Origin of the sequence: Pyrobaculum neutrophilum V24Sta, assembly GCF_000019805.1 — an archaeon.
GTDB classification, from domain to species: domain Archaea; phylum Thermoproteota; class Thermoprotei; order Thermoproteales; family Thermoproteaceae; genus Pyrobaculum; species Pyrobaculum neutrophilum.
The window spans coordinates 991,864-1,049,086 of sequence record NC_010525.1; the positions used below are offsets into that span (position 1 = coordinate 991,864).

At 59.3% G+C, this 57,223-nt stretch carries 51 protein-coding genes, 1 pseudogene and 5 CRISPR repeat arrays (2 of these 57 running past the window's edge); of the genes and pseudogenes, 27 read left to right on the plus strand and 25 right to left on the minus strand.

The features are described from left to right. The 3 genes from TNEU_RS10255 to TNEU_RS05555 all read right to left on the minus strand — a co-directional run. Positions 1-1,306: the 5' portion of an ATP-binding protein gene (locus tag TNEU_RS10255; protein ID WP_012350458.1), read on the minus strand. It extends 1,685 nt beyond the left edge of the window; only the first 1,306 of its 2,991 coding nucleotides appear in the window; it begins with the start codon at positions 1,304-1,306; its stop codon lies beyond the left edge, outside the window. Between the two features lie 215 nt (positions 1,307-1,521). After that, the gene (locus TNEU_RS05550; protein ID WP_012350459.1) at positions 1,522-1,887 is read right to left on the minus strand and encodes a hypothetical protein; all 366 of its coding nucleotides are present in this window, start codon (positions 1,885-1,887) and stop codon (positions 1,522-1,524) included. Between the two features lie 274 nt (positions 1,888-2,161). Beyond that, positions 2,162-2,659: a CRISPR direct-repeat array (repeat unit 25 nt; unit sequence CCAGAAATCAAAAGATAGTAGAAAC). Between the two features lie 110 nt (positions 2,660-2,769). After that, positions 2,770-3,205: direct repeats of the CRISPR family, unit length 25 nt; unit sequence CCAGAAATCAAAAGATAGTAGAAAC. Between the two features lie 440 nt (positions 3,206-3,645). After that, on the minus strand, positions 3,646-4,824 hold the full coding sequence (locus tag TNEU_RS05555) for a phosphoadenosine phosphosulfate reductase family protein (protein ID WP_012350460.1): 1,179 nt from the start codon (positions 4,822-4,824) through the stop codon (positions 3,646-3,648). Between the two features lie 104 nt (positions 4,825-4,928). Between TNEU_RS05555 and TNEU_RS05560 the strand changes: the two genes are divergently transcribed. Both TNEU_RS05560 and TNEU_RS05565 read left to right on the plus strand, forming a co-directional pair. Further along, on the plus strand, positions 4,929-6,032 hold the full coding sequence (locus tag TNEU_RS05560) for a class I SAM-dependent methyltransferase (RefSeq protein ID WP_012350461.1): 1,104 nt from the start codon (positions 4,929-4,931) through the stop codon (positions 6,030-6,032). Then, positions 6,013-6,561, plus strand: a complete 549-nt coding sequence (locus tag TNEU_RS05565; protein WP_012350462.1) for a methyltransferase domain-containing protein — start codon at positions 6,013-6,015, stop codon at positions 6,559-6,561. Before TNEU_RS05560 ends, TNEU_RS05565 begins: the two co-directional genes overlap by 20 nt. On the opposite strand, the gene TNEU_RS05570 is transcribed toward TNEU_RS05565, so the two are convergent. After that, entirely contained in the window at positions 6,500-7,954 is a 1,455-nt protein-coding gene (locus TNEU_RS05570; RefSeq protein WP_012350463.1) for an AAA domain-containing protein, read from the minus strand. The genes TNEU_RS05565 and TNEU_RS05570 overlap by 62 nt on opposite strands. Then, positions 7,944-9,500, minus strand: a complete 1,557-nt coding sequence (locus tag TNEU_RS05575) for a PD-(D/E)XK nuclease family protein (protein ID WP_012350464.1) — start codon at positions 9,498-9,500, stop codon at positions 7,944-7,946. Before TNEU_RS05575 ends, TNEU_RS05570 begins: the two co-directional genes overlap by 11 nt. Before the next feature lie 83 nt (positions 9,501-9,583). Here TNEU_RS05575 and TNEU_RS05580 point away from each other — a divergent pair, with 83 nt between their 5' ends. The 5 genes from TNEU_RS05580 to TNEU_RS05600 all read left to right on the plus strand — a co-directional run bounded on the left by TNEU_RS05580 (position 9,584) and on the right by TNEU_RS05600 (position 14,235). Next, complete coding sequence (locus tag TNEU_RS05580; protein ID WP_012350465.1) at positions 9,584-10,882, plus strand: hypothetical protein; 1,299 nt, start codon at positions 9,584-9,586, stop codon at positions 10,880-10,882. Continuing rightward, positions 10,870-11,943: a hypothetical protein gene (locus TNEU_RS05585; protein WP_012350466.1), complete on the plus strand. Its 1,074-nt coding sequence runs from the start codon at positions 10,870-10,872 to the stop codon at positions 11,941-11,943. The genes TNEU_RS05580 and TNEU_RS05585 overlap by 13 nt, the downstream gene beginning before the upstream one ends. Before the next feature lie 108 nt (positions 11,944-12,051). Next, a complete protein-coding gene (locus TNEU_RS05590; RefSeq protein ID WP_148682375.1) occupies positions 12,052-12,396 on the plus strand; it encodes a hypothetical protein in 345 nt (114 codons plus the stop codon). A 227-nt stretch (positions 12,397-12,623) separates the two neighbouring features. Then, entirely contained in the window at positions 12,624-13,883 is a 1,260-nt protein-coding gene (locus tag TNEU_RS05595; protein ID WP_012350468.1) for an AAA family ATPase, read from the plus strand. Positions 13,884-13,905: 22 nt separating this feature from the next. Then, on the plus strand, positions 13,906-14,235 hold the full coding sequence (locus TNEU_RS05600; RefSeq protein ID WP_245521937.1) for a hypothetical protein: 330 nt from the start codon (positions 13,906-13,908) through the stop codon (positions 14,233-14,235). Between the two features lie 160 nt (positions 14,236-14,395). Here the strand turns inward: TNEU_RS05600 and TNEU_RS05605 are convergent, their stop codons facing one another. The 6 genes and pseudogenes from TNEU_RS05605 to TNEU_RS10450 all read right to left on the minus strand — a co-directional run bounded on the left by TNEU_RS05605 (position 14,396) and on the right by TNEU_RS10450 (position 19,166). Continuing rightward, positions 14,396-15,061, minus strand: coding sequence for a hypothetical protein (locus TNEU_RS05605; protein WP_012350470.1), 666 nt, complete (start codon positions 15,059-15,061; stop codon positions 14,396-14,398). A gap of 30 nt (positions 15,062-15,091) precedes the next feature. Next, positions 15,092-15,649: a type II toxin-antitoxin system antitoxin SocA domain-containing protein gene (locus TNEU_RS05610; RefSeq protein WP_148682499.1), complete on the minus strand. Its 558-nt coding sequence runs from the start codon at positions 15,647-15,649 to the stop codon at positions 15,092-15,094. Positions 15,650-15,679: 30 nt separating this feature from the next. After that, a complete protein-coding gene (locus tag TNEU_RS05615; RefSeq protein WP_012350472.1) occupies positions 15,680-16,057 on the minus strand; it encodes a DUF5618 family protein in 378 nt (125 codons plus the stop codon). Positions 16,058-16,065: 8 nt separating this feature from the next. Continuing rightward, positions 16,066-18,102 (minus strand): hypothetical protein, encoded by a 2,037-nt coding sequence (locus tag TNEU_RS05620; protein ID WP_187146717.1) that lies wholly within the window; start codon positions 18,100-18,102, stop codon positions 16,066-16,068. A gap of 519 nt (positions 18,103-18,621) precedes the next feature. Beyond that, positions 18,622-19,048: pseudogene (locus TNEU_RS10440) on the minus strand (PaREP1 family protein). Next, a complete protein-coding gene (locus TNEU_RS10450; protein WP_245521940.1) occupies positions 19,020-19,166 on the minus strand; it encodes a hypothetical protein in 147 nt (48 codons plus the stop codon). Before TNEU_RS10450 ends, TNEU_RS10440 begins: the two are co-directional and overlap by 29 nt. Before the next feature lie 218 nt (positions 19,167-19,384). On the opposite strand from TNEU_RS10450, the gene TNEU_RS05635 reads away from it, so the two are divergent. From TNEU_RS05635 to TNEU_RS05660, 5 genes are all read left to right on the plus strand, one after another. Next, the gene (locus tag TNEU_RS05635; RefSeq protein ID WP_012350474.1) at positions 19,385-21,913 is read left to right on the plus strand and encodes a hypothetical protein; all 2,529 of its coding nucleotides are present in this window, start codon (positions 19,385-19,387) and stop codon (positions 21,911-21,913) included. 729 nt (positions 21,914-22,642) lie between these two features. Then, positions 22,643-24,157: a bifunctional ADP-dependent NAD(P)H-hydrate dehydratase/NAD(P)H-hydrate epimerase gene (locus TNEU_RS05645; RefSeq protein WP_012350475.1), complete on the plus strand. Its 1,515-nt coding sequence runs from the start codon at positions 22,643-22,645 to the stop codon at positions 24,155-24,157. Positions 24,158-24,216: 59 nt separating this feature from the next. Further along, the gene (locus TNEU_RS05650) at positions 24,217-24,612 is read left to right on the plus strand and encodes a hypothetical protein (RefSeq protein WP_012350476.1); all 396 of its coding nucleotides are present in this window, start codon (positions 24,217-24,219) and stop codon (positions 24,610-24,612) included. 26 nt (positions 24,613-24,638) lie between these two features. Then, a complete protein-coding gene (gene cas6 / locus TNEU_RS05655) occupies positions 24,639-25,439 on the plus strand; it encodes a CRISPR-associated endoribonuclease Cas6 (RefSeq protein WP_012350477.1) in 801 nt (266 codons plus the stop codon). 295 nt (positions 25,440-25,734) lie between these two features. Further along, positions 25,735-27,279: direct repeats of the CRISPR family, unit length 24 nt; unit sequence GAATCTCAAGTTGAGGATTGAAAG. Positions 27,280-27,370: 91 nt separating this feature from the next. Continuing rightward, the gene (locus tag TNEU_RS05660; RefSeq protein WP_012350478.1) at positions 27,371-28,399 is read left to right on the plus strand and encodes an ATP-binding protein; all 1,029 of its coding nucleotides are present in this window, start codon (positions 27,371-27,373) and stop codon (positions 28,397-28,399) included. Between the two features lie 45 nt (positions 28,400-28,444). Here the strand turns inward: TNEU_RS05660 and TNEU_RS05665 are convergent, their stop codons facing one another. From TNEU_RS05665 to csa3, 9 genes are read right to left on the minus strand one after another with little or no spacing between them, the layout of a single operon-like run. Further along, positions 28,445-28,882 (minus strand): hypothetical protein, encoded by a 438-nt coding sequence (locus TNEU_RS05665; RefSeq protein ID WP_012350479.1) that lies wholly within the window; start codon positions 28,880-28,882, stop codon positions 28,445-28,447. Beyond that, complete coding sequence (locus TNEU_RS05670) at positions 28,879-29,736, minus strand: hypothetical protein (RefSeq protein ID WP_012350480.1); 858 nt, start codon at positions 29,734-29,736, stop codon at positions 28,879-28,881. Before TNEU_RS05670 ends, TNEU_RS05665 begins: the two co-directional genes overlap by 4 nt. Positions 29,737-29,745: 9 nt before the next feature. Then, on the minus strand, positions 29,746-30,831 hold the full coding sequence (locus TNEU_RS05675) for a CRISPR-associated protein (protein ID WP_012350481.1): 1,086 nt from the start codon (positions 30,829-30,831) through the stop codon (positions 29,746-29,748). After that, positions 30,828-31,508 (minus strand): CRISPR-associated protein, encoded by a 681-nt coding sequence (locus TNEU_RS05680; protein ID WP_012350482.1) that lies wholly within the window; start codon positions 31,506-31,508, stop codon positions 30,828-30,830. The genes TNEU_RS05675 and TNEU_RS05680 overlap by 4 nt, the downstream gene beginning before the upstream one ends. Further along, the gene (cas3, locus tag TNEU_RS05685) at positions 31,505-33,205 is read right to left on the minus strand and encodes a CRISPR-associated helicase Cas3' (RefSeq protein ID WP_012350483.1); all 1,701 of its coding nucleotides are present in this window, start codon (positions 33,203-33,205) and stop codon (positions 31,505-31,507) included. Before cas3 ends, TNEU_RS05680 begins: the two co-directional genes overlap by 4 nt. Beyond that, complete coding sequence (gene cas5a, locus TNEU_RS05690; RefSeq protein WP_012350484.1) at positions 33,195-33,875, minus strand: type I-A CRISPR-associated protein Cas5a; 681 nt, start codon at positions 33,873-33,875, stop codon at positions 33,195-33,197. Before cas5a ends, cas3 begins: the two co-directional genes overlap by 11 nt. Beyond that, positions 33,875-34,864, minus strand: coding sequence for a type I-A CRISPR-associated protein Cas7/Csa2 (gene cas7a / locus TNEU_RS05695; RefSeq protein WP_148682380.1), 990 nt, complete (start codon positions 34,862-34,864; stop codon positions 33,875-33,877). The genes cas5a and cas7a overlap by 1 nt, the downstream gene beginning before the upstream one ends. Next, complete coding sequence (locus TNEU_RS05700; RefSeq protein WP_012350486.1) at positions 34,861-35,304, minus strand: hypothetical protein; 444 nt, start codon at positions 35,302-35,304, stop codon at positions 34,861-34,863. The genes cas7a and TNEU_RS05700 overlap by 4 nt, the downstream gene beginning before the upstream one ends. Positions 35,305-35,340: 36 nt before the next feature. Next, positions 35,341-36,012, minus strand: coding sequence for a CRISPR-associated CARF protein Csa3 (gene csa3 / locus TNEU_RS05705; RefSeq protein WP_012350487.1), 672 nt, complete (start codon positions 36,010-36,012; stop codon positions 35,341-35,343). A 16-nt stretch (positions 36,013-36,028) separates the two neighbouring features. Here csa3 and cas4a point away from each other — a divergent pair, with 16 nt between their 5' ends. The 6 genes from cas4a to TNEU_RS05735 all read left to right on the plus strand — a co-directional run bounded on the left by cas4a (position 36,029) and on the right by TNEU_RS05735 (position 42,210). Then, positions 36,029-36,865, plus strand: coding sequence for a type I-A CRISPR-associated protein Cas4/Csa1 (gene cas4a, locus TNEU_RS05710; RefSeq protein WP_012350488.1), 837 nt, complete (start codon positions 36,029-36,031; stop codon positions 36,863-36,865). Then, entirely contained in the window at positions 36,853-37,737 is an 885-nt protein-coding gene (gene cas1, locus TNEU_RS05715) for a CRISPR-associated endonuclease Cas1 (RefSeq protein WP_148682381.1), read from the plus strand. The genes cas4a and cas1 overlap by 13 nt, the downstream gene beginning before the upstream one ends. Then, positions 37,728-38,000, plus strand: a complete 273-nt coding sequence (cas2, locus tag TNEU_RS05720; RefSeq protein ID WP_012350490.1) for a CRISPR-associated endonuclease Cas2 — start codon at positions 37,728-37,730, stop codon at positions 37,998-38,000. The genes cas1 and cas2 overlap by 10 nt, the downstream gene beginning before the upstream one ends. Continuing rightward, entirely contained in the window at positions 37,984-38,556 is a 573-nt protein-coding gene (gene cas4, locus TNEU_RS05725; protein ID WP_012350491.1) for a CRISPR-associated protein Cas4, read from the plus strand. The genes cas2 and cas4 overlap by 17 nt, the downstream gene beginning before the upstream one ends. Before the next feature lie 139 nt (positions 38,557-38,695). Then, positions 38,696-40,307: a CRISPR direct-repeat array (repeat unit 24 nt; unit sequence CTTTCAATCCTCTCTTTGAGATTC). A 356-nt stretch (positions 40,308-40,663) separates the two neighbouring features. Further along, positions 40,664-41,653: a DNA double-strand break repair nuclease NurA gene (locus TNEU_RS05730; RefSeq protein WP_012350492.1), complete on the plus strand. Its 990-nt coding sequence runs from the start codon at positions 40,664-40,666 to the stop codon at positions 41,651-41,653. Continuing rightward, positions 41,650-42,210: a hypothetical protein gene (locus TNEU_RS05735; RefSeq protein ID WP_012350493.1), complete on the plus strand. Its 561-nt coding sequence runs from the start codon at positions 41,650-41,652 to the stop codon at positions 42,208-42,210. The genes TNEU_RS05730 and TNEU_RS05735 overlap by 4 nt, the downstream gene beginning before the upstream one ends. On the opposite strand, the gene TNEU_RS05740 is transcribed toward TNEU_RS05735, so the two are convergent. The 4 genes from TNEU_RS05740 to TNEU_RS05750 all read right to left on the minus strand — a co-directional run bounded on the left by TNEU_RS05740 (position 42,176) and on the right by TNEU_RS05750 (position 48,250). Beyond that, complete coding sequence (locus tag TNEU_RS05740) at positions 42,176-43,777, minus strand: ATP-binding protein (RefSeq protein WP_012350494.1); 1,602 nt, start codon at positions 43,775-43,777, stop codon at positions 42,176-42,178. The genes TNEU_RS05735 and TNEU_RS05740 overlap by 35 nt on opposite strands. Positions 43,778-44,124: 347 nt before the next feature. Then, positions 44,125-46,556: a CRISPR direct-repeat array (repeat unit 24 nt; unit sequence GAATCTCAAGTTGAGGATTGAAAG). 6 nt (positions 46,557-46,562) lie between these two features. Beyond that, positions 46,563-46,760: a hypothetical protein gene (locus tag TNEU_RS10550; RefSeq protein ID WP_425357485.1), complete on the minus strand. Its 198-nt coding sequence runs from the start codon at positions 46,758-46,760 to the stop codon at positions 46,563-46,565. 44 nt (positions 46,761-46,804) lie between these two features. Further along, entirely contained in the window at positions 46,805-47,239 is a 435-nt protein-coding gene (locus tag TNEU_RS05745; RefSeq protein ID WP_012350495.1) for a hypothetical protein, read from the minus strand. Positions 47,240-47,242: 3 nt separating this feature from the next. Beyond that, the gene (locus TNEU_RS05750; protein WP_012350496.1) at positions 47,243-48,250 is read right to left on the minus strand and encodes an OLD family protein; all 1,008 of its coding nucleotides are present in this window, start codon (positions 48,248-48,250) and stop codon (positions 47,243-47,245) included. A gap of 46 nt (positions 48,251-48,296) precedes the next feature. Between TNEU_RS05750 and TNEU_RS05755 the strand changes: the two genes are divergently transcribed. From TNEU_RS05755 to TNEU_RS05780, 6 genes are read left to right on the plus strand one after another with little or no spacing between them, the layout of a single operon-like run. Then, positions 48,297-48,722, plus strand: coding sequence for a hypothetical protein (locus tag TNEU_RS05755; protein WP_012350497.1), 426 nt, complete (start codon positions 48,297-48,299; stop codon positions 48,720-48,722). After that, complete coding sequence (csm3, locus tag TNEU_RS05760; protein WP_012350498.1) at positions 48,719-49,642, plus strand: type III-A CRISPR-associated RAMP protein Csm3; 924 nt, start codon at positions 48,719-48,721, stop codon at positions 49,640-49,642. The genes TNEU_RS05755 and csm3 overlap by 4 nt, the downstream gene beginning before the upstream one ends. Then, positions 49,639-50,457, plus strand: a complete 819-nt coding sequence (gene csm4 / locus TNEU_RS05765; protein WP_148682503.1) for a type III-A CRISPR-associated RAMP protein Csm4 — start codon at positions 49,639-49,641, stop codon at positions 50,455-50,457. Before csm3 ends, csm4 begins: the two co-directional genes overlap by 4 nt. Positions 50,458-50,460: 3 nt before the next feature. After that, on the plus strand, positions 50,461-51,450 hold the full coding sequence (locus TNEU_RS05770) for a CRISPR-associated protein (protein ID WP_012350500.1): 990 nt from the start codon (positions 50,461-50,463) through the stop codon (positions 51,448-51,450). Next, positions 51,437-53,704, plus strand: coding sequence for a type III-A CRISPR-associated protein Cas10/Csm1 (cas10, locus tag TNEU_RS05775; protein WP_012350501.1), 2,268 nt, complete (start codon positions 51,437-51,439; stop codon positions 53,702-53,704). The genes TNEU_RS05770 and cas10 overlap by 14 nt, the downstream gene beginning before the upstream one ends. Further along, entirely contained in the window at positions 53,701-54,081 is a 381-nt protein-coding gene (locus TNEU_RS05780; protein WP_012350502.1) for a hypothetical protein, read from the plus strand. Before cas10 ends, TNEU_RS05780 begins: the two co-directional genes overlap by 4 nt. A 93-nt stretch (positions 54,082-54,174) precedes the next feature. On the opposite strand, the gene csx1 is transcribed toward TNEU_RS05780, so the two are convergent. Then, positions 54,175-55,596, minus strand: a complete 1,422-nt coding sequence (gene csx1, locus TNEU_RS05785) for a CRISPR-associated CARF protein Csx1 (RefSeq protein WP_012350503.1) — start codon at positions 55,594-55,596, stop codon at positions 54,175-54,177. Positions 55,597-55,875: 279 nt separating this feature from the next. On the opposite strand from csx1, the gene TNEU_RS10370 reads away from it, so the two are divergent. From TNEU_RS10370 to TNEU_RS05795, 3 genes are all read left to right on the plus strand, one after another. Continuing rightward, positions 55,876-56,253: a hypothetical protein gene (locus tag TNEU_RS10370; RefSeq protein ID WP_222702399.1), complete on the plus strand. Its 378-nt coding sequence runs from the start codon at positions 55,876-55,878 to the stop codon at positions 56,251-56,253. Next, positions 56,225-56,953, plus strand: a complete 729-nt coding sequence (locus TNEU_RS05790) for an RNA-guided endonuclease TnpB family protein (protein ID WP_222702400.1) — start codon at positions 56,225-56,227, stop codon at positions 56,951-56,953. Before TNEU_RS10370 ends, TNEU_RS05790 begins: the two co-directional genes overlap by 29 nt. Positions 56,954-57,214: 261 nt before the next feature. Then, positions 57,215-57,223, plus strand: partial view of a Panacea domain-containing protein gene (locus TNEU_RS05795; RefSeq protein ID WP_012350504.1) — the 5' portion only. Its footprint extends 744 nt past the window's final position; only the first 9 of its 753 coding nucleotides appear in the window; its start codon is at positions 57,215-57,217; its stop codon lies off the right edge, out of view.

Here is a 57,223-nt window from a genome sequence, read left to right on the forward strand (position 1 = left end):
AGTGTCTTTCCAGCGACCTAAGCCTGCAACTTTCGACGTACTCAAATACCTCCCCGGCGAGCTCTTCCGCAAGCCTTCTGCTCTCCTCGTAACTCTTCGTCAACGACTTTAGGCACATATGGGCACTGCTTGGACATAGGCAGGCCAGCTCCTCCTCGGCGGCTTCTCCGTAGAGGAGCGCCGCTAAGGCGAAGTTGTCCTTCCTCAACTTGTCGTATACGGCCTTGATTGCCGCCTTCATGTGCTGTGCATTTCTCTTTGCCATGTCTTTGTCGCGTGGGTTTGGGGTATAGGCTGTGCCGGGCCTCGGCGCGATCTTCTCTAGCTCCTCTCTGGTGAACCCCAGATTCACCATGGTCGAGGCGATGTAGATAGAGCCGGCGGACGCCCTGTAGAGAAGGTCGCCGTACCTCTCCCTTACCTTTTCGTACTCCCCCTCCGGGAGGTTGGCCCTAAGCAACTTCTCGAACTCCTCAGGCTGGGCGGAGTCCATGAAGATTATATTATCTACGTCGAAGAGGCCCGAGGCGAGGCGCCCGCCCCTTAGCCGGGGGCTTGGGTTAAACAGCGCTTCGTAGACCGCGGCAGGCGGATCCGCACTGCGTGAGAGGATCTCGGCGTATTCGTCATAGTTCAGTCTTACCACGACCACAACGCGGGCCCCCCTTGCCCAGGCATCCTCAGCCACGCCGACGACCTCGTTCTCACGTCCAACTGCACCTGTCACGTCGTCGAAAACTAAGACGAGTCTGTCGTAGCTAGGCTTCTCGCGGAGCACGCGGACAAGTCCCCACACGGACTTAATCAAGGATACCACCCAGCCGAGACCCGGAACCTCGGCCGCCGCCTCATCCAAGCCGCTCCGCCTCGCCGCGTCCAACACTTTCCGCAACACCGATTCATGCACGCCCAACTTATTGAGAAGGCCCTCTAGAGCCTTGCGACACTCCTCAGACTGGGGGTCTCGGCATCTATCGTAGATGCGGGCGGCCTCGGGGAGGACGGCGGCGGCCACGTCTAGGTACGTGGCCAGCTGCCTCGTCGCCGGGGCGGTCAACTTGAGGACGTAGCGCGGCCTCCCCTCGACGTCGTAGGTCACGTGCAGATCGGCGTCGGGCTCCGCCAGGAGCTGCGGCGAGATCCACACCACATGCCTCCCCTCCCTAGCCGCCGCCTCCAGCGCAACATAAAGCGCCGACGTCGTCTTCCCCACCCCCGGCAACCCCACCACAGCCAGCGCCCCCCTTCCCAACAGCGCTTTCAGGGCCCCCTCCTCAAACCCCCTAACCACATACCTAAAACCCACCGCGACAATACAACAACGGTATTATATTGCTAACGCCCCGCAAAAACGCGGCGGGCGCCACCGCCAGGCGGGAGCCTGCGGGCGGCGGTCTACAAAACTAGCCACATGGGGCAGGTGTGGCCGGCCACGTGTAGAAGCCGCGCCCTCTTCACGGCGCTTGTGATATGCTGTGTACTTCACCGGAGATTTGGCGGCATACTATCGCTACGAGACGCCTAGCCGTCGTCTAGTATCTTTTTGGCGGTGCTTGGCCAGTACATCGCCAGCGCAGAGGCGGCGTCTTCGATGGCCATTGCCGCCTCCCAGGCGCGTATCTTCCAGCGGGGGGAGTCGCGGCAGCGGCTCGCCACGTAGTAGGCCTTTTTGAGGGCGTCGACGAGAGCAGCCACGAGTTGCCTAACGGGGAGGGGCCTTGGGACGAGCCTCCTAACCCTCACAGCCACCCCCAACAGGTCGTCCACAGAGCCGAGGTAGACGGTATCACGCGGGCGCCACCCCACCTTCAGATACAGCCGCCTGCCCAAAAGCCAGAGATAGCCAACGAGAGGCCCAACCCTAACACGGCCAAAGTAGAGATACACACCAACCACAACACCCACGCATTAAAACATTCCAATATATGTCAGTAAAGGATACAATATACTTTAGACAAGGGTTTAGAAAGCCGAAGGCGAAGAATGGCGCTGGGTCGCGCCCTCTATGAGGCGGAGTTATGATGGTAGAGGCGAAGAATGGCGCACGCCGTCTCTCAGACAGAGGAATGTGTGAATGTAAAGGGCGGTGGAAAAGCGACCGCCGAGGGAACAAAAAACCACGAAAAAACTTAAAAACCCAAAAGATCCGAAAATACAAGCCCCAGAAATCAAAAGATAGTAGAAACGCAACGACGAGCGGGCGCTGTCGACATTCGCACTGAGACACCAGAAATCAAAAGATAGTAGAAACCTAAAAAACGCACAACCTTCTCGATTCTCTCTTGTCCGCTCACCAGAAATCAAAAGATAGTAGAAACCAGATGAGATACGCAGACTGTTTCTGCCTGCAGCAACTACCAGGCCAGAAATCAAAAGATAGTAGAAACTGAGTAGCTCTTGAAGCGTCACCCAACGCGGTAGCTGGGATATGCGCCAGAAATCAAAAGATAGTAGAAACGACATATGGAAGATCCGCTGGCCCGAGGCGATAAAGTCGCCAGAAATCAAAAGATAGTAGAAACCCGGCCCCTGAGGGGCCTCTAACTTCGTAAACTCTATTTTTTGACCAGAAATCAAAAGATAGTAGAAACAAGGTGCGCGGTGAGGACGTACTGCCTCTGGATTCGGAGGTGCCAGAAATCAAAAGATAGTAGAAACCTTGTTGGAGTTGCTCTGGGCTTTGCCGTCGGCGCGTTCTGGCTCACCAGAAATCAAAAGATATGTAGAAACGAGATACGCGATGGCGTAGAGACTGCGACGTTGTCTCGCCCAGAAATCAAAAGATAGTAGAAACACGCTTCTTGCAAGACGCGTATAGTCGCGTCGCGGTTGTTGACCAGAAATCAAAAGATAGTAGAAACACACCGCTTGGGCTCGAGGCTGAGGAGCTCCTTGAGCCGGCCAGGCCAGAAATCAAAAGATAGTAGAAACAGAGACTCGTAGAACAGTAGCCAAGAGTACGCCTTAGACCAAACCAGAAATCAAAAGATAGTAGAAACTCCCTGGTGTCTGCTAAGACGTCCATTACGGCGCCGCCTTAACCCAGAAATCAAAAGATAGTAGAAACCCACATGGACTATACATGGATGTGGGGCCTGAAGGAGAGGGAGTACCAGAAATCAAAAGATAGTAGAAACGGTCTCGCGATCCTGCCCAACACCGCCATGGCGACCATGGCGTCCAGAAATCAAAAAATAGTAGAAACAACTACACGATGATTCATATGTGCTTGACTTACGGTGAGCCGACGAAATTTGTGACTTTTAGAAGTTGGCATGTATAGCTGTATGACTTTATCTTGATTATCAAGTTTCTACTGTGTTTATCGCATGCAGTGGCTTGGTTTTGCATTGCTTCAGCTTTATGTTTTTCATGGCCCTTTCTCAGGCCGGCGTTCGGTTTCCTACCCATCTTTACGTTTATACAATGCTCTTATGCGCTCCTAACATGGTGGATCCCCCCGTGTCGGGGGCGTGGACGGCCTTTGACGGCGTTGGCCGGCTGTCGGAGCTGCCCTCACCTGGCCGCGCCTCTGTAGGGTCTGGTGTGTTGATGGTTGTTCTGGTTCCGTGGTTTGGCGGCTTGTGGGTGGGGGTCTGGTGGGGTGGTTTTGTGGTTGTTTGGGTGTGGCCGTGTGGTTTGGGCTTAAGCTGTGTTTTCTTTTAGTCTTGTGATGATTTGTCGGAGTGCTTGGCTGGTTTTTTCGTCGCGGTGGTTTTGGGAGCTGAGGTAGGAGTCTAGGGCGGCTAGGTGGGTTTTGTCCAGGCGTCTGAGCTCGGCTGTGGGGATTCTCCTGTCTGTGGGGTCTGCACGTCTTATGATGGCGTCGGCTCTCTGTGGGTCCATTTCGTAGAATATCTGGCGGAGGGTGTATCCATATATCGCCGCTCTGTCCAGCCCGTAGAATATCTTCCTGCCGGCGAGCTCTTCGGCGGCTTTGATGGCGTGGTAGATTATGGAGCGGGCGTGGGCGTTGAGGGGGCCCCACCTGCTGTAGCCGGTGTTTTTCGGCTCTCTGAAGTGCTGGCCCATGTCAGAGAGGGCGCGGTATATGGTTCTGACGGCCTCGGCGTAGAGGTACTCGGGGCGGGAGTAGTTCGCGGCCTGCACCCGGACGAGGGTGCAGTGCCAGCATCCGTATCTCCCGCCTAGGGAGCCGCCGGCGGCGAGGCCTCTGTAGAGCTCCTCCAGCGGCTGGACGTCGAAGTCCTTCTGCGCCCTCAGAAAGCTCCAGACCATGTCATATGTCCAGAACCTGATGGGGGCTATCTTGGGTATGTCGCCGTGGGAGAAGTAGGCGCCTAGGCAGGAGCCGCCTCCGGAGCAGGTGCCGAACCTCGTCTTCATGCTTTTCGCCCTGGCGCCGCTTTCCTCGTCGCGTGAGCCGACCACCAGCACGTGGTTGGCGTGACGTCTGAGCTCCCGCTCGGTGGGCTCTATCTTGAGCATGTCTACGCACCACCTGAAGTTGAAGGTGGGGGCGGGGTACCCCCTCACGAGGACTCTCCAGTACCACGTCTCGGTGGGGTGGGGGTAGGCGTATCTCACGTGTACGTCTGTGCCCAGCTCCCGCATCTTGGCTTTGAACTGCCTGGCGAAGTGGTCTACCCACAGCTCCATCTCCGGTATCTCGGAGAGGGTGTCGTTGTGGAGGAGGACAACCCTGTTTTTCACGCCGTTGCGCCGCTTGGCCCACTTGTAGAAGAGAATGGCCGCCGCCGTGGAGTCCTTGCCTCCAGAGAAGGCGATGACGAAGGTTCTATATTTTAAAGCGGCTTCTTCAAAAACCTCGAATGCCTCAGAGAGCAACAGGTCAAGACTCACGGGACGTAGAGGGTAGAACTCATTTAAGCATTGAGGGCACCGCAAGGTATCATGAATACGACTCATCTGGTTTTTGGAGTCTTAGTGAGCTCCTTCGGAGGGATGTGTTTCTGTTTGTGGGGGCTCTTCGGTTTGTTTTTGCGCCGTTTTTCGCCGGGGGGGATGTGGCGACGTGTGGGGTGGTTGGGAGGCTTTGTTGTGGGTCTGGGCGGCTTGGGGTTAACTACTGGGTTGGTAGGCATGTGGCTGTGGTTAGGGGGGAGCTGGGGAGTTTGAGGAGGTGGTTTATTCCGTGTTCTGTGGATAGGCGGAGGATGCCTCCTCTTGCTCGGTACGAGAGGGGGGGCTTTGTCAGATTGTTGGGTGGTGGTGTTTGGGTAGATGTGGGGGCTGTGCGTGGGACTGAGGTGGGTGGGGTGGTGGCGAGGCTTGCGGAGAGGTGGAGGGTGTGTGGGGGGCGCGACGTCTATTCGCTTGCCAGGTGTGTGGGGGTGGCTGTGGGCTCTCTGGTGGATGTGGTTGTGCTGTTGCGGGGGCTGTTTCCGAACCTCGTGGAGGTGTACTCGGGCGGGGTGTCCTTCGACGAGTTTCTGAGGGGGTTTGGGGTGGGCGGGGCGGTGGATGCGGGGGTTCTGTGGGAGGAGGCTAGGAGGTTTGTGAGGGGCGGCGTGGTTGTGCCGAATTTGGGGCTTCTGCCTAGGGGCCGCTATGTCAGTGTGAGGTCGAGGGCGGCCCGGTACGCCATTCCGCCTATCCTCTCCTACGCCGACTTTAAAAACGCCGTTGTGGCAGACGTGGGCTCGGGCTTCGGGACCAAGGGGGCGGCGTCTCTCAGGTGGGGGGCGCGGCACGTCGTCCTCCTGGACGTGGACGAGGCCGTGCTGAGGGAGCGGGGCAGCGGCCTCCTGGTGGACCGGGTGGTGGCGGACGCCCACATGCTCCCGCTTAGGGATAGAGCCGCCGACGTGGTGATCTTCTGGAACGTGCTCAACTTCCTCAGCGACCCGGACAGGGCGGTGGAGGAGGTTGGTAGGGTGGCGAGGCGGGAGGTTGTGTTTTCGGTGTACAACGCCGCCAGCGGGAGGCAGATCAGCTACGGCGAGTTCCTGGAGGTTCTGTCGAGGTGGGGGGTGCCGAAGGCCGTGAGGAGGCTCGGCAACAGCCAGATGCAGGCCGTGGTGCGGCGTCATGAGGATCCGGGTCCTTAGGGAGCACTACTGCGCAGACTGCAGGATAGTTAGGAGGAGCCCCAGGAGCACGGGGGTGAAGCTACTCCTCTCGGTGGCAGACGCCGCGGGCATGTCGGTCCTCGACTTCGGCTGTAGCAACTGGCGCAACTCGGCGTATCTGGAGTCGCTGGGGGCCCGTGCCGTGCGGATGGACGCCATACCGGACACCCGGCCGGACGTGGTCGCCTACCCCACACACCTGCCCTTCAGAGACGGTGCCTTCGACGTCGTGTTGTACACCCACGTACTGATGTTCCTAGAGAGGAAGGAGGACTGGCCCGCCGCGGTTGCCGAGGCCGCCAGGGTGGCAAAGAGGTACCTAGTGCTTGAGACCTACATGGTAAAGCACCCAGGTGCTCTGCGCTATGGGGTAGAAGACCTCTTTGAACTGGTGAGGGGGTTGTCGGTGGTGAGGAGAAACGTGAGGTTGGATATGCAGAACCTCGTCATCTCGCTACGACCTTCTTCGTCTCCTCCAAGTTCTCGAACATCTCGGCGGTCTTCATGAGCTTGCGCAGCCCCTCCACCTGCGTCTTCTTTAGCCTTTTAAGTCCCCTTTCGCTTCTTTTAAACAGTGTCTCTGTTTCTTCCTTCAGCGACGTCATATGGCCTATCACCACGAGGGTTCCCCTCTGGCGGCTAAGCTGCACGTTGAAGATGTAGGGGTCTGAGAAGTAGTAGGTCCAGAAGGCAATGTCTGTATACTCCTTGGCCGCTGGTGCTATGATGATGTCGTCTTCTCTCCCGAGGAAGCTGGCGACCGTGGAGAACCTTATATCGGCGTCTCCGGCGAGTATCCTGGCGGCGAAGGCCATTTTGCCGTAGGGCGCAACGACGGCAATCCTCTTCTCATCTTTCTTGAGCTCCACCGCGGCGCGGATGGCTTTAGCCAAGCAACTGGTGAGTTTTGCGCGCTCGATGTCGTACTGGTCGCCTTTTTCAAACACCTCTGTCTCGATGTAGAGCAGTGGGGTGTTGGAGAGCTTAGTGAGGGCCTCCTCCACGGCACCTCCGTATCTCTCGCAATCGCCCGCTACCCTCTTCATAACCTCCTTGACCTCGTCGCTTGTGAGGCCCAGCAGGTACGGCTTGCCCATGGCTCTTAGGTCTCCGGCGTAGTAGCCCTCCTTGATTGGGGTCTCGGTCTCGGGGGGTAGCCTCATGCTTACGTCAAGCCTCTTTATCTCCACGTAGTCGCTCCCCTGTTCCCTCAGCTGGACGGCTTTCTCCAAGAGGAGCCACTCCCTCTCGTCCTCCGAGATGCCTATGGCTTGGTTGGGGTCTCCGATAACCGCGAAACCCCTTATGAGGTCGTCGGGCTTCCCCTTGGCCAACCCGTCCGCGATGGGGACTAGGAACCTGGCTAGCGTCATGCGGCTGGCCTCGTCTATCAGGAGGTAGGCCGGCCTGGGCGGGTACATCCGGGCGTATACCCTCTGCCAGTCTGTGGAGATTATTAGGCCGACTCGCTCGTCGGCTCTCTTGAGGAGTTGGGTGAACTCGCTTGCGGATATCTTCGACCCGTAGATCCGGACGGCTTTTGCGAAATCGCTGCTTCTGCAACCGCCTCGGGCGCTCATGAAGGCGGCGAATTTCTCGAGGAAGTCCACGAGGAGCTCGTTGGTGGGGGCGATGTAGATGTAGAGGTTCTCCGCGGCCCCCCGGCAGAGGCTGTCCCCCAGCAGGTTGGACAGGAGGTAGGCGTAGAAGGTGGTCTTCCCCGCCCCCGGGACCCCTGCCACCCCCACCACCCTCAGCTTCTCCGCGACAATATCTTCAACAGCCTTCCCTATGTCTGAGTAGGGGGGCCCTTTGAAGACTACGTCGACTCTCTGCCGCCGGCTCTGCTCCTGGTCAAGCCTCTTGACGATTCTGTCTACGTTGTAGAAGCTAGTACTCATCGCTCCCCGCCATGACCATGTTTTTGAGGGTTTCCAGGAACCAGCCCTCCTGGCCGAAGTGCTTCACCAGCGCGTTCTCGGCCACCGCCAGCGCCTTCAGCTCTATGTTCATCGGCACCTGGCCGGGGCACACCCTCACCCGTTTCCACACCCTCTCGGCGCCTCTGTACTTATAGAGGAGGTACACCGGTATCCACCTAATCGCGAAAGTTGGGGACACCATTCTGACGTATGCCGTCAGCCTCCCGCCGGAGTACTGCACCTCGTCGTCTTCATATCTGCCAAAGAGCGCAGGCGAAAACACCTTCGGTGCTTCGCCCGCCTCCGGGTAGGGGAGGCCGTCTCGTAGAAAGACATAGACGGTTGTCCTCCCTAGGGAGTACCTCATGATGTCTTTGTGTTTCTCCGACCCGCTGAAGTTCTTGACGAGCTTTATAACATTGGGCTCGGCGAACTCCACCTCGTCGAATTCAACGCACTTGTCCCAGTTAACCAAGTTGGCGTACTCCTCGCTCTTCTTCCTAAGAGCCGTTCTATACAGCTTGTACATCTCCTTTCTAAGCCGAGCCTTCTCCTCGGGCAAATCTCTGCTAAATCTATAGACACAGAGCTTTAGGTAGGGACAATATTTACAAGGATATTTATTTTCGCCGTTCCCCCGCGTGGGGTTGTAGGCCTTCAGCTTGACGCCGCTCTTTACCAACGCGCGGAGGGTGTTTCTGCAGAAGGCCATTGAATAAAGCGCCCCGGCGGCGATCTCCACTAGCTTCTCATCGCACTTGCCCTTTATTGTCTTGACCTCCTTCAGGTCGGGCGGCTCTTCGTTGATGGATACGACTTTAGTCTCCTTACGTTTCGGCGTTGCGTATATTAGGAAGGCGTGGGGGTCCACCCCAAGGGCCTCCTTGAGGATTAGCTTGTAGGCTGCCAGCTGGAGGCAGTGCATAGCGTTATTCTGGTTCTCCCTCAGCTTCCAGTCCACGATGATGCTGTTCTTCCCGTCCACAAGCAACACGTCGGGCACCCCGATGAGGGGAAGCGACCTCACCTCGTCTCCGGTCTTCACAACCTTGCTTATCAGCTGTCGCTCCGGGAACACCAGCACGTGCTCTGAGATCAACCCCCTTCTGTGGGCCCAGTCAACAAGGGCGAGGTAGCCCCTCAGCAGAGCCTCCACCCGCTCCCTTGTTAGCCTGTAGTCGCTTGTGGAGATGTTGGAAAACCTCTCCACGACGTCAGCGTGTCTTCCCCAGATCTCCTCGAGCCTCTCCTCCAGAAACGCCGAGGGGTCGTACCTTTGCCTCTGCCGGAAGTATTCATACGTGACAGGCACGGCCAGCATGGCGAGGGCGTCGTGGACAGCCGTGCCCTCGCGGCCCAGTCTCACATCGGTGTGGGCGTTGGGCATGTGGTCAATCATCGCCATGAAGTAGGCCTTCTTTAGGCAGAGGGAGGCCCCAACGGCGGCGACCTTCGCCGGTATTAGCAACTGGTTTCGCTGAAACTCCCTATCTAGGCACTCTCTTAGATGTTGGGAAAAGTCCATATAGCAACGCACAAGCCTCTATTTAACTGTTTAGAATAGGCTGTAAAAAGTAAAAGATATAAATGTGATTTTGTGGATATGCAATGGAGATCTGCAGGTCTGTTCTCCGGCTTGGGGAGGGCGAGCATATACTTGAGACCCGCGAGGGCATGGCGGCGTATGTATCTCCGGGCGTCAACCTCGTCTTTGTCACGGGTTACTACGGCTACGGGAAAACCTACGGCGTTGGTTACTACGTGATCTGTCAGGCGTTGGCGCGGGGTGAGCCTTTCCTCTACGTCAACGTTAGGGATCTAGGCCACGTTATTTCAAAGCTCGCGGTAGACGTTGAGGCGGGCGGCGCCCAGGGGCTTGAGGATCTCCTGTTGATTCTGGCGCAGGTTGCTCGGGGGGACCTCTTGAAGCGGCTAGCGGATGACCGCGTCGTTATCACAAACGTTGATCTTGAGAATATCGCCAGTGCCGTCATCGCCAACGCGGGAGACCCCGTTCGGCACTTCGTGAGAGAGTTCGCTAAGGTCTCAGCTCGGAAGAGCGCATATCTAATTTTGGACGAGGTGGAGAGCGGCATAAGGGATGTGAAATCCTTCATTGAGAGGGTGTGTACAACGGTGAGAAACGAGATTTACGACGCCGGCTATCGGAACATCAAGTTGATACTGCTGCTCCAGGAGGCTGTGTTGGTTGCGCATGGGGCAGAGCCGCGGTGTTCCACGATAAGGGGGGCCGAGGGGATCACGAGGGCTATTAAGCTACGCGGCTACGGGTCCGACGTATACCTCAAGTATATCAAGGACAGAATCGGCGAGGGGGGTGCCGACGAGAGGGAGCTCAAGAAGATAGCCGAGCTTGTGAGCGAGTTCCCGCCTAGGGTTGCCTTTGATGTGTTGAGGCAGTATATCACATATGGCGAGCTTACCTACACCGCGTTCAAGGACTTCCTCTCGGCCATCTTCAAGGACACTAAGGAGAGCTTCCTACTGGAGTTGCCCAAAAGCGGCACTGAGTACTTCATGGTGGTTGGAGAGGTCGTGAACGACCTCAGAAACAACAAGATTGAGGCCTCCTTTGAGGAGGTTAAGTCCAAGGTGTACAGGTTGTGGGTGTCTTGTGAGAGGGAGAAAAAGAAGGAGGTCTATATGGATCTCAGGGCCTACACAAAGGAGGAGAGGGAGTCGGACGCCGACGTCTCCATCTTCACCAACGGCGAAGACCTGATGATCGCGACCAAGAGCTCCTCGCCTAGGCCGGTCATGAAGTTCAGACATTTCCTAATGGCCTACTACCCAGGTGAGTCGCACATACAGGGCCTAGGCGAGATGTACAACCAGTTCAGGCTGGTGTTCAGAGAGGCGCTGAGGCGCGCGGCATGCAAGAGCTGATACACCTAACGGCCGTTGCACGGGACGTAGTATACCACACCTTAAGAGACGTCATCTCCCAGTGGGACCGCTTAAGTAAAAGCCGTAGGCGCGCCGAAGCCCGCGTAAACAAGCTGGCTCTGTCTGACGACGTGGAGGTCCACCGCACGTACGCCGTGGTGGAGAAGAGGGGGCTCGAGTCGCGCAAGGTGCTCCAGGATCTGCTCTCGGCTCACCCCATCTACGGCGAGCTCTACGAACACGTCGTAAAGGACGCGCCGTTTCAAGACGACTTAGTGGAACTTCTGGCCCACCAGACCGCTTTGGCGCTAGCTCTGTCGCCGGCGCACCACGTCGCCGAGGGCACGTGCAAGCTCTGCAACGCCCGGCTACACGACGCCGTGGAGTACAGCATATCCGACCTGCTGGAGGGCCTTATCACCCAGTTCGTCCTCGGGCGGCACACCGTCGCCCACCTCTACGTGTACGGCTCCTCTAAATTCCGCCACTGGCTAATAGTGGGACAGCGTCAAGGGGCGGTGGACCCCGAGAAGGTGCACGAGCCTACGGTGATAAAGGAGCTGGCTCCCCCCATCTACGCCTACCTGGCATCCCTCAACCTTGTGTCTAACGCCATAGACGAGAAGCTGAGGGGATACGACATACTGGGGAAGCTCGCCCTATCCCGGGGGCAGGAAAAGGTTATCGTGCTGATGGGGCTTGGAAATGCTCTTGCCAAATCTCTCCTGTCCGGGCTCATATACAAGAACCTGGACTACCTCAGGGCGCTGTTCGCGTCCATCCTCCTGGCGGACGTCCTCATAGCCAACGTGGCAGACGTCCTAGAGAGGGGAAGCGTCGACGTACGTTCGGTAATGGCGCTCGCCCACGAGCGGTACATGCGCTACAGAGAGCCCATCGAGACCGTGCTCAACAAACACTCGCTGAAGAAGGACAAGGCTGTGATTTACGAGGTCTGGGACGCCGTGAGAGACTCCACAATCAAATACATGATCTACGCAGCCGAGAGACAAGAAGACGAGCTAAAGCTAAGCGACGCCATATCCTTTAGAATCCCCTAGCGGATACCCACAAGCGTAATACAAGAAAATTACGTAAAATTTAAATTACAAAAAACAGATCCGCACATGGAGGAGCTACTGATTACAACAAGATTCATCTTGACATTCGTGTCCACGATCACTGCGGTGGTCGGCGCACTTAGTGATACGCCGAACATATACCCCATAGTTAGTCTCCTCTCCATGTCGCTTGCCTTGACATTAAGATCCATCGCAACCTACATCGTTGATGAGGTTGTCAGCATCGTATATACACTAGCCCTGTCGCTGATTATTTCCATCGTGGGGTCGATAATGGTAGGCGAGGCACTCTCGCTGTTTCCTATCTTCGACCCTACGCCTCTGAACACCATTGTAACTTCCCTAGAAGCGGCGTACATCATACTGAACCTGGTCCTACTAGCCAGCGACTTGATAGAGCTCCTCCGCACGGTGAACTCCCCCATCTTTTAAGGCATACCATTCAGCAACAGGTCCGACTACACCGTCTAAGTACTCCTTAACACCTATACCCACATCACCGGCACCGGACAATCTTCAACACAACCCTCCGCTTTAGACAAGTCCCCCCGAAGACGGCAGTCCACCGGGGCCCACCGACCTTAGCCCGGGGGGCTGAAAGCCGGCGGTCTGGAGATAGCCCCAGGAGAAATGTTTTTTGGGGGTGGTTGGGAGGTGACGTGGCTACCTACTTCAGCGGGGTTAGGGTCTCTGTATCTAACTTTGGGCCAGTGAGGCGGGCCGAGTTGGTGGCGGGGGATCTCACCGCCGTCATAGGCCCGAACAACGTGGGGAAGTCGTGGCTGGCCTCCCTCATCTACGCGGTGCACAACCTCGTCTTCTTCCACCTGCCTAATTTTGTCAAGGGCGCCCTGTCTGAGGTGGGTGTGCGGCTGTGCGCAGGTGCCGGCGCCGAATGTCTCAGGGAGAATCTGCATGAGGTGGAGAAAGTCGCATTGGAGAGATCGAAGGCGTTAGCGGGTGAGGCCTTAAAGCGGGAGTTGGAGTCCGTGTTGGGGACGAGCGACTTTGTCACATACGGCGAAGAGGAGGCGGCTGTGGAGGCTAGTGCACCATCGCTGGAGGTCTCTTTTAAGGCGCTTCTTCCCAGGGGAGAAAGGCCTCGCGTTGAGGTAAACATACCCAGTAGTCTCGTAAAACGCGCTGTGGAGGACGTCGAGTGGGTGGCGTTCTCAGCCCGCGGGGCGACCCTCGGCTTTAAAGGGCTTCTCCCCATGCGGCGCTCCGTCTACATCCCCGCCGAGAGGATCGCTCTCCTCACGGCGTTCTACGGGGTTGTGGAGGCGTTGGTTAGGCTTTACGGGGTGAGCCAACTGGTTAGGGAGGAGCTTCCCAGGCAGTTTTTCAAGCCTTCTCTGTCGCTTTATGCGGCTGACGTGATAAACCTCATCAGGAGCGGCGCGGTGGAGAGAGTGGGCGGGCACTTTGGCGACATTGGGGCCGCGCTTCTCGACGGCGATGTGGCCGTGGAGGGGGGGACTATGGCGGTGGTGTATGAACACGCGAGCGGGCTGAGGCTGCCGGCGGCTCTTGCCTCGTCTGGCGTGGCGCAGGTGGCGGGGCTTCTGCTGGGCCTCATGGTGAGGAGGGGCGACCTGGCGGTGGTGGAGGAGCCCGAGATCAACCTGCACGCCAATAGGCAGGTCCAGGTGGCCGAGCTTCTGGCCCGGGAGGCGCGGCGGAGGCCTCTCTTCGTGACAACCCACTCGGACCTAGTGGTGATGAAGCTGGCCCACCTCTACGCGAAGGGGGAGGTGGAGAGCCTGAGGCTGTACTACCTACACGACGGCGAGCTGGAGGATCTACCCGTCGACAGAAGCGGGGGCGTGCCCGAGATAAAGTCCATCTCCTCCGTGATAGAGGAGCTGAGCGGAGAGGCCCTAGAGCTGTATGCCAAACTGCAACGCGGCGTGCGTTAGGTCGAGCCCAATCGTCTGTTGCATGAGGTACGAAGGCGCGCTGTCGGATGCCGGATGCGACGTCGTATGCATCACGCTACCCATCGGCGCAGTCTACCTAGTGGAGTTGAAAGGAGGCCATTTAACCATCGGCGATGCAAAGGATGCGCTCACGCAGCTCGAGGCCTGCGAAAAACTCGTGGGGGGCCGGGCACAAAAGATAGTGGCGCACAGCAAAAAAGGCGGAATCGACCAACAAGCCGTAATGACGTTGAAGGCGGCCGGCGTGGCCCTCCTAAAGCTCTACGACGAGGGCTCCGCGAGGGGGGACGTCGCGCGGGCCTTGCTTAGAGCACTGAGGGCGCTGGCTTAACCGCCGCAGGCCCGGGGCCGTCCGCCGTACGTAACGCCGACTTGCACCCCGCCGGCGGCCGGGCCCACGGCAACCGCGCTCAGCGCCGGCGCGCCTCGCTCTGGCCGACCCCCTTGCATGGACGCCTCGGCAGCCGGCGGCTGGGTATTTCGACGGGGGCCTACAGCCCCTCCGCGAGCCTGGCGACGTCTTCTAGGCTCCAGGCGTCTCCGCAGTGGTAGGTGAGGATGACCCTCGTCTCGGGGCCCGTGTTGGCTAGTTCGAGCAGGGCTCTGAGCCCCTTCGGCGGCGTCAGGCGGCAGAGCTTCTCTGTCAAGTGCAGGTGGAGTACTGCCGTGGTGATTCGTTGGGCCTTCTCTCTGAAGTCGCCGATGTACTGCTCTAGGTTTGCCCAGCTTGCCAGCCGCTTCACCTCCACTGGGACAGCCCTGTCCTCCTTCACCAGGGCGTAGTCGAAGGGGTCCCCCGCCTCGGTAAGGCCGACGTAGGGCTCGACGGCGAAGTAGCCGGGGAGCCCCCTTTCGGCGAGGTGGCGGTAGATCGCGAGGGAGAACAGCCAGCTTGAGGAGGTCCACCTAAACACCGCCTTGGCCGACCTCTTGAGCCCCCGGCGCCGCAGGAGGCGGGCGAGGCGCTCCGCCTCCTTCCTGACCCAGCCCGGCGCCTGCATGCTGGATAGGTCGTACTGCGCCACTGCGAGCAGATCCCCCACGCTGAGCTCGCCCTCCTCCAGGATGGACACCACAGCCCCAATCTCCTTCTCGTTTTTTTGGCTAGGCCTCACGGCGAAGTCGCCCACGTTTAACTCCCGGAACAGCAGTTCCACAGGCCGCCGTATGCGCCCGGGTAAAAAGGGTTAATGGGTATTACGCGTTCCGCCGCCTAGCTGGACTATTTCGTCTACTCTCTTCCCGAGTGTCTTCCTTTTCTCGACGCCCAGCATCGCCGTCGTGAGGATCTCAAGCTCGTTCGCGGTGTAGCGGCCGAACTTGTCCACCACGGCGTCTATCCTCGCCCGGAGCTTCTCCTCCACCCTCACGAACCTGGCGCGCCAGGTGGGGCGGTACACGTATATCACCTTGGGCGACTTGTCGTCGTCGTAGAAGCCCAGCCTCACCACCTCGCCGTCGGCAACCACGCTGTGGTACGAGTCGTATCCGTACACCCTCTCCGAGATGTACCCCTCCTCCACAAGCCACTCCAAATCCTCATCCACCTGAGGCGAGTAGGGCCCGTAGAGCCACACCACGAACCCGTACCCCGTGAGTCCCAGCGATCTGGACACCCCCCTCCCCCCGTCCCAGTGCTCCACCAGAAACATCAGCTTCTGCACCTTCTTCTTCCCCCACACCTCCCCCCACCTCCGCCAGTGGGACACCACCAGATACAGGAGGGCCCGCCTCCCCACCTCCACAACCCCCACACGGCCCCCAGTTTTAAAACATTACCCCCCCCCCCGACCCTTCAAGCGCTGCAACCGGCGCCGAACCTCGTCCAGGATATCCTCGACGTCTTTGAGATACTCTCTGACGTACTGCTCGTCGCACATGCCGTCGTAGAAGCAGTCGATGTGGAGAAGCTTCTCCCTAGCCGCAAACCTATCCACAAGCTCGGCGAAGCCCAGCCTATACAGCGCGTCCCTCTTCTCTCTGTACGTCTTTGCCTCCACGCCGTACGCCCCCAGCAGCTCCTCGACGGCCTCCACCACGGCGAGCCAGCCCTTCTCAGCCGCGTCTCTCACAAGCATGGGGTCGCCCGTCTTCCCAAACCGCTCGAGCTCCTCATACGCCGCCTTGAGGGCCCTCCGTGCCTCCTCCAACATGCTAAAGTCTACCGATAGAATAAGTCATTGATCAGCCACCTCATAAACCTCCTTCTTAGGCTTCGGGAATATCTCACCCCGTCGTCATGCAACCCGGCCACCCTCAGATATATCCAAAACGCCGCAAGCCAAACAGCCACATCCTCCGCATACCGCCTATCACGCTTCTTACCGTACCCCCTAACCGCCTTCTCAAGCCGATAGGCTAGCGTATCCGCCGTCGGATCCGCCAAGTATAGACCCGAGAGCCGCCGCGCCGCCTCCTCCACCTTGCCGTCTGCCAACAGGCGGGCCACCTCGACAACGAGACCCTCCAGCCCACCCACCGAGGCCGTTGAGGCGACTCTACACCCCCCGAAGTCCGACACGCCCAACCCCCGCAACCTGCTAAAGGCGCACAAGAGGGCGGCGGCCGCCCCCCTCAACCCCCCATCCCCCATCACCTCCCACACAGGAGCCACCTGCCCGCCGATCCCCCTTGCCTTCAACACGGCAGAAGCCACAACCGCAACGGCGTGCCCCAGTGGGTCCACCCCCCTCTCCACAGCCCTCCGCATGTAGGCAAAGACAGAAGCCTCGCCACCGCCCAAGAGGGCCTCCGCTACCTTCTTCTCCTCCAGCTCAATCCCAAACATTGCCACCTGGTCAAGCAAAACCGTCCTCCCAGACACGACGACGTAATCCTCTCCAACGACCTCAAGACGGCCCTCCACAACCTCTCCATTGGACAAAACCACCGAGCTCCGCACAACAGAAGCCCTATTCTCATCGATCCACCGCCTTGCAAAAAACTCGAAGATGTTTAGATCAGGGAACAAAATACGCCAACCGTCGTAAGTATTTAAAGATAAAAATAGTATGATGACTAGAAAAGTAACAGCTATCAATATATTTGTTACATAAATATAGTGATTGTAATTAATCAAAAGCCATGTGTATAAAAAAGGTGTAAATGTAATAAACAATAATAAAATATTGAGTGAGTTTATAATATAGAGCATTATGGCATTCAAAAGCCACCTATCGAGCCTAGAGATGTCACTTGATGCCTTTATTAAAATAGTAAAAAATATTACGAGAAAAAATCCATAAATTAAAATAGTTGTATATTCATATGTATGCAATATCATAGAAAGAGGTATGACATAAAAAAGTGTAATGCCTAAAACTGAGATGATGAACACTACCATATACATCCCCAACGCCACAATTAATGACATCACATAGTTTTTTGCAAATCTTCCTCCAATCCAACTTATATAAAATATAAGAATAAAATTATAACTAAAAATCAAAATTTTATTTATAATATCAGCAATTTTCATATTATTGAAAATATTTGAAATAAGATAGAAAATCATAAAAATTACAAATATGTTCAAGAAGAAAATAGGCGTTAAATAATATATCATTATCTTAAAAAAATTTAATGGTAATCTTATTATTTTTATAAGGTCTGTGCCTAGGGCTTGAGAGAGGGCTGTTATGTAGAACTTCCGGCGTGTTGTTGTGAGCAGAGTTCCGACGTAGGCGCTTATCACACCCAGTATGTTAATCAACACGGCCCCCAGCGGGTTGGCGTATTCCAGCCCTATCTTTACGTCGGCACCTGGGTATACTGAGTATCGCTCGGATCCGTCTGACGTAAGGACCACCCCCCTGGTGAGGAGCCAGAGGAAGCTGTAGTTAACGTTGCGCAACGCCGAGATGTTGACCGCCGCGTGGGGCCCCACGTTGCACAGCTGGAGCCTGACCCTCTGTGCGGCGAGATCTGGGAGGTAGACGGCGGCGCGTCCCCCCGCCCCCTCCACGTAGAGGGGGGACCCCGAGACGAGCCCCGACAGGCGGTAGAGGTTCTCCACCTCCACCGTGGCGTTGCCCGGGCCGCCGCGGAGATCCACGTCGCAGGGGTACTCCCGCCAGGTCCGCAGCACCACCGCCCCCTCCCCCAGGGGGAAGTACCGCGGGGCCAGGGGCCACTCCACGTAAGCCGACACGGCCGCCCCCACCGACATGTTGACCCCCCTCACGAGCCTAATCCCCACCGCCGGCCTCCCCGAGGCGAGGTCCACCAGGTAGAGAACCCCCGGCGCCTCCGCCACCACCGCCACCGGCCCACCCCTCAAGTCGACGACGGGCACCCCCCGGAGCCTAGCCCCCACCTCCCCAGCCGGCACAATAAAACACCTAAACGACCCCGACGGCAAAACGGCGTAGGGGTAGCCCACCGCCTCCGCCGCCCCGCTACAGTTCCCCAGCCCCCGCCACACGTCAGTCACCACAAACACATAACCCCCAGGAGCCGCCTTGACGACGCCCCCCAAATCCACATACTCACCCACAACCGCCAGCCCCCCACCCGCCCAGCCAAACGCCGCCAACAACACAAGAAACACAACAACCATAAACACCCCAGAGAAGCCATATAAAACCCTTACCACAACCTAACCCCCAAGCCGAGAGACTCTCAACAGCAACATTAAACGAGCCGCACAAGACCCAGCCCCCCGCCACGCCAAAGACCCAACCCCCCAAACCCCCCACGAGCCCCCACGGCACACCGCCTAGCCACCACAAGCCGGCACCGCACCACCCACCCCAAACCCGCCAAACACCCCCACTAGGAGAGCATCACCCCCCGCCGCGCGGCTCTTCACAAACTCGACGAGCCACCTGGCCGGGGGCAGAGCCGCCTTCACGTCCCTAACGTCGTATTTAGCCTCGTGGAAGCCCCACACGTGTATATCATAGGCGTCTTTCCACGCCAGCCTAAATCTGTCCTCCCCCAGCCTCTCAGCCCCCCGCCGCCCTCCCCAGAAGCCAAGTATCCCACCGGCCCCTCCGCCTGACCTCCCCAAGCGCCTCGACCCCCAGCGCCTCCGCCAGCGCCTCGACGCACTCCTCCACAGCTTTGTAGAGCTTCTCGCTGGCCTGCACCGCGTCCCCCCTCTCGACGTACTGCTCAGCCTCGGCGAGAAACCTCTCCGCCACACGCGCGGCGGCTACATCGGCCGGATCCAGCCCCAGCCAGGGCCTCCAGCGCCACCTCCCCCACGTCAATACCCCTCCGCTCCCCCTCCCTAAGCCTCTCGGGCAACACAACCGACACGCCAAGACAACACCACCATAAAAACCTTCAACCACACACCGGCGGCGTCGCGCTGGCCCCAGCCGCCTCCCAACCCCCCGTCGCCCCCCCGGCCCCCCGTGGCTACTCGGGGCCCCGCTGTTCCCAGCTCCGGCCCTCGGTCGGAGGCGCCGGCCGGAGGGCGGCCCCGCGGTGCGCCCAACAGCGCAAGACTTAAAAACGCCACGTTGCGGCTGGATATGCGCTTTCTCCTTTTCGCCGCCCTACTCGCCGCCGTCGCGCTGGCCGCCCCAACCATAATAATCACCCAGTACATCTACAACAACAACCACTACTACAACTCCTCCACCCTAGGCGCCGGCTACTACTTCATCGTCACCGACCTAGACAAGCTCCCACTCCAGCACTGCGACGTAGTACAGCAACCAATCGAAGGCGCGCCCCCACCATACGCCATAAACATCGAGCCGGGGAACGCCGCCATGAGGCAATACTACTGCTACGTCGCATGTCCCAGCCAGATCAACGAAATACTCAGCCAGTTCAGAACCGCCACAGTCCTAGACTTCAGAAGAGGCCGCATCAACGTCACATCGGCACATCCAGACAACCCAGTCTTCATCCTCATCATAAACACCACCAACGGCAACCCCATAGCGGACGTCTATCTCCTGAGAGGCTTCACGCTAGAGGCAAGAGGAAACCTCTCCGCGTACATATACGGAGCGGCACCCGGCGGCTACGGACTATTCCCCAGCTACTTCCCACTGATACCGGGTAGGACGGCCCTGCTTAGGTACTGGCACGAGTACCCATGCGACGTCGACATGCTGGCTCAGACGGGCAACGCCACGATACAAATCGAGGGAATAAGCCAACTCGGCTTCGTCAAAAACAGAACCCTCTTCACCATCTCGGTAAGCAACCACACAGTAGCCGCGTTCTTCCCCACCGTCGCCACAATAAAGCTACCACAATTCAGGATATGCAACATGGGCCCCCAGGCACAAATCTCACTACACCCACTAATCGAGTTAATATTCCAGTACGATCTAGCAGAAATAATTAAAGGAATAGTTATACCGAAAAACAGAGAATACACTATATATCTAAAGCCAAACCAAGTATATACGATAATTCTTGAAAGACTACAATTAGCGAGCCTATCCGCTTTGGGTACCATTTTGATACCTATAATAATCAACTACTATATACAAAAAACTAAAAATAAAATATATACAGTATTAATGAATCATATAAAATATTCAAAATATATTGAAAATTTTATAAATTATCTTAATTTTTTGTCAGTTCCAGTAATTATATTATTTCTTTTAGTTCCTCTATTTAATATTAAGCCACTTAGTTTACCATATGTCATTCAAAGTATAATTTTCATTAATATTACATTATCAGTATGTTACTTGATAATTGATTTACTTTTTAGACGCGGTATGACAAACGTCTTCTGGAAAGCATGGATATTTTGCACATTTTTTGTTATAATAATTTATTTATTCATTATCAAAATTAGTATTATATTTTTAATCATAATTTTATCACCTATATATTTACTATATAAACATTTGATAACTAACAGATTACTATGGTTTTTAATACCACTACCATATATTCTTATAGTTTCTTTAAATTTATTTTTAATATTTCTTTTATTATTAATTACATATTTTTATATATTATTTTTTATCGCAATAGAGCCAACTATTCCACTCATTATAAATATCGTTCCATATCTAGTTTCATCATATATATCATCAATATTTTTTCTTGTTGCTTTTATAATAGTTGCGATAGTTATTATTATAGTCCGAACAGATGAAGGTTGGAGACTTATTTTGCCCGATTTCACGTTTTTTAACTACCTTGCGTTCAACTGGATTCGCCTGCACACTCGCAAGTTTACATATATCCGTATATGGACCCGCGGCGGCCACACCTACAAGGGAGTTCCTTTGAAATTTGAGTATGACCGCATTACCTTGAGGGACCGCGCATACGGCGAAGTGGTTGTGCCGGTTGAGGATATTGAGGACGTCGGGTTGCAAGCCTCTTATGGCTTGCATCTAGCTGATGCACTTCTAGATAACGATAAGGAGAGGTTTGTAAGCGTCCTCAGGAGGATCGTGGACGATCGGAGCGATGAGTCAGCGAGGGGCAATGCCAGGCGGGCCGCGGCGTCTGCGCTCCTAGCGTTATTGGGAGAGGAAAAGCACCAAATAGCGCCTAACTGGAATCTCTTGAGGCGGGAGGACCCGGCTCTGGCGGAGGGGCTGGCGGCGCTTCTGAAGACCCTTAGGACGCTAGGCGAAGCGGCAGAGAAGAAAGTGGTGGACTTCGGCGCCGACAGGGTCTTAACGACCTCCTCCTATGGGAAGTGTGCCTACGTTGAAGATGGAGACGCGAGAAGGAGGTTTACCATGTTCCTTCGCTGTCTGGCAGACAACCAAGAAGAGACACAGATTCAACTAGAGGAATTGAAGTGTAATAGGTGGTCACGTGATAAAATCTTGTGGCTCTTTGGGTTGAAATTCTGTAGGGACTACGATCCTATACTCGCCGGTGTAATTGATAAAATAAATACTTTTACTAATATATACTACCTGAAAAGTGAAATCAAATTACCAAGATTAACTAGGTGGAGCGCTAAGATTTATGCTTGTGCGTGGAGGATAAAAGACAGGGGGACTGCGGCAAAGGAGTTGGCTATGGCTCTTGTTGTTGGTTGGTTTTGGGTTTTTGACCTGTGAGAAGGTTGTTTTCGGGGGCTGGTTGGGAGCTTCTATAGGGCGTGTGGCTGGAGTAGGTGTTTTTGTGTGTGGGGGGCCTGTGGGTGGTGGGTTGTGGCGGGGTTGGGCTTGGTGGGGCTGTTGTGAGGGGTTGCGCTGGGCTTTAGGCGGTGGGCGTGGGGGTTTTTGTTTGGGTGGGGGGTTTTGGCCGGGTGTGGTGAGGTTTTTTCTTGTGAGGTGGGTTTGGATGGGGGTGTTGCGGTTGGGTGTGCCGTGGGGGTTGGCTGCCGCTGGGCTTGTGGGGCCGGTGGGGGGGATGTGTCGTGCTGTCTTGGGGTGTGGCTTCTGGCCTTGGGGCTCTGGTGGGGGGTGAGGGTTTGCCGCCTCTGCTGTGGTTTTGTTGTGTTGTGGGTGGCGGCTGGCTGGGGGGCGCATTTGGGTGGGGGGTGTTTCCTGACTGCTGGGGGGCCCGTGGCTGTTGGAGGAGGGCGGTGGTGGGGGGCGCTTTGACTCGCGGGGCCTTGGAGCCTCCCTTCTGCTGGCCTGGGGGATGGTGTTTGGTGACGTGTGTTGTGGATTGTATAGGTTCTGTCCTCCGGCGGTGGGGCGGCGGGGCCGGTTGCTGTCTCACGTCTGGCGCGCCGGGATGGGGTTGCGGCGGTGATGGTGAGTGGGCGGATCTGGGGGGTCTGCTGGGGCTTCCGTGGGGGGTTGGGCGTGTGTGTTTTATATGTCTGTTTTGTCTTGTGTATGGACGCTGTTTCTTCCCTTGAGATGTATGTGGTGGATAGGAACGCGGAGTGGCTTGGGGTGCCGCGGCTTGTGTTGATGGAGAACGCGGGGGCGGCCGTTGCGAGGAACGTGGTTGGTAGGTTTCCGGGGGCGAGGAGGGTTTTGGTGGTGTGTGGGACGGGGGATAACGGGGGGGATGGCTACGTGGCGGCTAGGCACCTCCACGGGGCGGGGCTGTGGGTGAGGGTGGTGGGGCTTGGGGAGCCTAGGGAGGGGGCGGCTAGGGCGAATTTCGAGGCTGTGAGGAGGCTGTGGGGGGTGGAGCTGGCGCTGGCGGCGACTCCCCTGGAGCTTCTCGCTCTTCAGGACTGGTTCCTCTGGGCGGACGTGGTTGTGGACGCGGTGTTGGGGACCGGAGTGAGGGGGGCGCTTAGGGAGCCGCACGCCACCGCGGTGGACCTCATGAACGCGGCCCCCGCGCCGAAGGTGGCGGTGGACGTCCCCAGCGGGCTGGACCCGGACACGGGGGAGGTGCGGGACAGGGCTGTGAGGGCGGCCCTCACCGTCACCTTCCACAGGCCGAAGAGGGGGCTCCTGGCGGAGGGGGCGCGGAGGTACGTGGGTGATCTTGTGGTGGAGCCAATCGGCATCCCGCCGGAGGCCGAGGTGGTTGTGGGGCCGGGGGACTTCGCCTATCTGGACTTCTCCCGGAGGGCCGACGCGAAGAAGGGGGACCACGGCCGGGTGCTGGTGGTGGGTGGGTCCCTGGAGTACTCGGGGGCGCCTATGTACGTGGCGCTGGCCGCGCTGAGGTCCGGCGTGGATCTGGCGGCCGTCGCGGCGCCTGAGCCGGCGGCGCAGGCGGCTAAGGCCTACAGCCCGGACCTAATCGCCGTCCCGCTGGAGGGGCCCAGGCTCTCCCTACGCCACGTGGAGAAGGTGCTGAGGCTGGCGGAGAGGTTCGACGTGGTGGCCATCGGCCCGGGGCTGGGGCTGGAGGGCGAGACCCCCGACGCCGTTAGGGAAATAGCCGCGCGGGTCAAGAAGCCGCTTGTCGTCGACGCCGACGCCATAAAGGCCCTCGGGGGATCGCCGGTGGGGGGGCCCCAGGTGGTGTATACCCCACACGCGGGGGAGTTCAAGGCGCTGACGGGGGTGGAGCCGCCGAGGGGGCTCAGGGAGAGGGCCGAGGCGGTGAGGGAGTGGGCGGGGAGGATCGGCGCCGTTATACTGCTCAAGGGGAGGTACGACGTGGTGTCGGACGGGAGGCGGGTGAAGATTAACGCCACCGGCACCCCCGCCATGACCGTCGGGGGGACAGGCGACGTGCTCACCGGCGTCGCCGCCGCGTTTATGACCAAGACCCGCGACCCCCTGGAGGCCGCGGCCGTGGCGGCCTTCGTCAACGGGCTAGCCGGCGAGGAGGCCGCCGCCCAGCTGGGCTTCCACATCACCGCCAGCGACCTCATAGAGAAGATCCCAGCCGTCGTAAGGAGATACGCCCGAGAGGACATAACCAGCCCCCGGCCGTAGCCCCCCCAAGCGCAGCGGGGGGCCGCTAGGTTTATTAAGAGGAATGCTAGTTGATATATATGGAGTGGCTCAGCCCGGCGACCGTTATTATCCTAGTGGTTGCCGCCGCAGTCCTCGCCGCCGTCCTCGTGGTCCGCCGGTTGCAGAGGCGTGTTGTCTGCCCCGGCGACCTCTCGGCTCTCCGGGACGCCTTCGCCGTGATTGGGGCGGAGGCGGCGTGGGTGGGGCCCTACCTCGCCGTTAGGAAGAGGTACGGCCTTATCCCCGTCGAGGTGAGGGTGGACTGCCGGAGGGGCGCCGTCTCGACCCGCGGCCCGTGGCCCCTCGCCCTGGTCCTCCTCTTTGTGCCGAACTTCGCCTTCGCCGCCATCATCCTACTCCTGTGGATAGCCAGCGAGATGGACGCCTTTGAGAAGGAGGTGAAGGACCTGTTGAAGGCCGCCGCGGGCCAGTAGTTATTTACCCCCACCTTTTCCTAGGCATGAGGATAGTCGCCGTCAGAGCCAGGGCGGGGTCGGCCTTCGCCGTTTCGGGCTTCTCCGGCACCGTCGTGGAGTCCCTCGTCCTCAAGACCCTGGGCAGGCCCGACCTACACGACGCCAGGGTGAAGCCCTTCTCCGTGTGGCCCCTCCTACACAGGGGGAGGCCGGTCCTCTGGGGAGCCGCCGTGGCCCCCGGAGACCCCGTCGAGGTGAGGGTGGGCTTCGCCGACGACGACATGGCCAGCCAGTTCGCCGCGGCCGCCGCCGGCGGCGGCCTGCAGCTCTTCGGCGCCAGGCTAGACCCCGAGGCCGTGGAGATGCGCGACGCCCACCACGACCTCCCCCAGGAGCAGTGCTTCAAGCTGGAGTTCCTCAGCCCCCTGAGGTTCGCCACCCCGCCCCTCTACAGGAGGAGCAAACCCATCTACGAGTTCTTCCCCCGCCCCCTCTCCCTCTTCAAATCCGCCGTAAAACACGGCAGAGCCCTAGGCGTCACCAAGCTAGGCGCCCCCTTCCTCCGCTGGGTCTACACCTACGTCGCCCTCACCGACTTCGGCTGCCACAGCCGCTGCGTAGCAACGGTAAAGCTCCCCGGCGGCGGAATAGCAAGAGGATTCCTCGGCTGGGCCCTATACCGCGCCTACGGAAAGAGAAGAATCACAGACCTCTGGAAAACCATAAGACTAATGGAAACCCTCAACGTAGGCACAGGACGATCCATGGGCCTCGGAGCCGTCAAAGCAACCCCCCTAAAATGCCCCAACCAACAACCCACAGAAAAACCTACATACCCTATATAGATCACGGCGTTTATAAATCGTCGTGCAACAAGCCCTTTCTTTTTGTAAAATCGTTCTACTCCTCCGCCGTTGTACCTTTGTCAAGCGGAGATCCAGTTTAAAAAACGGCGGGCAGAACAACGGCGGACGGCGCCGCCGACCTCCAGCCACACGCTTTCAACTGCGGGACGCACGGGGTTAGCTCTAGAAAAACCAACAACCCAGAAAGAGCAGTCTCAAGAACACGCCGAAATCAACACAAAACCCACCAGAGAAAAACTTAAAAACCAACAAAAACCAAAACCCAGAAACCCCAGAATCTCAAGTTGAGGATTGAAAGGGAGATGGCGATACTGCGGGCGTTCTGGGGGGCATGCTGAGAATCTCAAGTTGAGGATTGAAAGCAGCGCCTCCACGGTGTACGAGCTGGGCAGAGTGAGGGTGGTGGAATCTCAAGTTGAGGATTGAAAGCAACTCCTAAACCACCCCGTTTTTTCTCTCCTTAAGACGTGAATCTCAAGTTGAGGATTGAAAGCGTCAACTTGATCCATTGTACACTCACGCCCGAAACAGACATTGGAATCTCAAGTTGAGGATTGAAAGCTTTGGCGCGACAGAGTGGGTTCTGGCGTGACAGTTCCTTGGAATCTCAAGTTGAGGATTGAAAGATATTCCGGGCCCAGGGCATCTACGGTGCCCGGTGGGTAGGCTAGAATCTCAAGTTGAGGATTGAAAGGTTTCGAGTGCCATTCACTGTACGGCTCGAGCTCATATATTTTCGAATCTCAAGTTGAGGATTGAAAGGTTTCGAGTGCCATTCACTGTACGGCTCGAGCTCATATATTTTCGAATCTCAAGTTGAGGATTGAAAGTGAACTCGCCTACCTTGACGTAGCAGGTGTTCCACACCACCAGGTGAATCTCAAGTTGAGGATTGAAAGGGTCATCCCCGTCCACGACGCGTAACCTCCCCATTTTTGAATCTCAAGTTGAGGATTGAAAGTCGATAGCTTTCTCAGCCGTAGCGGTGTCCATCATGGCGACGAATCTCAAGTTGAGGATTGAAAGGGCGGCGGTCTCTGCAACTGTTGCTGTGGCTTAGGCGGAGGTGAATCTCAAGTTGAGGATTGAAAGTGTCTAGATAGCGCTGTATCATCATGGCCTTGGGATAGTAGAGAATCTCAAGTTGAGGATTGAAAGCAGCGAGTGTGGCGGCAGGCAGACGCCCAACAGCTCCTCACTCTGAATCTCAAGTTGAGGATTGAAAGACTCTCTACTCCTACGTACACATCATCGCCTACACGTCTCAGAATCTCAAGTTGAGGATTGAAAGTCACTTGACGTCCCTACCGCCATACTCACTTCACGGTTGTAGAATCTCAAGTTGAGGATTGAAAGCTACTGCCTCGTAGACGTGGAGGAGGGAAGGGCCGTGTGCGGAATCTCAAGTTGAGGATTGAAAGAATGGGTTGCGACAGCCACCGAAGCTACCGTGCCACATCGACTCGAATCTCAAGTTGAGGATTGAAAGTATGCAATCTGCTCAGCCAAACTAACGTCGTCCAGCCTCGTAATGGAATCTCAAGTTGAGGATTGAAAGCGGCCGGCGACGGCGACGGTGAGGTCGCAGGCGCAGTTGCGGGGAATCTCAAGTTGAGGATTGAAAGGCGGTGACAGGCGAGTAGTTGTATGCGACGTCTAGGGCATCATGAATCTCAAGTTGAGGATTGAAAGAGCTGTTGTTGCTGTAGCTGTCTCATTACCTCCTCGCGAATCTCAAATTGAGGATTGAAAGCACAGCTGTGTACTCGGCGAGCGCCATGTCGACGAGCTACTGGAATCTCAAGTTGAGGATTGAAAGATAGGGCAGGTTGCTGTGGAAGAGGGGTTGGTGCCGCGTCGGCGGTGGGGAGTGCGTTGGTATGTATAATAACTTCTGTGTTGTGGGGGGTATGAGGGTTGTTGTTGAGAATTTTGGCGTTATTAGGGAGCTCAATGTGGAGCTTCCTGAGGTTTTTCTGCTTTTTGGGCCGAATGGGGTGGGGAAGACCACGATATATGCCGCGATTACGGCGTTTGGCTATTTGGAGTGGGGGAGGGGGCTGTACCTGGGGAGGCACGTCAGCGCTTGGAGGAGGACGCCTCGGGGTCGTGTAAGCGTGTCTGTGGAGGGCTTGCCGTTTCCTAGGTCGAAGTGCTACGGCGTGCCGTTTCCCCACGACTTGGTGGAGGAGCTTCGGAAGGTTTCTGCGGATCACGCCAACAGGCTGGCCCAGTGCGACTATGGGAGGGTGTCCTACAGCTTTGTTGCTGTGGCTGGCGACGAGCCCCACGTCTTAGACTTCTCGGTCGAGCTGGACCGGGAGCTGGCGGCGTCTCCGGAGGGGTTGAGCGTTGAGGGCGAGCTTGAGCGGGGGACGGAGGAGGTTGCCCGCAAGCTAGCCCTCTACGTGGCGAGGCTTCTGAGACCTGAGCCCGGCCCTGCCGAGCCTTTTGAGGAGCGGATTGGCGGCTATGTGATTTCGCCGGGTGGGGCATATGACGAGGTTGTGGGCCTTAAGCTCAGCCCGGAGGAGGCGGGGAGGGGGGTGGAGGCTATCTATAGTGTTTTGCATAGGGCCTACACGGCTTGGGACGCTCCGCTCCACATCGATCTGTCTGAGGTGTCTCTTTACGAGCCGGTTAGGCTGAGGCTCGTGGAGAGGATGCTGGCGAGGAGGAGGGGGGTCACTGTGTTCGAGAGCAACTACGTGGACGACGTGTTGATCGCGTTGAAGAGGGGGGTGCCCGCCTATCTTGTCTACAAGACGGGGGGCGGGGCCTCGCTCTTGAGGATCTCAAGCCCCAGCGACCTCGCTAAGCTGCCGCCTGAGGCGGAGCATTCTCTGAAGTCGATGGGGTTGAGCCCTGATTTGTTGACAAGCAGAGTTAAGCAACTGGCCTCAATCCTCTACGAAGGTCGGCCGCTTGGCGTTTCGTAAGCTGGCCGTGTAGGCGGGACTGAGCTGTTCGGGCACTTGGCGCGTTTAAATGAACACGATTACTATCTCGTACTTAAGCAGGAGGTGGGGGAGTTCGGCGCAGTCTCTGTGGCTTCGGCAAGTGAGTATTCCCGTCTTCACTCGGATTTCTGGGGCGTTTTTGGCCGGCAACACTATGACCGCTCTGCAGCGGGAGGTGTCGCATTGCTGGCCGTCGATTGTCTTGGTCTTTATGTGGCTCGTGTCGAGTTTTGTGGTGAACTCAACGCCGATTTTCTGGCCGCTGTCGTCGAGGAAGTAGCAGTCTACGGCGTTGTCTCTGTGGCGTAGGCAGTCGTCGGAGATGCTGTCGTCTAGGACATGGCTGAGGTATCTGTGGACTTCGTTGGGGTCGTGGCTCTGCATCTTGGAGATGCGTAGGTACTTCGTGACGTGTTTGCTGCCGTCTGGTATGTGGAGTCTGGCGACGCAGGGGCAGCTCATCGGTAGATCTTGCTGTATATCTCCATGAGGACTCTGCCGTAGGGGGTTAGGTTGTAGTCGGCGGGGGCTATCTCCCCCGCGTGGAAGATCCAGCCGGCCGTCTCCACGCGTAGCTTCTCCTTTCCTAGGTACTCCGCCACTGCGTCTAGGTTGTTGAATAGGTCGTAGATGAGGGGGAGGTGGGTGGCCACCACGGCTCTTGCGCCTCGGGAGGCCGCCTGGGCTATCCGGTAGGCGATGTAGGCGGCGTCGTCTGGGTAGAGGCCGTCTAGGGTGCCGTCGAGGAGGAGCATCTCGCCTTCTGACGCGTAGCCGGCGAGGCGCTCGAGCACGCCGATGAGGACGACAGCATTGGAGGAGTGCCTTATGGGCAGGTGCTTGCCGTCTACCTCCTCCCACAGCTCTCCGCCGCGTACCACCACCGGGTACCTCTCGCCCACTTTCTTCATCACGGCCTTTTCTATGTACGCCAGCACCTCCCCCCTCTCGTCGGGGGGTGCGCAGTGTCTGTACCTCAGGGTGTACTCCAGGCCCTCGTATAGGAGGTAGGCCATGAACTGGCCCCTGGCGTCTGCGGCGCATGAGACCCCGTCGGCCGTGCTTTCGCATCTGACGACGCCGTCCTCTGTCTCAAGAGCGATGTGGCCCTCGGCGCCGAGGTAGCTCTCTGCCAGCTCCCGCAGGAAGCCGGGAATTCTGCCCTGTCTGGAGTAGTAGGACAGGCCGTAGAGGAGGGCGAGGAATAGGGATTTCCCGGCCCTCGGAGGGCCCATTATCACTGTGACGTCCGCCATTTCCCCCCTCCCCCTGGTGAGGCAACGCGACCGCGTGGGGCAGAACTCGAATTTGAACACGGGTCTGTTCTAGCCTATCTTTTTAAGGGCTTCCGCGAGGCCCTCCAGCTCGGCCAGCTTGCCCCCCTTCCTCCCCAAGTCGGCCATCACCGACCTAATGACGTGGTACACGTCGCCGCCGAAGGCGAGGTACTCGCCTAGGACGTTTAGGGAGCTACCGAGCTGCCTCGCTATCTTGGGCCACCTGGGGGCTCTGTACTTGATCTGGGCGATGGCCTCCAGCAGTCTGTCGCCTCTGAATATGTTGACCCCGACGGTCCTCTGGAAGTAGTTGCCGGCCCTCTGGGTGATCCAGACGAGGATGTCCACGCTCTCTCTCACCGCGTATATGGTCTCGCCGACCGACAGCATGTACACCACCGCCCCCAGCTCGTTTAGATCCCCCGGCCGCATCTCTACGAGCCCAGCCATCCTCTGGAGCGTCATGAGGGTCCTCAGCGACGTCCTCCCCCTTGGGATAAACGTGAGGTTGAAGACGTCGTGTCCCCCGCCGGATGAGGACCTCCGCTCCACCCGCGCCTTTACGGTGCCGTAGATGTAGCCCAGGGTGCTGAGGGCGAAGCACGTGGCGCAGACCGCGTACTGGGACTGCCTTATGCCGTAGTTCTCCACGACGTATTTGCCGTAGACCCCCGAGAGAGGGAGGTAAAGCGTGTAGTACCCGCGTTTCTTTGGGCGGGCGCGGCCCTCCCCCCTCTTCTCCCTGTGCTCCTCGGAGAGGTCGAAGTCCGACTTGAGCGCATACAGCGCCTCTCTCAAGTCGGAGATCCAGCTGGGGAAGTTCCCCCGATCCACTGTGGATCTGTAGAGGTCGTACACCAGGCCAAAGTAGGGCACCTGCTCCTCCTCTGACTCCTCCCCCTTGCCCTTCGCCTTGGCCTCAGCGGCGATCTCGAGGAGCTCCATGGGCTCCCACTGGTCTATCCAGTTCAGCTCAGGCCTGTCGGCGCATACGGCGAATCTCTCGCCTCGCCGCTCTGCCCACCCCTCCATCTTCCCCTCGATGTGGAGGATCTTGATGAGGCCGTGCATGATGAGGGCGTCGGCTATAATGCCGTGGCCCGGCGTGATCATCTCCCGTGGGCACTGGGTCATAGCCCCAGCTCGCTCGCCGCCATGTATCTGCTAATGAAGGTTCCCTCTCCTGGGCGGCCCCTCGCTCCCCAGTTGTCGCATACGGTCAGCACGTGTAGTAGCCCGGCCACCCTCAGCCGTTTGACCCTCACCTCCTGGGGGGCGCCGCCGCTAAGATACACGGCGAGCTCCTGGAAGGCGTCGGCCACGTCGTCGGCGGTGGGCGGTCTGCTTGCCCACTCCCTCAGCGCCGCGGCTACCTCAGGCCTGTAGCTGTAGTTGGGGGTGCAACCGAGGCTCAGGTCGGAGTCCTTCAGCATGGCCCTCAGCGTGGAGACGTGGATGGCCCTCTCGCCGAGCTCGCCGGCGTAGGCGGCGAGGATCATGGGCTCGTGGTGGAGCGCGACCGCCGCCGCCACGTAGTACCTTGCCTCCGTCTGTACACTCCTCAACGCGAAGTAGGCCCCCAGCACCTCGTGCCTATACCTGGCGCGGTTGCCGGCTGTGTAAGCCCTGGCGAGCTTGCCTAGGTCGTGGAACTCCACGGCTAGGGCGGCGGCGTCGGCGGTCCCAAATGCCTTCTCCATCCAGCGGCCGTAGTAGGGCCTCAGCCTTTCACACGCCTCCAGAGCCTGCGTGATGTGGTCTTCGTAGGTCTGGAGGCAGTCCCTCCCCCGGAAGTAGGCGCAGCAGCTCATCGCCTCCTCCGCCCCCTCCCCCTCCTCTTCTGGCCTCCGCCGCTGAGCTGCGCCACGTCGAGCCCCGCCTCGTCGTACAGCTCCTCCACGTCCCTCCTGTCCACCACAACCACCTCAACCCCATCCCAGCCCCCCCGGAGCTCGCTTAGGTAGTAGAGAGTCTCGTCCTTCGCCGTGGCGATCCCCCTCACCGTATATGCGGTGGATACCTTCTGGAGCAGGGCGTTAATCCTGGGGTCCTCTCTGGAGGTGTAGCTCATCTTCATCGCGCCTCTCTCCACGTCCTCCTCCGTGATGTAGCGCCCCTTATCCCCATCCTGCTTCACGTCGGCAATAACAAGCGTGATGTAGCTGGAGGGCCTTATCCTCACCTCTCCTCTGGGCGGGTAGGAGAAGAGGGACAGCTCCTGCAGGTAGCCGAGCGCTTGGCCGTACCACGCCAGCCCCCTCGTCATGAGCTCCTCCACGGCCTTCTCGTTGTACACTCTGTCCACGGCCCTCTGTGCGTCTTCCCAAGACGTCAGCGCGGCGCCTCCCCGTAGCTCCTCCTCAAGGGCTTCGCGCGTGGCCTGCATGAGGGTCTGCGGGTAGGGGGCATCTCCCTCGGCCTCGTAGATGTAGGCCTCCGCCTTACCCCCGTCTCTCCCCACCCTCCCAATGCGCTGTATCAGCGCGTCTACGGGGGCCGTCTCGGTGTAGAGCGCCCTTAGGTTGGAGAAGTCGAGCCCCACCTCAAGCGCCTGGGTCCCAATCAGCACCGCGTCCTCGGCCACCTTTCCGTCCGCCAGCACCCTGCTCAGCTGCCTCTCCCTGTCCTCCCTCCTCATCAACGAGTGCACCACGGCCTTCTTCCCGCACCTCACCTGTTTGTAGATGCGCCGGGCCCTCTCTATCGTGTTCACAATGACGATGGTGGGCCTGCCGCATTCGATTTCCTCCGCCTTGAGGACCCCCTTCCTCCTCTCCACCTCCACGTTTCTTCTGACAGTGCCGGACCCAAGCGTCAGCCTCCCGCCGAGACACGGGATGTGCTTGAGGAAGGTCTCGGGGACCGTGGCGGTGGATATGACGACCTTGGCGCCGGCGGAGGCCAGGTCGCAGACTATCTTCCCCAGCACCCTGGGGCCTAGGTAGGCCTCGTCCTGTATGAGGTGGGCCTCGTCTAGGACAATGTAGGCGCTTGCGAGTAGGCCCGCGGGCATGCTGTACCTCCCCCTCTCCACGCCCTCCTCCCGCCACCTCTGCACCCGCCTCGCGAGGTAGCCGTAGGCCAGCGAGTCGACCGTGGTGAGGACTATGTGCCCCCCATATAGGAAGAGGGGCTTCGCCACCTCGCCGTGGTCCTCAGCGACGTTCAGCCTCGGGAGCCCCAGGCCTTGGACGGCCTGGGCGTAGACCTCCATCCTCCTCTTCATCTGCCTAAGGAGGGCGTGCATGGGCTCGACGACGTACAACCTGGGCGCGAACCACTCCCCCCTAAGCCACTGGGCGAAAAACGGCGCTGTCCAGATCTCGGTCTTTCCGAAGCCCGTCGGCGCCTTGAGGAGGATCACGCCGTCTGACCTCTCGATCCCCTCAGCCGCCTTGGCCTGCTCCGCGAGGACCTCCTCCCTCACGGCGCAGCTGGGCTCCCCCTTCGACCTACACCACGCCAGGCTCAGCTCCCTCACCAGCGTGTCAAGCCCTCTACCAGTCATCTCCCTCCGGAAACACAGCCTCGCCTAAGCAGAGCACCTTAGAACCAACCTCCACGCCGCCGCGCCTGTAGACCCCGCCCTCCTCCACCAAGGGGTATGCGAAGAGCTCCCGGTTCCCCCTCTCGTCTAAGGCGCGGTAGAGCGTGTAGCTACCTCTCCTCGCCTTCGCCGCCCTCACGGCGACGTTGACAAGCCCCCCGCACTCCCTCGGCTTCCCCTCCAGGACGTCGACGACCGACACGTAGGACTCGCTGTCGCCGAGCCTCGCCACAAGCCTAATCACGTGTTGCGGCACTCTCTCCCTGGTGACCAGCAGTATCTTGACGGCGTGGGCGTAGACGTACTCCCTAACCATAGCGTCCCGGGCGCCCGCGTAGTCCTCAAGGCCCGCCGGGAGGGACTTGTCCTCGAGCACCCCCCGCGTCCTCCACAACACCGCGGGGAACTTGGCCAGCTCCCCCACAGCCGCCGGCCTAGCCGCCACGACCAGCCCCTCCGCCTCCTTCATACACCGCGAACCCCGGCACATGCCGGCGTGGGCCATGGCCGCCCCCAGCGCCCCCACGACGGCGTGCGGCGTGGGAAGCGGATATGCGGAGGCCACCTGATAGACGTCCACCACCTTCACCGAGTACAGAGGCGCCCTGGCCTCGATCAGGTAGTAGTGCATCACCTCCTAGCGGGTTGCCCCCCTGGCAGAGCCCTCCCAAGGACCTCTTGAAATAGGGCGTCCAGCGTGTCGGCCTTTTTACACTCAAGGACGTCGTTGCTCCGCGGGCAGTCGACGCCGTAGCACAGCACGACCCCCTTCTTCCCCACAGCCCTTAAATACGCCGTCAGGAGCTCCGCCGACCTTGCGACGTAGTCTGGATACGCGCCGTGTACGAGGTTGGGGATGGGCGAGTCCGATATTGCGATCACCAGCTCCCTAAGCCTCGCGATGGGGAGAGCGCGCGCCTGCTTAGAGCCAACTCCGTTGAACAGCCGTAGCAGAGCCACAAGCGCCGACTTTATCCTCAGCTCCCTCTCCTTATCGTCTACATCGCTTTTTCCCTCCTGGTAGAGCGGCACCCCGGAGAGCCCGAGGTCCATGGCCACCGCGAAGCCGTAGACCGCCGATGAGTACTCCTGCTTGAAGACCATCATCTCCGTCCCCTCCTGCTCCTCCTTGGACTTCACCTGCTGCGTCCTCTTGAAGGGGTCCACCCTGTTGTGTACCACGGCGAACTTGCTCGCCGCCTCGAGGTTCTTCTCCTCCAGCACCGGCACAGCGAAGGACACCCTCACGAGGCTGTCGCGCTTGATCTGCTTGTCAGGGAGGAGGAAGCCGTGGAGGTCGTTGCAGAGGTCTTTTATGGCCTCGGCCTCGCTGGAGGCGTCATCGCCGCCCAAGTTCTTCCCCCTCAGCCCCACCCCCTTCATGCAGAATTCGTTCAGTTGCTTCCCCCCGAGGTCTTGGTACACCTCGGCCAGATACACCGAGTGCCAGTGCTTCAGAGCGTTCCCAGTCAACACGGGCACTTCGTAGGCTTTCCCGCCGTGAACCACCTTGGCCACGGCGTGCATGTTGTAGTTGCCCATGTTGCCGGCGCCGGTCAAGACCGACAGCTGCGCCTCGAAGCGGCCCGCGGCCCTAACGTAGGGGGGAGCCACCCTCATGGCCCCTTAAGCAACTTCTTCAGCTCTACAGTCAGCTTGTCGGGAGCTAGGGCCATGGCGCAGAAGAGCCTCACCATCCGGGCCCTCTCTCTGTCGTCCGCCTCCTCAAGGCGCTTGGCGAGCTCGGCCACGTATCTGCCCCAAGCCGCCAGCCTATTCCTGGCCCTCTGTAAAGCCGCCAGCCTATCCTTGACCTTCTGTGATTCCTTACTCTGGGGGTTGTGCTTGAGCTCCTCCTCTATATCGTTCAGCTTCTCCTCTACGTCGTTCAGTACCTTCACAACGATCCTCGAGAGCTTCGCCAGCTGCTCCGGGTACTTCTCAGGGGATCTGGAGAGCTCGTCCAACACGTCGTAGGCCATCTCCAGATGCACAGCCGGCCTCACGGAGCGGGCCGCCCTCTCCACTAGCTCTTCCCTCTTGATCTGTACAGACTCCATAGGGGAGGGAATACAATAATTATTAAGAGTTTCTCTCTACAAAGACCCGGCTCTGTTTTGCATAAGACGAGCAACTGTGGTGAGGAGCGGGTCGACGAAGTACTCCCTCCTCCTGCCGCCGAGGGACTTCACAACCCCCGCCTCGCTCAGGTCCTTGAGGTACCTCGCAACAGTCGTCGAGTCCCGGCCCACCAACTGCGCCACGTCGTCTATCCCCACTCTCCCGCTTACCGAAGCCACTACGCCCAGCTTCGCCGGGCTGAGCCTGCAGAGGTCGCAGAACGCGGTGAGGGGGGTCAAATCCAGGGGCTCCGCCGAGTACTCCGGGAGGACGTACACCTCGGACCTCCGGAGGAGGGATGCCAGCAGGGCGAGGAGCACCAGCAACCTAGGACCGCCCGCCAGCACGACCCTCTCCAGCCCCAGGCCGTAGATCTGCTCCAGCGCCTCGCCGGGCTTGGTCAGATCCACCCTAAACCCGGTCCCCCTCCCGAAAGCGGCTATCAGCTCCCTCACGGTGCTCTCCGACCTCGAGTCCTCCCCCCTGCCGGTGTAGGCGTAGAGAAAGATGTACTCGTCAGCCGGCCCCAGCTTGGCGAGAGCCCGCACCGCGAACCTGTGCTCAAACCCCACCGTGATGCCCATCCTCATTGCAAGCCACCTGCAACCCGAGATATAAACCTTGTAGACGAAAAAGGTTTTCACCACACCTCATCAAAACTTCGTGTTGACACTCCTGGAGATCGCCCGCCTACTGAGGAGGGCCAAGGTCACCCAGGGCCCCGCCGAGGTTTCGCCGGAGCTGAGGGGCTGGGCCTACGACAGGCAGCCGGTCAAGCCCCCCGCCTACCTCGGCCTCGCCCTCTCCGACTTCGCCTACGGCTACTGCCCCACTGGGAGGAGCCTTTACCTCAAGTACGTGCTGGGGGAGAGGCCCCAGCCCACCAAGCCCCTCGCCGAGGGGCAGGCCCTACACGCCGTCCTCTTCAAGGCGCTGGAGGACTTCAGGAGGTACGTCTACTCGGGCACCCCCATGTCCCCCCCGGGCGAGGGCATGCCGGAGGACCTCAGAGCTAAGGCCGAGGCGCTGTATAGATACATCGCCGTTAGGCTCACCGGCGAGTACCAGCACGTCCTGGCCTCCCGCCTGGCCAGAAGCCGCGACGCCGCCGCCTTCTACGCCGCCCCCATAGCCGCCCAGATAGCCGTAGACGGCGCCCCCCTCGGCCTCAGCTACGTCGTGGCGGACGGCGTGGCGCTGGGGGCCGTGGTGGAGTTCAAGTTCGGCCCCAGCCAGAACGTCGACGTAGCGCTGGCCGGCTACGCCATGGCCATAGAGGCGGAGTACGGCGTCCCCATAGACTACGGCATACACGTCCAGATATCTATAGACGGGCAGGTGGAGTACAGAGCCACCGCCTACCACCTCGGCGACGCCCCCCGCGCCAAGTTCCTCGAGGCCAGAGACGAGGCCATCGACGTCGTCGCCTCCGCCAGAGACCCAGGCCCCGCCCCCCAGTGCCCCAAGACTTGCCCCTACTACAGCGTATGCAGGTCGTAGTGGCCGCATACGGCGCCAGGATAAGGGCTAGGAAGGGCCTCCTCCTCGTGGAGACAAAGGAGGGCGCCAGGGAGTACCCCCTACACGAGGTAGACGAGGTCCTCCTACTCACCGGCGGCATATCCATAACGACGAGGGCGCTCAGGGCCCTCCTCGCCGCCGGGGCCACAGTCGCCGTCTTCAGCCCCCGCGGGGAGCCCCTGGGCATATTCATGAAGCCCATCGGAGACGCCACGGGGGCCAAGAGGAGGTGCCAGTACAAGGCGGCGGAGGACGGCAGAGGGCTACAGTACGCCAAGAGCTGGGTCTTCAAGAAGATGCTGGGCCAGAGAGACAACATCAAGGCCTGGCGCCGCCGCCTAAGAGGCTACAGCCAATACGCCGAGTCCCTAGCCAAGGCCCTACAGGCGCTGAGAGACGCCGCCTCCCCCCACGCTGTCTTGGAGGCCGAGGCGGCGGCCGCCGAGGCCTACTGGGCCGCCTACAGGGAGGTCACGGGGTTCCCCGGCAGAGACCAGGAGGGGAGAGACCCCGTCAACGCCGGCCTAAACTACGGCTACGGGATCTTGAAGGCCCTGGTCTACAAATCCCTGATCCTCGCCGGGCTGGACCCATACGTCGGCTTCCTCCACGTAGACAAATCCGGGAGGCCCTCCCTAGCGCTGGACTTCATGGAGCAGTGGAGGCCCCGCGTCGACGCCGTCGTGGCCAAGATGGCGGACAAGCTGGAGTCCGAGGGCGGCCTACTCACCCGCCGGTCCCGCCTGGAGCTGGCCGCCGCCGTCCTGGAGGAGCTCCACGCCGCCAAGAGGCCCCTCTCCGCCGAGATCCACAGAGAGGCCAGAGCTCTGGCGCGCTCCATATGTACATAATAGTGGTGTACGACATAACGGAAAACGACGTCAGAGCCAAGGTGGCCGACATCCTAAGGGCCTACGGCCTAGCCCGCATCCAGCGCTCCGCCTACGTCGGCAGGCTCCCGCCGGCCCTCGTCAAGGAGCTCGCCGAGAGGCTCGCCAGAGCCGTAAAGGGGGCAAACGCCGACATAGCCATATTCAAGGTAGACAAGAGGGCCATAGAGACCGCACTGAGGATACCCCCCAGGCCCCCCGCGGGACATGCAGCCCTGCATTAACCCAAGCCTAATACGGCAGTACCTCTACTGCCCCATGGCCGCCTACTACACCGCCACAGGCGCCCCGGAGCCCCCCACCCTCAGGATGCAGAAGGGCAGAGAGCTCCAGCAGGAGGCCGCACAAGCCGCCGCCAAGGCCCTAGGCGCCCAGAAGGCCGAATACGCCGTCCACATAGCCGCCCCGCCCCTCTGCGGCACGGTAGACGCCGTCCTCTGGATCAACGGAAGGCCAAGCCCCCTCGAGGTGAAGGCCGCGGCGAGGCCCCGCCGCATCCCCATACACCACAAGGCACAAGCCGCCGCCTACACCGCCATGGTGCAGAAACGATACGGAAAAGCCGTCACCACAGCCTACATATACTACGCCGAGAGCGGCCACATAGCCCACATCCACATCACCAAAGACCTACAAGAGCTGTTGAACTACGCCGTCTCGAGACTACAGCAGATACTCCAGGGAAAGCCGCCGGTCCTAAACCCAAATCCGGCGAAATGCCAAAACTGCTGGTACAGAAAATGGTGCAGCCACCTGCCAACAACAGTGGAAAAAATCTAGCCCCACACAACGCCGGCCCAACCCCCCTTCAACACCCCCGCCCTCCAATAGACCAACCTACGTTGGAACACAAGCGCCGCCACCGGCGTTCAACAACCTCGCTTTGAGACCCAGTATAAAGTTTGGCCTGTAGTCGGGCCTTTCAATCCTCTCTTTGAGATTCGCTAGTCGTGTACGCCAGGGCGCGCAACTGCACCGTGGTGCTTTCAATCCTCTCTTTGAGATTCCGGCGATGGATATGTCTATGTCAACGGCGTTAGGAGGGCTACTTTCAATCCTCTCTTTGAGATTCATCCGTACTACTGGCAGAAGAACGCGTATGCGTTTGAGACTTTCAATCCTCTCTTTGAGATTCACAGGGGCTTCTCTGCGCCCAGCTCAAGGGGAGTCTTCTTTCAATCCTCTCTTTGAGATTCGCGTCGATGTCTGTATATGCATATATTTGTGCTGTAATACACTTTCAATCCTCTCTTTGAGATTCGTATGGCCGCCCCGCCAGCACTGATCCTGCCGCCCCCAGGCTCCTTTCAATCCTCTCTTTGAGATTCGGCTCATGAGGAGTGCGTAGAGCGTGCCAAGACGTGCTACATTACTTTCAATCCTCTCTTTGAGATTCGTGGATGGGGCCCTTAACAATTATTGCCCGATCTAGGTTGGTCACTTTCAATCCTCTCTTTGAGATTCTTACTGCAGAGGGCCAGCCAGGCCTACAGAACATACATCCGCCGTCTTTCAATCCTCTCTTTGAGATTCGGCCCTACTAATAGCCGGGGCCCTGGCGGCATCTGGCGCCGGGGCCCTTTCAATCCTCTCTTTGAGATTCAGGGAGCTTGCGCAGTTGGTTGACAAGCTCGAGAATCTGAGACGTCCTTTCAATCCTCTCTTTGAGATTCAGATGGCGATAGTATAGTCGTGAAGCAGTTGCCAGACTTTCAATCCTCTCTTTGAGATTCCGGCATCTGCCACTGTATCAACCACCCCACTATCAAGTATACAGACCTTTCAATCCTCTCTTTGAGATTCTACTATCACGCTCCACGCGATTCGTGGTTCTGGTATCCGTCTTTCAATCCTCTCTTTGAGATTCAGCATGGTAGCGACAGCGCCAAGGTGGTGATGGAGACGTACGACTTTCAATCCTCTCTTTGAGATTCGCGTGGCTAACAGTAAGATTAGCGACTGGATTCACTTTTTTGCCTTTCAATCCTCTCTTTGAGATTCTGAGGATGATCTGATTTGGGTTGGCGAGAAGTTCGGTCTGAAGCTTTCAATCCTCTCTTTGAGATTCCGCACCGGCGTCGGCAACAAGTCGCTCCTGGTGAGGAGGGCCCTCGCTTTCAATCCTCTCTTTGAGATTCGACGAACTACTACGGGCTTAGGGCCGCAGATGCGGTGGTACTGCCTTTCAATCCTCTCTTTGAGATTCGTTAGCGAGGAGGAGGTGGAGGACGAACTCTACGAGATTGTCTTTCAATCCTCTCTTTGAGATTCGGACGGGGCCGGCCGTGGCGTGGATACGGGTGTGGTCTGCTTTCAATCCTCTCTTTGAGATTCGTCGTTAGTGTCTATGACCGCAGTGGTACCGCTGTGTTGCAAGTGCTTTCAATCCTCTCTTTGAGATTCCGATGTCCACCAACACAATGTCGTCGTCATCAACCGCCACCTTTCAATCCTCTCTTTGAGATTCACATTTAAAGCCGTAGTTGCTGTAGGACAGGCGGGGGAGACTTTCAATCCTCTCTTTGAGATTCTGGGCCTTCTGGGTTTTGGTTTTTGGTGGTTTTTAAGTTTTTCTCTGGTGGGTTTTGTGTTGATTTCGGGGTGTTCTTGTGATAGCTCTTTCTGGGTTGTTGGTTTTTCTAGAGCTGGCCTTGTGCGTCCCGTAGTTGAAAGCGTGTGGCTGGAGGTCGGCGGCGCCGTCCGCCGTTGTTCTGCCCGCCGTTTTTTAAACTGGATCACCGCTTTACAAAGGTACAACGGCGGAGGAGTAGAACGATTTTACAAAAAGAAAGGGCTTGCTGCACGACGATTTATAAACGCCGCTGTCTATATAGGGTATGTAGGTTGTGTCTGTGGGTTGTTTTTATATGGGGGTTTGGTTTGTGTTGTGGAGGATGTGTTTAGGTTGGCTCGGCTTTTGGAGGTTTTTGGGGATAGGGCGGCTGAGTCTCTGCCGCCGGTTGTGGGTGAGGTGGGGGAGGGGGGTGTGGTGGATTGTCCGTATTGGGAGGTGTCGTGGGATGTGTCTGCGCCTCCGGGGGGTTTGTGGGGTTTGGATAGCCACACGTCGGTGGTGGAGTTTGAGGGGGTTTCTGTGGTTGTGGCTACGGGGGCGCTGGTGGGGGGTGGCGTGGCGCTGGTGCCGGGTCTGGGGGTGAGGTGGCTGGGGGTTAGGTTTAACTTCGCCTGGGAGGGGCCGCCGCCGGATTTGGGGCCTGGGGTCTATGTGGTGTCGGAGCACGCGGGGGTGGTGTTTGACTCGCGGGTGGATCTGGAGTCTGTGAGGGACGAGGTGAGGTCGGGGGTGGAGCTGGCCTTGGCGGGGGCGTGGGATGGGTCTGGGTATCTGCTGGTGGACGGCCCCGTCTTCAGGGCGGCGGAGGCGGCGGAGAGGGAGGGGGTCGCCGGCGCTATATACAGGGGGGTGATGGAGAGGAGGGCGCGGGCGCTGGGGGGCAAGGCGGTGGGGGTGGTGAAGAGGGTGGAGAGGGCGGCGTATCTGGCCAGGTGCGTGGGGGAGGGGGCCAGCGACGAGGTGGTGGCGAGGAGGCTGCTGGGGGGTAGGCCGGGGAGGGTGGGGCCGATTTCGGTGTCGTCGGCGGGGTTCACCAAGTGGATGTACTACGTGGGTGCCCCCACGGCGAGGGGGCTTAGGGTTCTGAGGGTGGAGGCCCTTTCGCCGGAGGTGGCTGAGGAGGCGGCGTCGTGGGTTCCGGCTCTGGCGGGCGTCGACGGGGTGCCTGTGCCCATCGCCGTGGCTGACAGGCTGGCGAGGAGGCTCAACGCGGGGGTTCTCAAGGTGCTGTATGGGGCGACGCGGGCCGAGCCCACCTACAGCGGCTACGAGGCGCTGGCTAGGGCGTTGCAGGAGCTGTGAGGTACCTCCTGGAGGCTGTGGGGGCTAGGGGCGCCGGGAGGTTGCTGTCTCGCGTCGGCGGGGACTGCCCAGACCCGAGGTCCGTCCCCGAGCTACACACGGCGCTGGCGCTGGGGGGCGGGGTGGAGCTGGAGCTGGCGGCGGCGGACACGCCGGAGTCGGCCGCGGCGGCGAGGTGGCTTCTGGAGTGCGCCGGGAGGCTCGGCGTGGCGAAGCCGGTGGGGTTCTTCGTGGTGAGGGGGCTGGCGCCTGGGTCCCTTACGGGGGCCGCCGAGCTCTTCGACCAGGCCGTGGTGAGGCTTCTGAGGAGGAGGGGAGAGGCCTACGTGGGGGTGACGTCGGGCTGGAGGGTCCTCTCTATCTACCTGGCGCTGGCGGCGTGGGTGTCGGGGGCGGTGCCCGTCTACGTGGACAGGTCGGGGGGTCTCCACGCGCTGCCGAGGGTCTCGCTGGGGGTTGAGGATCTGCCGAGGGAGCTCCTCTACAGGGAGGACGGGAGGCCCAGGAGGTGGCTGGAGGAGCTCAGCCGAAGTGGACGGCGGTTTTCCTCACCTTGACGTAGAGGGGGTAGCGGTAGGCGTAGCTGGCGACGTAGGCGAGGCCCCTCTCCGCGTAGGCCACGAACCTCCTGTCTCCCGGGGGGACCCCCAGCTTCTCCAACACCTTCAGATCGCTCCGTAGCACCACCTTGGTGTTGGCCAGCTGGAGGACCACGTCGTTTAGGTCGTCCGGCATGTGCGTGGCGAAGACCACGCCTATCCCCCTGGCCCTCCCCAGCCTCGTGAGGCGGGTGAGGTGGGCCTCTATAAACGCCTGCTCGTCCTCGTTGCGCGTCTGTGGGAAGAAGAGGTGCGCCTCGTCTATCAAGACGGCGGTGGTGGGGCGGGCCACCCTGTATACGGCGTCCAGCACCCGGTAGACCACCAGCCGCTGTTGGTGCGTGTTGAGCTCGGAGAGGTCGACTACGGCGTAGCCCGAGAGGGCCCTCCCGTAGTCCGGCTCGCCCACCTTGGCGCCGTCCGCCGTCTCTACATCCACGAGCTCGGTCTCCACCAGGGCCAGGACGGCCCTCACGATGTTCTCCATGGTGCTCACGTGGAGGCCCAGGTCGTTTCCCAGCTTCTCGTAGTTGACCAGCGGCCTCCCCCTCTGGACGTCATCTGAGGGCGAGGTGAGCCACTGGAACAGGGGCTCGGCCGCGGGGGAGCCGGCCTTCTCGACGGCCTTCTGGAGGACCCTCCTGTAGAATATACGGGCCTGCTGGGTCAAGATGGGCATTGCTCTGTGCAACTGAGGGAGCACCGAGGGGCTCTTGAGGGCCCAGGGGAAGACCTCCAGCCTCGCCCCGCCGGGCTCCGCTATCTCCAGCTCTATGCGGGAGAGGGCCCTCCCCCTCCGGAAGACCCTCGCCTTGAACCTCCCCCTCCGCCCCCAGAGAGCCCTCGCGGCGGCCCGCCTAGCCACTGCCCTGGGCCCCCTCCTGGCGAGCCTCCTCGTCACGGGGAGCAGGACTTTGACGGGGAGGCCGTTGTAGGCCAGGTGGTAGAAGTGCCCCACAGCGTCGAGCGCAACCACGTTCTGCCCAGCCCCCGCCAGTTGCAGGGCGAGCTCCTTGACAAACACCGTCTTCCCAGACCCCGTGGTGCCCACCACCAGGAGGTGGTGCCTCAGCGCCTCCAGCGGCAGATACACAGGCTCGCCCCCCAGCGCCTGCCCCGAGGGAAGGGCCAGGTCCCCCAGCAGGATGCCCTGCCGCGGAAGCGACAGCATAAGCCCCACCTCCCCCGGCCCCGGTGCCCTCACCTCGGCATGTATAGGCACAGGCGAGGCAGGCGGGCCGCAGGAGCCCCCAGAGCACTCCGCCACCAGCTCCAAAACCGCCACAGCCGGCCCCAGCCTGAGCGGCACAGCCAGCTCCTGCTCCGGCGTGAGGACGGGAGTCTTGGCAACGGAGTAGATGTCCTCCAGATAGACCTCCCTCACTTTGGCCAGCCACCTCCTCCCACCCCCCTCAACCACCAGATACGACCCCACCGGCGCCTCACACGCCAGAAGAGCATAGGCAACAGCCTCCTCCGAACTCACAGAACTCCTAAACTGACGCGACACAAAACCACAAGACACACCACCACACAAAGAACAATTAATAAAGCCTAAACATAAATATTCTATATAGATCACGGCGTTTATAAATCGTCGTGCAACGTGCCCTTTCTTTTTGTAAAATCGTTCTACTCCTCCGCCGTTGTACCTTTGTAAAGCGGTGATCCAGTTTAAAAAACGGCGGGCAGAACAACGGCGGACGGCGCCGCCGACCTCCAGCCACACGCTTTCAACTACGGGACGCACAAGGCCAGCTCTAGAAAAACCAACAACCCAGAAAGAGCTATCACAAGAACACCCCGAAATCAACACAAAACCCACCAGAGAAAAACTTAAAAACCACCAAAAACCAAAACCCAGAAGGCCCAGAATCTCAAAGAGAGGATTGAAAGTTGTCTCTGTCGCTTGCGCCGTCTCACGCCGTCTTCCCCCCTGAATCTCAAAGAGAGGATTGAAAGCTCACCGTAGAGAGGCCGGCGTGGTGGGGGGCGCCGGCGCTGGAATCTCAAAGAGAGGATTGAAAGCTGTCCTCTGCACGGCGCCCTCGAACTTAACGCCGTCTTTCCGAATCTCAAGTTGAGGATTGAAAGGTAGCATGCTGTCTCAGTTGCTGGCTGAACTGAGTGGCATCTAGCACGAATCTCAAGTTGAGGATTGAAAGAGAGTCTCGTACGACACTCTCCTCCCGCAGAGGTCGCACCTGAATCTCAAGTTGAGGATTGAAAGAGAGTCTCGTACGACACTCTCCTCCCGCAGAGGTCGCACCTGAATCTCAAGTTGAGGATTGAAAGCGGAAAGTTCTGTCGCACTGTCTGTTGGAAGTAGTCCAACCCACCGAATCTCAAGTTGAGGATTGAAAGTCGATTCCATCCGTTATGAGCGCTATGACGGCGTTGCGACGCGAATCTCAAGTTGAGGATTGAAAGCTGTACAGATATCTCGAGTAAGGAATGGGTGTTAGTTCGACTGAATCTCAAGTTGAGGATTGAAAGCAACGAAGGCGACCAGGTCACCGTTGTGGTGCGCAACGTGAAGTGAATCTCAAGTTGAGGATTGAAAGGTCTTCTCTTGGATCTGCTTGGCGAGCGCGTCCACAGCTGCGCGGAATCTCAAGTTGAGGATTGAAAGTCGTGAAGAAGAAGAGCGCAGGAGACGTGAGGAAGAGGAGAATCTCAAGTTGAGGATTGAAAGATAAACCAAGTGGCGGCGTTCTGCGTAACCGGCGTCCAGTTGATCGAATCTCAAGTTGAGGATTGAAAGCAACAGGTCACGTCCTTCCTTGCCGGCCTCACTGACCCCTTCGGAATCTCAAGTTGAGGATTGAAAGCGAGGACAGCTCTAACGCTACTCGCTGATTCAGAGTAATTAAGAATCTCAAGTTGAGGATTGAAAGATTAAGTTCGCGTATCTGCTGAATGAGTACAGGCGCAGACTGAATCTCAAGTTGAGGATTGAAAGTGTATCTGGTACGGCCACCTGGTGTAGTCCACGCCGCAGAGGAATCTCAAGTTGAGGATTGAAAGCGAGTAGATCTCCAGCGTCGTGGATGTCTTCGCGTGGCCGAGCCAGTGAATCTCAAGTTGAGGATTGAAAGTCTCTATCCTTTTGTCGAAGTCTTCGTTGCGATAGTACTGGGAATCTCAAGTTGAGGATTGAAAGGCTGTACGACGCCGGCGCAGAACTCCAGGGTGTGGACGATGGCGGAATCTCAAGTTGAGGATTGAAAGCAGTACCGTGTCGTATAGTGGATGCAGAGCTTGACGGCCCTTACTGAATCTCAAGTTGAGGATTGAAAGCGGGGGCATCCCGTCCCCCGAGAACGAGTATCTGATTAGGAGCCGAATCTCAAGTTGAGGATTGAAAGGGGTGCCCAACGGACGTAGTCCCTAGTCTCTGTGTAACTTCCGAATCTCAAGTTGAGGATTGAAAGTTTCGATCCCTGCATCATGACAAATGCGTCCCGCAATTCATCAGAATCTCAAGTTGAGGATTGAAAGGAGATCCAGCAAATCATCTGCATATTCTCGCGTAGAGCGCTGAATCTCAAGTTGAGGATTGAAAGCTCCATCGGGATTGGCCTCCCACCTATAAAATCTAGAGGAGAACTGAATCTCAAGTTGAGGATTGAAAGCTCTTATCAACGCTTTTTCAAGTATACTATTGTGCTCTGTGAATCTCAAGTTGAGGATTGAAAGCACACTTCAGCGCCAGCTTCAGCCCCTTATACACCACGACGTCGTGGGGGCGGAATCTCAAGTTGAGGATTGAAAGCGGCACTTCCATGTTCATGTACGACCTTCTCCACGCCTCTCTGAATCTCAAGTTGAGGATTGAAAGTGCGACACAATTCCGCGCTTCTTCGGCGCCGCCGCCGAGGAGCCGAATCTCAAGTTGAGGATTGAAAGACGTTAAAATACAATACATCGCCGCCTCTCACGGCGACGATGAATCTCAAGTTGAGGATTGAAAGTATGAGCAGGACTGGTGGAGGAGGGCGTTGGCGAACTCCGTGAATCTCAAGTTGAGGATTGAAAGCACCCGGCGTGAACTTCAGCGTCGTGCCAACGCCGACCGGATGTGAATCTCAAGTTGAGGATTGAAAGGTCATTCGACACCGCCGCATTCAAGATGGCAGTTGACAGGAGGAATCTCAAGTTGAGGATTGAAAGTTTACCATACCGCTTATGTGGTGCATAGAAGTTCTAAGCGATGAATCTCAAGTTGAGGATTGAAAGGAGTGACGGAATGCACTGCGGCCGGCGGCACATGTGTTGCTGAATCTCAAGTTGAGGATTGAAAGTTGACCTTAAGGCCCGTAAAGAATATGCTGAACAAATATGCAATGAATCTCAAAAGAGGATTGAAAGCAGTGGTTCAACCAGCCGCGGTTCTTGCCGGAGAGGTTGGGGCCTATCAGCGCCACGGCGCCCTTCGCCTCTATCTCTATATCGAGAGCGAGATCCACGTTTCCATACTTCAGCGTGCCGCCTAGATAGACTTTCATGCAGTGTGTTGAAGAGCGCCTTTGTATGGTTTAAGCGCCTCGGCTTACTTTTTACAGGAGAGGTGGCAGAAGCAGCGCATTGGCTTTTGGCAGTCGGCTACGTTGGCGCCCTCTTGGAAGACGGCCCCCTCGCCGTAGGTGCAGTTGCACTGCGCTATTATGAACTCTTCGCCTGGGTCGCACTGGCAGAGTGCTGTGTAGAGCTCGTGTTTGTTGACGCACACGTGGTCGCAGTTCACATGCTTAACACACCATATGCAGTTTACCGCCAGCCCGGCTCCCGCGAGGAACACGAGGACCGCCATGGCTTTCCTGTCGGTGCAGCCGCCTCTGCATTTCGACGTCGTTTTGTCTCCGTCTGCTAGAAGCCCGATCTTCAATCCGCCACTGTTTTCGTATATGTACTTGATTAACATCATCGCACCATTTGGGTTTGCGTTGAGCAGGTAGTAGAGACCGGCGGAGTCTATCCACAGCATGTCCTACACTCCGCCGAAGAGCTGGTATATGGCTGGGTCTGAGAAGCCGGGGACGTAGGCCTCTCCTTTCCACTCCCCGGCCACGTAGATGCCTCTCTCGCGGCTCCTCCGGAGGACGTAAGTCCTCCCCCCTAGGCCGCGGACGAAGTCTAGGCTGTGGGTGGCGGCTACTACGTTGAAGCGGCCTCCCGACCTCTCCACAAGCCTCCTCAGGTAGCGGCCGAGGAAGAAGGCGTATAGGGGGTGCGCGTGTGCCTCGGGCTCCTCCACGAGGAGGTAGGCGGCTTCACCCAGGGCGTATGTGTAGGCGGCGTAGAGCGCGACTAGGGCTGGGGCGAAGACGGACGAGAGCTGGCCTAGCCTCCGCCCTCTGGCCCCCATCGCTAGATCCTCCCAGACGAAGCCCTCCTCGACGGCGCTTAACAGGAGGGGGGCGTAGTCGGTGAAGACCTCCCTCACCTCCTCCCTCAGCCGCTCTGAGGCTTTCTCGAACTCCACCACGAGATCTCTAAACACCTGGCCTGCCTCCCAGAGGAGGGTGTCGCGGGCGCGTAGCTTTAGCTCTTTTGCCACTAGGTGGTCGCCCCCCGCGGCCTTGGAGATATCCACGACGCGTTCGCCGATGCTGTAGCCAGCTGCCCTGATCCTCTCGTCGGAGTAATTCTTCAGCTCTTCGGCCTCTGAGCTGATGTACCCCAGCGGTTTTTCCAACAGCTTTTCGTAGGCCTGCGCCATCACTCTATAGGCGTCTACGAGGACTGCGTAGTAGTCTAGATCCGGCTCTACGCGGCAGTCGAGCTCCGGCGGCAACTCCGGCATGGCTCTCGCGTAGAGGCGTCTGCTACGTGCCGCGATGCAGTGCAGTGCCAGCGATTTGCCGGCCATGTTGGGGCCTATGAGGGCGGTGGCGCCTCCGACGTCCAGCTCTATGTCTACTTTCAGCTTTGTGTCTCCGTAGGTCAGCCCGTCGGATTTGAGGATGACCTTGAGGTGGGGTTGGGCGTTGTCCATATGCTTCGTGGACGGAATGTTTATAAACATGGCTTGTGTCATGTATATGCCGAGGTCGTACTTCTACGAGATCTATAGGGCGTTTAAGGAGGATCGGTACGAGGACGGCCTCAACTCGGCGTCTCGATACAGGACCTACGTCACGGCGGCGGCCTTCCGCAAGATCTACAACAGCATAGTCAAGCCGCTGGAGCATATAGCCGCTGGGAGGTTCACCGACCCAATCCCCATCGCGGCTGGGTTGGCTAGGCTGGACGTTATTATTGAGTATCAGAAGAACAGGGGTCTGCTTCAGCAGGACCTCGCCGAGGGGATCAAGGCCGCTTTGGCCGAGATTAGGCAGGACGTGGTTAGGAGGAATCTGCAAAGCGCTAAGAAGGAGGCAGAGGCGCTTAAGTTGGCGCTCGACGCTGTGCTGGCCTACCAGATAGTGGGCGGGAGGAGGAGGGAGGAAGAGGAGGAGTGGCTATGAGCGAGCAGTACCCGCAGGCTCGGCTGAAGCTGTCCAACCTGGTTAAGATTAACTTCAAGCTCAGGGCGTCCGGCCTCTTGATTAGGAGTGGGAAGACGAAGGAGGTGCTGGGGGCCGCCGACATACAGCCCATGTCGATACAGCGGGTTTACAGGCTCAACAACGCCGAGCATCCCCTGACGGTTCCGTATATCCCCGCCTCCTCTCTCAAGGGGAGGGCTAGGTCTCTGCTGGAGGCGGCGCTGGGCCTGCCTCTGCACACCACCGACGGGAAGATCTACCTACACATGAGGATTGTCCAGAAGAACATCATGGACGAGGACCCGTTCTGCCCCGTGGATAACATCTTCGGGACGCCCTCAATCGCCTTTAGGGAGCTGGACGAGAGGTACCGCTACCTCTTCGAGTGCTGGGCGCCTAGCCGCGCAATATTTCGCGACCTCTTCCCCTCCGAGGGTTATGTGAAGAGTCTGTGCGACGCGAAGGGTGGCTGCGCCTACGTGTCGCTTGAGGACTTCCTTGAGGAGAAGAACGAGAACAGGATCGACAGGGTCACGAGCACAGCCGACCCCCGCGAGATCTTGAGGCTGAGGCCTGGGGTGGAGTTCGACGGGTCTATCACCGTGTTGGTGTACGACATCGACCTGAAGCCGAAGGAGGATTGTGTTAAGTATACCAAGGTAGACGAGATTAAGAGGGGGACGCCGCCTGTTAAGTACTACCTCGACATGTTGATCAAGTCGCTGCGTCTTGTGGAGGAGACCTACCTGGGGGCCTCGGGCACCAGGGGCTACGGCCAGGTGGAGTTCACCAACCTCGAGGCCAAGCTGCTGGACGCCTTGACCTTCAGCGAGCTGAGGAGGGCTGAGGCGCCCTCTCTGGCCAAGCTGGGCGAGGAGGTGTCTCAGTGGTGGCAATGAGGGTTGGCTATGCCGTTCTGCGCTTTGTGACTCCCATCCACGTGGGGAGGTGGACTCTCTACGACTCTTGGGACTACGTGCCGTCGGACGCGATATATTCGGCGCTGTACGCTCTGGGGGTCCGTGGGGGGTTTCGCGTCTCGTCGGCGTATCCCATGGTGGCCGACGCCTCGGACCGCCTCCACCTCCCGGCTCCTCTGCCCGCCACGTGGAGGCTCCAGCTTCTGAGGGGGGCGGCGCCGGAGGAGGCGAAGGCGGTCAAGAGGCTTAGGTATATTCCCCTGGAGTGCCTCAAGGGGGGCGATGTGCCTAAGCGGAGGGGGGATCGGTGGACGTGCGGCGGGCTGGAGCTCAAGGACAGGCCGTACGGGGAGAGGCTGGCCGTGGCGAGGAACGCCCTTTCCCGCGTCAACCAGATGGCCGAGCCCTACCGCATCGCCGTCTTTAACCCCCTGGTCCCCTACGTGGTTTACTACCAGGGGCTGGACGTGAGCTACCTCAAGCTGTTGGGCGAGGTGGGCGTAGGCGGCAAGAGGTCCTCGGGCCTGGGGAAGTTCGAGGTGGTTGAGGTCGGCGAAGTGGACGTGGGCGACTCCGGCTCCGCGGCCCTCCTCATGGGTGTGGGGAGGCCGGTTGGCTACGAGAGAGCTCTGGGGGAGTGGGCGGTGAGGAGCTGGTCCTGCACCTGGGGGGCGGTGGGGCCCGCCTCTGTGCTAATGGACGGGGGTGTGGTGTGGGGGAGCTTCGACTTCGAGGATCTGGGGGGCGGCGGCTGCGTCAAAATACTGAGGCCTCTGTGGCTGTGGATCTCGTGAGCCATGTCTAGGCTGTCTGCGGCAGGTGGGCCCCTCGCCGGCTGGGAGACCGCCGTTTTGAGGCTTAGGGCTGAGACTCCGGTCTTTGTGCTGTCGGGGAGGGCGGCGGTGGTGGGCCTGGACGCCCTGTGGTCCGGGGGGCGGCTCCACGTCCTCGACTTGGAGCACCCGGCGCTGCTCCGGCTAATCGAGGCGCAGGTGAGGGCGGGGAGGGCGCCCTCTCTGGCGGATGTGGTGGCCGCGGCTAGGGCGGACCCCGCGCGGTACTCCCGCCTCTCTCTGCCGTCGCCCCAGCTCCCCGACAAGGCGGAGGTAAAGTTGGGGATCCCGCCTCCGGCCTCCACGGTCAAGGGGATGTTGCGGACGGCGTATCTCCACTGGGTTCTCAAGAGGGATGGGGAGGCTAGGGGGAGGTTCCTCAGCGCGGTGGCTCAAGCCCTGGAGGAGCGGGTCCACCCGAAGTTCCTGGCGGCTAGGGGCGAGGCGGCCGTCTTCAAGGTGGTGGTGGGGAAGAGGGTCTGGGACGTCTTCAACGCTGTTTTGGTGAGGGAGGGGCCCGCCGGCGCGAGGTTTGAGGTGTACAAAATCGACGTGGTGAAGGGGAGCAACGTCATAGCTTCGGCGTATGCGGTGGGCGCGTCCCCGGGCTCCGCCTTCGAATACAGGGTGGTCGTTAGGCCGAGGCCTAGGGAGGACGGCGGGGGCGACGCGGTCCTCGCCCTGGACGACTTGAAAAAAGCTCTGGACGACTTCGCCCGCGAGGCGGGGGAGAGGGAGGGTTGGAGGCCCCGGTGCCCCGCCGCGGTGAGGATCGGCTTTGGGGCGGGGAGGAGGTGGAAGACCGTGTTGAACCTGGTGGAGCGGCACGACCCAGCCCTCTACCGGAGGATACAGGAGTACATGACCCAGCGGCTTAAGAGGTTCTGGGGGGACGTGACAAAGAAGACGGTTGAGGGGATGCCGGTGGGCTGGGCCTGCTATGAGTGGCTATAGGGAGTACGTAGTTGCGGCCCTCCTCCACGACGTTGGGAAGCTCATAAGGAGGGCGAAGCTGTGCCGTGGGGAGCCGGCTAGGCGCCACGTGGAGGAGAGCGCGGATTTCGTAGACGTCGTCGCGCCGGCGCTTAAGGCCGCTGGGGTTGATCCGCAGGCGGTGAGGGAGCTGGTTCTGAGGCACCACGAGGGGGGCTGGGGGGTGGGGCCCTACGACAGAGCCGCGGCTCTGGAGAGGGCGCCGGGCGACGAGGAGTCGGGCCAGGGCCTGGCCATGCCGGGGCGGCGCGAGCACGAGATACCTCTGAGGTTGCCCACGGGGGTGTACGTCCCGCCGTGTCCAACGCCGCAGAGCCTCAGCGAGAGGCTCATCCCGTCTACGGAGCCGCCGAGCCCGGAGGAGGTGTGTAGGTGCTACCGGAGGGCCTACGAGGAGCTGATGAGGCTGGCGGCGAAGGCGGCTCAGAGGAGGATGGGCTTCAAGGAGCTCGTGGAGACGCTGGTAAACGTGCTGAAGGCGACGGCGTCTTTTGTTCCAGCGGCTGTATACGGCGTGAGGGAGCCAGACACATCCCTCTACGCCCACTCCCTCCTGGCCGCCGCCCTCGCCTCTACGGGGGGCGAGTTCTACCTGGTGTCTATAGACGTGGGGAGGATCCAGGAGTACATCTCGAGGGCCGGCGCCACCAAGGCCGCCATGGCCATCCTCAGGGGGCGCTCCCTCCGGATAAACGCCCTCCAGAGGGCCGCCGTAAGGTGGCTCATAGACAGGGTGGAGACGGCAACATACGCCAACGTCCTCCTGGACACCGGCGGGGAGGCCCTCCTCCTCCTGCCCAAGTTCGACCTGGCGCTCCTCGACCAGCTGGAGAGTAGAGTGCTCCGGGAGACGGAGGGGGCCCTCGCCCTGTATGCCGCCGCGGCTGGGCCCTACAGGCTGGAGGACGTGGCAAGGTTCAAAGACCTCATGAGGGAGCTCTCCCAGAGGGTCACAGAGCGTAAGTTCATCTACCGCGACTACGGAGCCCCGGCGGGGCCCGCCGCGAAGTGCCAGTTCTGCGGCCGGCTGTCCGCCAAGGTGACGCCGGAGAGGCTGAAAAGCGGGGAGGTCGTCGACCTTTGCCACCTCTGTAGAGACGAGCTACACATCGGCCGGGCCGCCCGCAACCTGAAATACATCGCCTTTCTCCCCAGGGGGGCACTGCCGCCCGGCTTGGCGGGGGCCGAGCGCGGGGATGACACGGCTGTGGTGAACATTCTGGACTACGCCGTGGTCTTCAGCGGCCAGATGTCCAAGATGCCCCCCGCCTCCCACGCCGTCTACGCCACCAACAGGAGGGATTTCATCCTCGACGCCGACGGGCCGGCGTACGGCATGTGGTTCACCAACACCCACATCTACTACAGGGAGGGCGAGGACTCCTCCCTCGACGCGGCCGGGAGGTACGCCGCCTTCGTCAAGATGGACGCCAACAGTATGGGGAGGCTGAAGGAGGCCGCCTCGCGGACCCCCTCGGCGCTGATCACCTTCTCCCTCGCCGTCTCCACCGCCTACGAGCTCTACCCAGCCCTCCTTGCGGACGAGAGGTACCGCGAGGTGCCCATCTTTGTGATCTACGCGGGCGGCGACGATGCGGTGCTGGCCGGCAACCTCGAGGCGCTTCGGTACGCCGCCAGCGTGGCGACCTACGCCGAGAAGTGGGGCTTCAAGACGGCGATTGGCGCCAAGATAGACAAGCCTCAGTACCCCATCTACTTCGCCTTCGCAGACACCGAGGAAAGGCTAGAGAGGGCGAAGGGGATAGACAGGGGGCGGAGCATCGCCGTGTTGATAGCGGAGCCCGTCACGATATACGAAGAGGCCGCGGAGCTCGAGAATGACTTGGAAAAAATCCCCAGATACAGGGAGGACGAGGAGACACGGCGCATGGGGGCCTTCGAGCGGAAGGTGTACGAGAGGCTCTTCGCCGCGTACGCCACCGCTGCCGTGGACGGCAAAGTGGACAAGAGGGTGGTCAAGAGGGCGCTGGCGAAGATCGCCGTGGAGCTGGTCTACATGCTCAAGAGGCGCGAGGGGGATAAGGAGACCACGGGGGTGCTTGAGGAGGTGGCTGGGCCTCTGTTCGCCAGCGCGGAGGGGGTTGGGTCCTTCTTCGCCGATCTAATGGCGGGGAAAGGGCGTTTGGACGAGCTGAGGCGCGCTGTGCTCCGGCTGTATCTCCACCACATCGCGCTGGCGTGGGCTCCCGAATGAGGGGGGAGATAGCCGTCGTCCTCCCCCGCCGGTGCGGGGCCGGGTTCACGACGCCGCGGTACAGCTACGTCTTCGAGGAGGATCCCCTGGTAGGCCTGGTGAGGTATGCCCACTGCCCGCCCATCGGGCTACACGTGCCGGGCGTGGCCCAGTACAGGCTGAGGGGGCTGGGCGTCGCCGAGGCGATCCCTGTGGCGGGCGACGGCCCGCTGGTGATAATCGGCGCGCCTCACGACGCCCTCTCCCTCAGAAGCGCCGTCGTGGTTAGGGCAGTTCGCGGGAGGATAGAGGCGGTGGGGCCGGCGGATAAGATCGACCTAGAGAGGTTCCGGAGGAGGATACCTGTGAACCTCAGGCTCGGCCGGAGGTATCTCTAGACCGCCCCCACGCTCCCCCCTCCCCCTCCGGCAGCCCCCTCGGCTGGCCGTCGGCTGTGTTTGGGGCGCGGCTGGGGTGGGTTCGGCGGGGGTTTAGTCTGGAGATCGGCGTGAGGCGCGTTTGGCCATGTGCTCCACGAGCCTTTTGACGGTTGGCCCGTCGTAGACTATTCCCACGATGCGGCCCCCTTCGACTTTGAACCTCTTGATGGCGGTGGGGGAGAGGCCGGCGTGGGCGAGGAAGTTGCGGACGTAGCGCTCTATGTCTTTTTCGAGGCGCTCCCTTTCCTGCTGGAGCTCCCTCCTCGCTTCCTCGATGCGGTGGTCTATGAGCTTTTTTATGCCGCCGCTCTTCAGAGCCTCCCTCACCTCCCTCTTGTGCCTTGAGACTAGGTGCCACAGCTCCGGCCCCACTTCGCCTGGCGAGGTTGCCTCTGCGACCTTCTGGAGCAGGCCCACCTCCTTTGAGGTCACGCGGGCGATGGAGGAGAGGTAGATGTGGCCGTGTTTTTCGTATCTGTTGGCTAGGGCGCTGAGGTATTCGGGGAGTGTCCTCTTGTCGAAGACGTCTCTCTTCAGCTCTGTCCAGATCTGGTGGAGGACGGTCTCCGCCGCCGTTTGGAGGTCGGCGTGTTCGTACCTCACGGCGCCGTTTTCAACCCGCGGCCTCGACTCTGTCAGCTGCGGCGGCTTCTCCTCCTTTGGGGGGCCGAAGTCGGGGTCCCAGCCTTCGAAGGCCGCACCTGTGAAGCCCAGGGCGGCGGCGCCGTTGGATATGAGCCATATGAGCTTGCCCAGGCGCGTCTCCCTTGTCCGTCCCACCGCCCTGAGCGACCTGAGCGCGGCGAGCTCCCTCACGCTTCTCAGCACCTCCTGTAGGCTGGAGACGTCCAGCACCCGTAGCTCGGGCACCTCCCTCCGCCTCTCCCCGCGCTGCGGCTGTATGCAGAAGTCGCTCTCCACGTCGTTGGGGTACGGCTCCGAGTTCACCAGGATGAGCCTGTCCTCTTTGCCCCGCCCCACAGCGGCCGCCACGGCGGCGTAGAGGGCGGAGATGGTGACGAAGTTTATGCCGTGGGTGATGTCCACCACGATGAAGGACGCGTCCTCAGACCTCTCCCAAACCGCCTTGAAGACGTCCATGAAGATGGCCTCGGGGCTCCCCTCGAACCTCCAGCCGAAGTACGTGCCGACGGCCGGCACAGACACCACCTCGAAGGGCAGGCCGCCCATGAGCTCCCGCCCCCACCTCTGGTACAGCTCCCTAGCGCGGGCCCTCAAGTCGCCGGCCGCCGCGCCGGGGTTCACCACCGAGTCCGAGCCCACGACGAGTACGGAGACCTCCGACGGCCTCCCGAGGCCCCTCAGCACGTCGACCAGCGCGCCCTCAGACGTACATCCCTCGAACCTGCCGGCGCTCCCCTTGAAGGGCTTCCTATCCACCTCAGCTGTGTACCGAGCCCTCCTCCAGCTCGGCGGAAAGCCCCACACCCCCACGAGGAGTACCTTAGCCATGAAATAGCGGCGGCGCCCCTATATATACCTAGGCGCCGCGGGGGGCCGGCCTCGCTCCGTGATCGATCTGAGTATTGACTGCGCAGTACATATTTAAACTGCAACTGGGACATATACCGTGAGGAGGGCAGTGCTGTTGCCTGATCTGGGGGTCGGCGCGTTGAAGCTGTTGCTTGAGCTTATATCTGAAAACCTCGCCCTTTAGGGCGGGGATGGCACTATGCGGCGTTAAGCTTTTAGGTTGACCGTTGAACTCGATCTATGAGGGGATGTTCCCCTATGACCTCGGTCGTTCTCACGGTTGTTGGAAAGGTGATTGAGCCTAACAAGGGCAAGACCCTTGAGCTCAACAGAGCTCTTGAAGAGTACCTCAAGTTGGTTAGATGGTATGTGGGCTTCGGCATCACGTCGAAGACGAAGCTTCACGAGCTAACGTATGAGGAAGCCAAAAAGAGGTTTAGCCTAAACACTGCGCTGATACAGACTGCGAGGGACAAGGCCGTTGAAATTCTCAAGAGCTTTAATAAACATAAGGCAAAGGGCAGAGCCAAGGCTGATAGGCCAACGGTTAAGAGGGTATCTATTCGTCTAGATAGGAGGGCGTTCAAGCTCGATAAGTCCAGCACTAATGCTAACTCCTTACTGGCTTGTCGTTAGCTTGAGAAGAGGTGTTAGGATAGCGCTACCACTAGCTTTCGGCAACAGACAGAAACAGTTCATTGAGGAGACCCTGCAGGGGCTGTGGGAACTCGACAGTGTGGAGCTGGTTAAGAGAGACGGCGTTTGGTTCGCTCACTTCAAGATTAAGAAGAACGTTGTCACCTACGGTGCTGAGGAGGCGAAGACGCTCATAGGCGTAGACCTCGGCGAGTGGAACGCAGTTGCGGCCGTGGCCATATCGAGGGACAGCCCGAGCAAGCCAATGAGGGGGCAGTTCTGGGGTGGACAAAGGATTAGGTTTGTGCGCGGCAAATACGCTCACATTAGGCGTAGCCTGCAGAGAAAGAATAGACTTGACCTGGTTAAGAGGATTGGCAGTAAGGAGGGCAGAACAGTCAATCAGATGCTCCACGAAATAGCTAAGGGGGTTGTTGAGTATGCCAAGCAGTTCCCCAAACCAGTCATCGTCATGGAGGACTTAGAGGGGATTAGAGATAGGATTAGTGGAAGCAACAAACTACTGAATAGGAGGTTGCACTCGTGGAGCTTTAGGAAGCTCCAGAAGTACATTGAGTACAAAGCGCTCCTCAGCGGAATACCGATTGTGTACGTAAAGCCGAAGAACACCAGTAGAACATGCCATAGGTGCAGATTCGCAGCTGATGAAGTGAAAGGTAGAGGTTTCAAACCCGGATAATCGGGATTGGTCATGAAGGCGCTGGCGTTTAACACGGACCTGGACGCCTACCTTAAAATTTAGGAGGTTAAGAGAGGTTGTGTCTAGCGATGAGTACCTAGACGAGGAGGAGCTCTTTGATGATGGACGGTAGCTGTGTAGTAGGCTCGGCGGGTGTGAGGGGCGTTACATAACCCCGCCCCATCCCGGGAGGCAAGCGCCACAAGTGAGCTGTAGGTAGGCCGAGGAAACGTTTAAATCTTGGCAAGACAGTTTTATATTATGAGCGAC

Coding starts and splice junctions, on each gene's coding strand:
- TNEU_RS05565 (WP_012350462.1), top strand. CDS start 6,013: ATGAGGATCCGGGTCCTTAGGGAGCACTACTGCGCAGACTGCAGGATA.
- TNEU_RS05570 (WP_012350463.1), bottom strand. CDS start 7,954: ATGAGTACTAGCTTCTACAACGTAGACAGAATCGTCAAGAGGCTTGAC.
- TNEU_RS05575 (WP_012350464.1), bottom strand. CDS start 9,500: ATGGACTTTTCCCAACATCTAAGAGAGTGCCTAGATAGGGAGTTTCAG.
- TNEU_RS05580 (WP_012350465.1), top strand. CDS start 9,584: ATGGAGATCTGCAGGTCTGTTCTCCGGCTTGGGGAGGGCGAGCATATA.
- TNEU_RS05585 (WP_012350466.1), top strand. CDS start 10,870: ATGCAAGAGCTGATACACCTAACGGCCGTTGCACGGGACGTAGTATAC.
- TNEU_RS05600 (WP_245521937.1), top strand. CDS start 13,906: ATGAGGTACGAAGGCGCGCTGTCGGATGCCGGATGCGACGTCGTATGC.
- TNEU_RS05615 (WP_012350472.1), bottom strand. CDS start 16,057: ATGTTGGAGGAGGCACGGAGGGCCCTCAAGGCGGCGTATGAGGAGCTC.
- TNEU_RS05635 (WP_012350474.1), top strand. CDS start 19,385: ATGCGCTTTCTCCTTTTCGCCGCCCTACTCGCCGCCGTCGCGCTGGCC.
- TNEU_RS05645 (WP_012350475.1), top strand. CDS start 22,643: ATGGACGCTGTTTCTTCCCTTGAGATGTATGTGGTGGATAGGAACGCG.
- TNEU_RS05650 (WP_012350476.1), top strand. CDS start 24,217: ATGGAGTGGCTCAGCCCGGCGACCGTTATTATCCTAGTGGTTGCCGCC.
- cas6 (WP_012350477.1), top strand. CDS start 24,639: ATGAGGATAGTCGCCGTCAGAGCCAGGGCGGGGTCGGCCTTCGCCGTT.
- TNEU_RS05660 (WP_012350478.1), top strand. CDS start 27,371: ATGAGGGTTGTTGTTGAGAATTTTGGCGTTATTAGGGAGCTCAATGTG.
- TNEU_RS05665 (WP_012350479.1), bottom strand. CDS start 28,882: ATGAGCTGCCCCTGCGTCGCCAGACTCCACATACCAGACGGCAGCAAA.
- TNEU_RS05675 (WP_012350481.1), bottom strand. CDS start 30,831: ATGACCCAGTGCCCACGGGAGATGATCACGCCGGGCCACGGCATTATA.
- TNEU_RS05680 (WP_012350482.1), bottom strand. CDS start 31,508: ATGAGCTGCTGCGCCTACTTCCGGGGGAGGGACTGCCTCCAGACCTAC.
- cas3 (WP_012350483.1), bottom strand. CDS start 33,205: ATGACTGGTAGAGGGCTTGACACGCTGGTGAGGGAGCTGAGCCTGGCG.
- cas5a (WP_012350484.1), bottom strand. CDS start 33,875: ATGCACTACTACCTGATCGAGGCCAGGGCGCCTCTGTACTCGGTGAAG.
- cas7a (WP_148682380.1), bottom strand. CDS start 34,864: ATGAGGGTGGCTCCCCCCTACGTTAGGGCCGCGGGCCGCTTCGAGGCG.
- TNEU_RS05700 (WP_012350486.1), bottom strand. CDS start 35,304: ATGGAGTCTGTACAGATCAAGAGGGAAGAGCTAGTGGAGAGGGCGGCC.
- cas1 (WP_148682381.1), top strand. CDS start 36,853: ATGCAGGTCGTAGTGGCCGCATACGGCGCCAGGATAAGGGCTAGGAAG.
- cas2 (WP_012350490.1), top strand. CDS start 37,728: ATGTACATAATAGTGGTGTACGACATAACGGAAAACGACGTCAGAGCC.
- cas4 (WP_012350491.1), top strand. CDS start 37,984: ATGCAGCCCTGCATTAACCCAAGCCTAATACGGCAGTACCTCTACTGC.
- TNEU_RS10550 (WP_425357485.1), bottom strand. CDS start 46,760: ATGAAAGTCTATCTAGGCGGCACGCTGAAGTATGGAAACGTGGATCTC.
- TNEU_RS05745 (WP_012350495.1), bottom strand. CDS start 47,239: ATGCTGTGGATAGACTCCGCCGGTCTCTACTACCTGCTCAACGCAAAC.
- TNEU_RS05750 (WP_012350496.1), bottom strand. CDS start 48,250: ATGGACAACGCCCAACCCCACCTCAAGGTCATCCTCAAATCCGACGGG.
- TNEU_RS05755 (WP_012350497.1), top strand. CDS start 48,297: ATGCCGAGGTCGTACTTCTACGAGATCTATAGGGCGTTTAAGGAGGAT.
- csm3 (WP_012350498.1), top strand. CDS start 48,719: ATGAGCGAGCAGTACCCGCAGGCTCGGCTGAAGCTGTCCAACCTGGTT.
- csm4 (WP_148682503.1), top strand. CDS start 49,639: ATGAGGGTTGGCTATGCCGTTCTGCGCTTTGTGACTCCCATCCACGTG.
- TNEU_RS05770 (WP_012350500.1), top strand. CDS start 50,461: ATGTCTAGGCTGTCTGCGGCAGGTGGGCCCCTCGCCGGCTGGGAGACC.
- cas10 (WP_012350501.1), top strand. CDS start 51,437: ATGAGTGGCTATAGGGAGTACGTAGTTGCGGCCCTCCTCCACGACGTT.
- TNEU_RS05780 (WP_012350502.1), top strand. CDS start 53,701: ATGAGGGGGGAGATAGCCGTCGTCCTCCCCCGCCGGTGCGGGGCCGGG.
- csx1 (WP_012350503.1), bottom strand. CDS start 55,596: ATGGCTAAGGTACTCCTCGTGGGGGTGTGGGGCTTTCCGCCGAGCTGG.
- TNEU_RS10370 (WP_222702399.1), top strand. CDS start 55,876: ATGACCTCGGTCGTTCTCACGGTTGTTGGAAAGGTGATTGAGCCTAAC.
- TNEU_RS05790 (WP_222702400.1), top strand. CDS start 56,225: ATGCTAACTCCTTACTGGCTTGTCGTTAGCTTGAGAAGAGGTGTTAGG.